The organism is Lentimicrobiaceae bacterium (assembly GCA_028697555.1).
In the GTDB taxonomy this organism is placed as follows: domain Bacteria; phylum Bacteroidota; class Bacteroidia; order Bacteroidales; family UBA4417; genus UBA4417.
Genome location: JAQVEX010000011.1, coordinates 1 through 48,480, shown reverse-complemented (window position 1 = coordinate 48,480; position 48,480 = coordinate 1). Strand labels below are relative to the sequence as shown.

The following is a 48,480-nucleotide window of genomic DNA, read 5'->3' as shown; positions in this document are numbered from 1 at the left end:
CTTCTAATACAGCTCTGTTTTCAACTTCCGAAACCCCAATAATTGTAGGACCACCTTTAATGTATTCTTCACCGATTTCGCTTATAACCTTCGACATGTTCGACAACTTTTTATAGTACTTTTCGGTATTCCACAAATTCTTTCCGTTTGGTAAAAATTCCGCATCGTTAGTGTTGGGCGAATCAATGGTGTCGAACAAATTTTCTAAATTATAATATGCAATAACAGCTACCTTTGTGTTGCTCTGACTAAACACAAATAATGGTGCCAATGTCAATAATATCAATAGGGTAACGAGTCTTGTAAAAATCATTTTAACGTAATTTTTTTGCAAATGTATGTGTTATTGAATAAATTATCAATATGTTTTTGTTAATTATTTTTTAACAATCAAGGAATAATTACTTTTTAACAGAATTGCTGTTATATTTAATAGACCACGTATTCATCTATTTACCAAAAAGTTTTATTGTTAATAAAAATATATAAGTCTGTTTGTTAATAAAAGACGATTACAATTAACATCATGAATAATAAAAATTAATATATATTTGCACAAATATTTAATGTCTTTATACTATGATATGCAATTTATTTACAAAATTTAAACAGCACATATCAAATTCGAAAATTTATTGTTTGTTTATTCTATTTGCAGTTGGTCATATTGGGCTGTATGCGCAAGGATATTCCGTTTCGGGTAGAGTTGTTGACGGCGAAACCGGAAAGTATATTTCTAACGCACAGGTAGAACTTAACAATATGTTCAATCTATCAAGTTCAGAAGGAGAATTTCAATTTGATAATGTGCTTTCGGGAGTTTATGAGTTAATAGTTTCGGCTCCTAATTATTTAACCGAACGAATAAGTTTTAGCGTTGACAACTCCAATGTTAAAATGGCAGATGTAAAGTTAAAATTTTCGGTTTTTGATCAGGGGATTGGTATAGGTATTAGCGATTTCTCCTTAGATGCCGATGATGAAGGCGGTAGCGATATGTATTCGGGAGTTTTAACAAGTACTTCCGACCCGTACTCGCAAGCTGCAGCATATTCGTTTAGTCCTATGTATTACAAGGTACGTGGCTACGACAACGAGTACCAGAACGTTTACATGAACGGCGTTTTGGTTAATGATTTGGAAACCGGTAGAGCCGTATGGAACGAGTGGGGAGGCTTGAATGAAGTTGTAAGAAATAAAATCACTGTAGATGATTTTACTCCTGTAGATTATTGCTTCGGCAACATTGGTGGAAGTACAAAAATTAATGCTATACCTTCCTTAATTCGCAAACAAACAAAACTCACACTATCGCGCTCAAACAGGTCGTACAACAATAGGGTTATGTTTACTTATTCAACAGGTATGATGGCTAATAATTGGGGAATAGTTGCAAGCGGGTCAAAGCGATGGAGCGAAGAGGGTAGGACGGAAGGTACTTTCTACGATGCTTACGCATGGTATTTAGGAGTTGAAAGAAAAATTAACAGTTCCCACAGCTTAGCTCTTGTTACTTATGGTTCTCCTTTCCGCAGAGGACAAAGTGCAGGTGTTATTCAAGAAGTGTATGACCTTGCAGGTTCAATCTACTACAATCCTAATTGGGGTTACCAAAATGGAGAAAAACGTAATGCTAGAGTTAGATGGAGCAATCAGCCGATGACGATGCTGGTACATAATTGGAATATTTCGGAAAAATCGAAGTTGCAAACTACAGCATCGTACACTTTTGGCAAGTTTGGTCGTACTCGTTTAAATTGGTATAAAGCACGCGATCCGCGTCCCGATTACTACAGATATTTGCCAAGTTGGGTTAGCGGACAAAATGAAGCTTTGGGAAATTATATAGCTCAGCAATGGGAAAATGATAACACTAAATTTACTCAAATAGACTGGGACAGACTGTATCAGCAAAATTATTTGGCTAATCTATCGGGCAAGCAGGCAGTTTATATTATCGAAGATGAAGTTACAGATCAAAACCAGTTTAATTTGGCATCGGTTTATAACTACACAACCAATAAGACTAAATCAACTGCAGGCGTAGAAATTATTAATTATTCGGCTAGAAATTATAAGGTGTTAAGAGACCTTTTAGGGGGAACCCATTGGGTTGATATAGACCAGTTTTCGGAACGTGATTTTGTTGGCGATAGCATAAAACTTCAAAACGACCTAGACAATCCTAATAAAGTAATAAAAGAGGGCGAAGAATTTGGCTACAACTACACATTAACCAATCGCAAGTACAATTTGTGGGCTATGCAACAATGGTTTTTGCCCCGATTTGATTTCTACGTTGGAGGTAATTTAGTATTTACTCAGTATCAGCGAGAAGGCTTTATGCGTAACGGTAGACAGCCTGAAAGATCATTAGGGAAATCGGAACTTATAAATCTTTTTACTTACGATGTAAAAGCAGGTGTAACTTATAAAATATCCGGAAGACATTATTTGTTACTAAATGCTATGGTTGGTGCCGATCCTATTAATTTACGAAATGTATATATATCGCCCAGAATTTCGGATGTGCTTTCAGCCAACAACTTAGTTACAGATATTATCAGTGCCGATATGTCGTACTTGCTAAGGTTTCCGAATTTAAACGGAAGGATTACGGTTTTTGAAACGTTTTTCCACAATCACAGCGAAATTATGCGTTTCTACCACGATGATTTGAGAACCTTCGTCAATATGTCATTAAGCGCTCAGGATAGGGTGCATCAAGGTGTTGAAGTAGCTTTGCAATATAAAATAAACAGCATGTTTACGCTTCAAGGTTCGGGCTCGTTTGGCAATTACAGATATACAAACAGAGCAAAAGCAACTTTAAATTTTGAAAACGGTTCTCAACCCGACACTTCGTGGATGGCTTACACAAAGAATTTCTACGTTTCGGGAACGCCGCAAATAGCTTCAAATATAACATTAAAGTTTAACAAAAACCGTTGGTTTGTTGAGGCAGGTGTAAACTATTTCGACAAAATATATTTGAGTTTCAATCCTGAAAGACGTACTTCGCAAGCTATTGCCGGTTTGGGCGAAGGCGACCCCTTGATAGACCAAATAACTCAGCAAGAAAAACTAAACGGTGGATTTACAGTCGATTTTTCAATAGGAAAATCGTTCAGAATTAATTCACGTTACCTATCAATAAATCTTAACGTCAGCAATGTGCTCAACAATACTTCTTTAAAATCGGGAGGTTACGAGCAGTTGAGATTTGATTTCGAAAATAAAAATATAGATAAATTTCCGCCAAGATATTACTATATGTACGGAACAAATTTCTTTTTTAACATAGCATTCAGTTTATAAATCTAAAAAAACATCAACATATATGAAAACGAAAAAAATATTATCAGCAATAGTAGTTGTTGCATTAACATTAGTGATGACTAACTCGTGTATTCAAGGTGAATTTGATAAGCCGCCAATTGATATACCCGAAGCTAACCTGACGGCAAATAAAACTATTGCCGAGCTAAAAACACAATTTAACACTAACTTAGATTCAATTTCGGAAGAAATTATTATCAAAGGTATAGTTGTGGCCAACGACGAGTCGGGCAACTTGTACAAAAAACTTGTTATTCAAGACGAAACGGCAGGTATAGAATTGGCGTTAGACAGAAATTCACTATATACCGAATATCGCTTAGGTCAATTGGTTTATGTAAAATGTCAGGGAATGTACATTGGAAAGTATGGAGGATTGCATCAGTTAGGATACGTTCACGAAAACAGCATTGGTAGGTTACCCGAAGCATATATCGACTTACATTTGTTCAGAGACAGCTTGCCTGGACCAGTTCCTGCACCTAAGGTTATTGCAATGAACGATAACAACATAAAATCTTATTTAAGCATGTTAGTTCAATTTGATGATGTTAGTTTTCCTGATGCAGGTAGTGTTTGGGCTACGCAAAGTGCTTCTGCAACCAACAGAGACCTTGTTGATAACAGCAACAATAAGATAATTGTTAGAACCAGCAAGTATGCCAATTTTGCAAGCTCTTTGATCCCGGGAGGTAAAGGCACTGTAAAAGGAATATTAAATATTTTCAACAACGATTTACAGCTTACTATCAGAGATACAAGTGATGTTTTAGGTTTTGTTCCGTTTGTGCCTGCATTTTTCGAAGAATCTTTTGCCGACGGCATAGGTAGTTTTATTGCGCATAGCGTTATTGGAACGCAGCAGTGGATACACGATGCAAACTATTCGTGCATGAAAATGTCGGGCTATCAGTCGGGTTCAAGTCATAAAAACGAAGATTGGCTCATTTCGCCTTCATTAGATTTGTCGGGAGCAAGCAGTATCGAAATCTCATTCGATCACGCAATAAATAAAGGAAGTTTAGCTAACCTACAATCAAATCATACTTTGTGGATTTGCGAAAACTATAACGAAAACGATTTTGCTGCAAACAATTGGCATCAGGTTACTATAGAAACTTATCCGGCAGGAAATAATTGGCTGTTTGTCAACACTACTGCAAACTTTAATTTACAGGGTAATATTACGAATTTGAGTAATGTGAGGTTTGCATTCAAATACTTGTGTTCCGACAGCGAATCGGCAACGTGGGAAATTAAAAACGTTAAGGTAAAGAAACAATAATATTCAATTTCTATGTTATTGGCACATTTTGCTAATATCATGGAGTTTATTGAAAAAACTGTTTTTATTATAAGAAAAAAACAATAAGTTTTTCTGAAATTGCCTTGCTACTTGTGGCAAGGCAATTTTTAAACATCTGTACAAAAATGAATATCTTAACACTAAAAAATACGACTATCGCTTTATTTCTGGTTTTTTTGTTTGTCCAAATAAGCGCATTTGCTCAGAGTTTGCCGCTTAACAATTTGCCTTATCCCGAAACCTATATTTGTTACAGGACAGACGACAGCATTATTATCGATGGCAAAATGGACGAAAAAGCTTGGCAAAAAGCAAAATGGACAAGCGATTTTGTTGATATTGAAGGAGATTTAAAACCTTTGCCATATCACAAAACCAATGTTAAGATGCTTTGGGACGATACCTATTTGTACATAGCAGCTTTTATGGAAGAACCGCATGTATGGGCTACTCTTACCGAGCGTGAGAGTGTTATTTTTCATGATAACGATTTTGAAGTCTTTATAGACCCCGACGGCGACACGCACGTTTACCTTGAACTTGAATTAAACGCTTTTAATACTCAATGGGATTTACTTTTGCTGAAACCATACCGCGATGAAACTCAAAATGTTGCAGTTGATAATTGGAATATTAACGGATTAAAAACAGCCGTATATGTTGATGGCACAATTAACAATCCTAACGATATAGACAAAGGCTGGTATTGCGAAATAGCCATTCCTTTTGATGCAATAGTTGAAGTCAATAATCACAATTCAATACCCAAAAATGGCGATATTTATCGTGTGAATTTTTCTCGTGTTCAGTGGATAACCGATATAGTTAATGGCAAGTACGTAAAACGTTCGACCGTTAAGGACGGCAAGAAAGTCTTACTACCCGAACATAATTGGGTGTGGTCGCCGCAAGGTGTTATTGCTATGCATCAGCCCGAAACTTGGGGCTATTTGCAGTTTTCCGATAAAATTGTAAGCGAAAACAATGATGAGCCAATCATTATTGACCCTGATTTTGAAGTTAAAAAAGCACTCAGACATTTTTACTATTCTCAGAAAGAGTTTTTCAGGCAAAACAAGTCATTCTTCGATGAAAGTAATGACATTTACAAGAAATTAATAGTTGGTGAACCTATTTTAAGAGACTTAAAATATTGCTGTTGCGAAAATTTGTACGTAGCTTCGCTTTTTAATGAAAAAACGGGCAATAATTGGAAAATTTCGCAAGACGGTAGAATTTGGATTGATAATAAAGACTAAATTTGCATATTATATTTGTCTTAAACTTATTTAAATGAAATTTAAAACCTTATTATTGTCTCTGTTGCTACTCATTTCAGGGTTTGCATTGTCTCAATCACGTCCGGAAGGCAGACTGAAAAAAACTTTTTCAAAAGCGGTTACAGAATATCAAAAGAAAAATTACGCTACCGCCATGAAATACGTCGATGAGATAATCAGCAAAAATGCCGATATTCCCAGCGTTTGGATGCTTAAAGGCGATATTTATTTCGATAGCCATAATTTTGACAAAGCCATAAACGCTTACGAAACAGCATTAAAGATAGATTCGGCTAATTTTAAATCGGCTTTATATATGACGGCACTTTCGTATTTCAACAGTGAGAATTACAAAGATGCAAAACAATATTTTCAAAACTATTTAAACTCCAATACCAACAAGCATTACGAAATAAGCGATAGTAAAAAAAAGATACCCATTTGTACATTTCGTGATAGTATAATCAACAACGCTTTACCTGTCGAAATCGTGAATATTGGTAGTAATGTTAATACCGATGGTTACGAATACGTGAATGCACTTAGTTTAGACGGCAGTCTCATGTATTTCACAAGAAAGGGAGCAGACAAATATGCAAATGAAAGTTTTTTCAAATCTTATTCAAGGACTGATGCAGACGGCGATACAAGATGGCAAACTGCTATCGAAATCGGCTATCCGATAAATACCGACGGAAACGAAGGTGCATTATGCGTTTCGCCCGATGGTATAACAATTATTATAACTTGTTGTAGCAGAATTGATTCGTATGGTAGCTGCGATTTGTATTTTTCAAATAAAGATGGAAAATCCTGGACTGAACCCATTAATTTAGGCAGAACCATAAATAGCAGAGCTTGGGAATCGCAACCGAGTTTCGCTGCAGACGGCAAAACCTTGTATTTTGTATCAAACAGAGCAGGCGGAGTTGGCGGTGCCGATATTTATGTATCGAAGATGGATGATAAAGGATATTGGTCGGAACCAAAAAATTTGGGAAATACTATAAACACCAAAGGCGACGAGTTTTCACCACATATTCATCCCGACGGAAAAACTCTTTATTTTTCGTCAGATGGACACATGGGAATGGGTCAGTTCGACCTTTTTGTTACCGAATTACAACCCGACGGAACATGGTCTAAGCCGGTAAATTTAGGTTATCCGATTAATACTAACGGCGACGAAATAAATATTATTTTAAATGCAGCAGGCGATTATGCTTATATGTCGGCACAACGTGCCGATACTTATGGCAATACAGATATTTACAGGGTGAAATTGCCCGAATATGTCAGACCGCAATACATTGCTTATATTAAAGGAAAAGTTATAGACAAAAAAACTCGCGAACCTTTGTTGGCAAATTTTGAAGTAATTGATATGCAAAAAGATTCGGTTGTGGTATCTTCGTGGTCGGATAAGGTTTCGGGAGAATTTATTTTTTCTTTACCTGTCGATAAAAGTTACGCACTTAACGTTAATTGCAGAGGTTATTTGTTTTATTCGCATAATTTTACTCCGCAAGCTGATTTGTCGACAAACAAAGACAGCATTATGATTGTTGAACTCAACAAAATTGTAAAGGGCGAAAAAACAACTCTTCGTAATATATTTTTCGAATACGATAAATACGATTTACTACCCGAATCGGAAGCCGAACTTAATAAGCTTTTGTTGTTTTTAAATAATAATAGCAGCGTAAAAATTCAAATTGTAGGTCATACCGACGATGTCGGCAGCGATGAATATAATTTGAAACTATCTGAAAACAGAGCCAAAGCTGTATATCAGTTTTTAATTGATAGAAACATTGATAGCAGCCGAATATCATACAAAGGTATGGGTGAGCAAAACCCAATTTACGACAATAGCACCGAAGAAGGCAGAGCAATGAACAGAAGAACGGAGTTTATTGTTGAGTGAACGAGTTGCGAGTTACGTGTTACGTGGTTCGGGGCAATTATCAATCTTCAATTAGCAATTAGCAATTATTAATTGCTAATTGTTCATTGTTCATTGCTAATTGCCAATAGCTAACGGCCAACGGCTAACAGCTAACAGCCAACGGCTTAATTATTCAAACCTAAATTACTACTCTTCTCTGCTTTCAATTTTAAAAACAAATTTTTTCTCAACTCGTTTTCTGTACAGGAATAACAGTAAATAATACAAACCGACCGCAATTATTGTTGCAATTCCGGCTGTCAGTTCGTCTGCGTATCGTGAAACTGCAATTAAAGTTACAATAGCTACAATAAAAGGTATTCCGTATCCCAACAAAACAGCATAATTGCCTTCTTTTTTTGAGATAATAACGTTTACTTGTTGTCCAACTTCGTAGCTGTTATTGTTTCCAACATCAATTTCAACAACTTTATCAGCCATTTCGGATGCGGAACAAAATCCTTTGGCTTTACACGAAGCACAAGCCGACTTAACAACCATATTGACAAAGACTTTGTTCTTGTCTATGCTTGTGATAATTCCTTCGTGTTTTACTTCTGCTGCCATTGGCTATTATTTAAACGGATGGATAGCTCTTTTAAAAATTCCATTTACAAAAGCTATGGTCATACCGTAGTTGGAGACAGGTATGCCAGCATCTATAAACGGTTGCAATCGGTTTTGAAGTTGCTTTTGAGTAATCATACAGCCACCACAGGAAATAACAAGACTGTATTTATTAATGTTTTTATCGTAAGGACTAAGTCCTGCAACAAAATCGAAGTTTAGTTTTTTGCCTGTATATTTTTCCAACCAATTCGGTATTTTAACGCGTCCTATATCTTCGCATGAAACATGATGCGTACATGCTTCAAGCATAAGAATGTTGTCGTTGTTTTGCAGTTTTTCAATATGATTTGTGCCTTTCAAATAAGCTTCAAAGTTTGCCTTTTGTCGTGCTAATATAATGCTAAAACTTGTAAGCATGATATTGTCGGGAACAAATTTAGAAACATTATTAAACACTTGACTGTCAGTTACAACCAATTTTGGAATTATTTTGTTGCTTTTTATCAGTTGCTCGGCTCCATCTTCTTTGCAAACTATACTTATTGCATCGTTATCCAAAATATCTCTAATAGTTTGAACTTGTGGTAGTATAATTCTGCCTTCGGGAGCCGATGCATCTATTGGTGTAACAAGTAGTACAATATCGCCTTTGGAAATAATATCGCCGAGCAAAGAAGGTTTTTGCCACGCCGATTGCGGTATTACTTCTTGTATTTTGTCAATTAGTAACTGAACGTACTTGTTGGTAACTGTGCTAAACTCAACAACATTTGTGTTGTAAGTGTTTTTAATATTGTTTGCAACTTCGGTATTCAGACTTGTTAAATCTGTTTTGTTGTGAACGATAATAAATGGAACTTTGTTCTCATCAAACAGTTTAATAATTTGCTTTTCAAATTCTCCAAAGTCGTTATCCGTAAAAATCAATACAGCTACATCAATTTCCGAAACAACTTTTAAGGTTTTGTCAACACGCATGTTGCCCAAAGTTGAATCTTTATCGTCTATACCTGCCGTATCAATCAACACAACAGGACCAATCCCGCGAATTTCAATGGTTTTATTCACGGGATCGGTTGTTGTACCGGGAGTATCCGAAACTATCGCGATATCTTGTCCGGTTAAAGTATTAATCAGTGAGCTTTTGCCCGTATTGCGTTTTCCGAATATTCCAATATGCGGTCTTAACGCTTTATTTTTGCTTTTTACCATTATGGTGTTTATGAGTCTCGTCCATTAGTTCCGATATTGTAAAACCGGTTTTGAGCAAGTTTTCAGGTCTCAATACGTATTCCAAACGCTCTTTATCTAAAATTTTAAGCTTTTCGTTTGCTTCAAAAATATTGCAACCTGTTTCTCTCATCATTTTAGAGTATTCCGAAGATTTTTTGTATCCAATAAGTGGATTAAGAGCTGTAGCTATTGATCTGCTGCTATATACGTTTGCTTCGTCAACTTCGGGATTAATAGTTAATCCTTCTATTAAGTGTTCGCGGGTAGTGTCGTTGGCTGCAATAAGCATTCTTATACTCGAAATGATATTGTTACCAATTGCAGGAGCGTAGGCGTTAAGGTCGATACAACCCTGACCGCAAAGCGAGTTGACCAAAACATCGTTTGCATAAACAGAGTGGGAGACACTTATAACAAATTCGGGTATAACAGGATTTATTTTACCAGGCATAATGCTGCTTCCAACCTGACGTGCAGGTATATTAATAGAGTAGTGTCCAACAACGTCGCTTGCCATAAGTCTGATATCGTTGACTATTTTTTCCAAATTCACTGCGTGAGTTTTTAGCAATCCGTGAAATTCTGCTAAAACATCAAGATTACTTGTACCGTCAGAAAGGTCGTTGGCACGACTAATAGGAAGGTGAGTCATTTTTTGCAACGTATCTGTCATATCCATAACCATGAACAAAGGAACACCCATTGCTGTACCTATAGCACTACCGCCTAAATTCACGTTTTTAATTATCTCAGGAGCTCTTTCAAAGCGCCTACGGTCGCGAGATAGAGCTTGATAATATGCTTCAAACAGTTTGCCATACGATGATGGAACGGCTGCCTGCATTTGGGTGTAACCGATACGTAATGAGTTTTTGTAGTTGTTGGCAAATCTCTTAACAGCATACATTAGTTTGTGTACCGATTCTTCCAATTGGACTATCAAGCGAATTAACGCTAACCTTAAAGCAGTAGGTACAACGTCGTTAGTCGATTGGTAAACGTTGGCATCTTCAAAAGGATCTATAAAGCTGTATTCGCCGGGTTGTTTACCCATTTTTAATAGAGCTACGTTGGTAATAATTTCATTAACGTTCATGTTAATGCTTGTTCCGGCTCCACCGTTAAGTGCGGGAACTATGTAGCTATCAAAGTGTTTACCTTCGGCAACTTCTTTGCCGGCTTCAATAAGAACATCAAGTACATCTTCGGTAATAAGGTCAAGGGGAACTTCATCGTTGGGATATTGCTCATTAATAGCCTTTAAGAATTTTTTGTACGAAGTGTAAACGGCAGTTTTTACATCGCCCATAGCCTTATACCACTCGATATCTATAGGAGTGATGTATGGGAAATTTTCAACGGCTCTTATAGAGTTTATGCCGTACAACGCATCGGTTGGAATTTCTTTTTCGCCAATAGAATCTGTTTCTATTCTGTATTTATTTTCTACTTTCATAAATGATATATTTTATTATTAATTTGGACTGCAAACTTAATAATAATAAGACATATTACGAAAGTTTTTCAGAATAATTAGCAATTTTTTTGTTTAGTTGTTTTTGGTCGGTAATTATTAATGTTAACTGACCTTTTGGAGTTATTTCAACAGAAACTAAGTATTTCAACTCTTCGTTAGTATTGGCAAATTTATAGTTCGTAAACACGATTTTTGCCTTATTGCTGTCTGTTGCGTCCGAAATGTTGAAGTGGCTCAAATCGTATAGGTCTGAAATAAAGTTGGCGTAAACTAAGGCATCTTCGTATGTTCCTGTATAAACTAAACTGACAGAGTTAAACCCTTCGTTGGTTTTGTTAACCGAAGTATAATCAGATAAATAAGGCTCAAAAGTTAGATTGTTTGGATGTTTGAAACCCGTATTTTTCAGCCATTTTGGAGAATGGAAGTTGCCATTATTGCTAACATTTTCAGAGTTCAGCGATTTCTTTTTGTACAAATTAGCTTTACTATCAAATTCAGTTTCGCTAACATCTATGTAGTAGTTTGAAATATTTGCCGAATCTGTTTCGTAATTGTAGTTCGTTTCTGCTTTGTGAAAACCGTTTCCAAAAGCTGCTGCATTAATAGTGTCGTACCTGAATATCCCTATCGCAACTATAACAAACAATGCAATTAATGAGAAAATAAATAGTTTCTCAAACTTTTTTTTGTTCATTTTTTTCACTTTTTGTGATAATAAGCCCATAATATAGCAAAAACTGTGCCAATAAGCACGGTTTTTTATAAAGCTATGAATTGCAATAAGTTACAAGTTGAAAATTATTGCTTTTTTTGTGAGATTTACACTATTTGGTTAGAATTTTGTCAACTTTATCTAAAATTATCCTTTCTTTTTCTTCGGCTTCTTTTCTAATTTTAGCAGCTTTTTCCAAAATATCTGTTACAAATTCTTTATCATCTAAGTCGTTAGCGTTAATCTGAACGTTTAAAAATGCACCAATAATTGCACTTCTAATGGCTATAGCTCCAACGGCAGCATCGCTGATAGAGTTCGGGTTTCCAATTTCAACCATTGCTTCAATAACTTCAAAACAGCTAAAAGAAGTTTGCATCACATTAAAAGGTACTTCAATAGCGTATTTTGTAGCTTCTTGTATAGCTTTTGTTCTATCGGCTTTTTCTTGCTCGTTACCTCTTGGCAAGCCAAAGGCTTCCATAATGTTATTGAAGGAGCGAGTGTCTTCATCGATTAAAAATAACAGTCTGTCTTTCAATTTCTGACCTTTTTCGGCGTAATTGCTAAACTCTTCCCATCTGTCGTCCCAGCCTGCTTTATGGCTCGATAGATTAGCCACCATTGTAGCTAATGCTATTCCCATAGCACCCATTGTTGCAGAAACCGAGCCTCCACCAGGAGCCGGCGATTCCGAGGCAGTTTCGTCAACAAAACCGCTTACCGACATATCCACAAGTTTGTTGGTTTTATCGCCTTTTGCCAAAACGTATTCAATAATCTTTTCTTCCGGATTGAAAGGTTTAAGATCGTCTAAACCAAGCGATTTTACAGCTATTTTAATGATTTCGCTTTCCGAAACACCTACTGAACGCTTTTGTTTTCTTAAGAAATATTTACCGGCGTCGAGCATAGCCTTTAAAGGTACCAATCCAACTAATTCTGAGCCTGTAACTCTCAATCCTCTTTCGTTGGCTTTTTTACAAGTTTCTTCAAATGCTACATGAATAGGGGTAATGCTGACGTTTGTAAGGTTTATTGATATTTGAGCAATGCCGTACTCTTCGATGTACCAGCCAATAGCTTTACATTCTTTTAATGAGCCCGGTATCCAAATTTCTTTTCCGTTTTCGTCAAGTTTTTTCTTACCGGTTATCGGGTTGCCAACTCTGGCGGGACGACCTTTCTCCCTGATATCAAAAGCAACAGCATTTGCCCTACGAGTTGATGTTGTATTTAAGTTGATATTGTACGCAACCAAGAAATCACGTGCTCCTATAGCAGTAGCTCCGGCAGTTGCAGCTTTTTCGGTAAATGTATTAGGTCCGAAATCAGGTTTCCATTCTTCCGAAGTTATTTTTTTAGGCAAACCCTCGTATTCGCCTGCTCTTACATTGGCAAGGTTTTTTCGCTCAGGCTTAAATGCGGCATTTTCGTAGCAATAAACCGGTATTCCTAATTCTTCACCAACGCGTTTAGCAAGTTTTCTAGCGTATTCAACAGTTTCTTCCATGCTTATACCCGAAATAGGTACTAAAGGACATACGTCGGTTGCTCCAAAGCGTGGATGTTCGCCTTTATGATGACGCATATCTATTACTTCGCTGGCTTTTTTTATCGCTTGAAAAGCTGCCTCAATAACCGAATCGGGAGAACCTACAAATGTTACAACAGTTCTGTTGGTGGCTTTACCCGGATCAACATCCAATAGTTTAACTCCTTCAACACTTTCAATTACGTTAGTAATTTGCTTGATAACTCCCATATTGTTACCTTCGCTAAAATTGGGTACACATTCAATAAGTTTTTGCATGGTTTTAATAGTTTAATTGTTAATTAATATTACTGCAAAATTAATCGATTTTTTCGGCTTGTCAAACTTATTTAACTAATATTACAAAATCATAATTAACCAAAATATTTTCTTTTTTATCAATAAATAACTACCTTTGTAACAATAAAAATATCAAGTGTGTATTAAATATAACGTATTAATTAAAGTTTAACTTAAACCCTTTAATAAATAATTGCATATGAAAATTGAAATACCTGTTTTTAATATTGAGTCGGCAATATTGGCAGCCAAAAACGGAGCCGACAGAATTGAGTTGTGTTCGGGATTGGTAGGTGGCGGCGTTACACCTTCGAAAGGTGCTGTTGATATTGCAAGAAAAAAGATTGATATTCCTATCCATGTGATGGTACGCCCTCGTGAAGGCGATTTTTTATATTCGGAAACGGAAATTGAAGTGATGAAAAACGATATAATATACTCCAAACAAGTTGGAATTGACGGAGTAGTGATTGGCTGTTTGACGCCACAGGGTAAGGTTGATGTTGATTTGCTAAATTATTTATGCGACATTGCGTATCCGATGCAAGTTACATTTCATAGAGTCATTGATAAGACTGTTGATATTTTTGAAGCAGCAGAAAGTGTTTTATCAACCAGTTGTACCCGTATCTTGACTTCAGGTGGCTACAATACAGTAACAAAAGGAATTTCGAACATTGAAAAACTCCATAATTTGTTTGGGGATAAAATAATAATAATGCCGGGTGGCGGAGTCAATGTCGACAATTATTTATTTTTTAAAGATATTGGAATTAAAGAAATTCACTTTTCGGCTCGACACGAAGTTGATGGCAAAATGGTGCACAGACCTACCGAGCCCGATTTCGGTTTGGCAGGTTATTTTGATGATTATTGCTATACCTTGCCCAAAGAAAGTGTGATTAAAACTATTTTGGAAGGCATAAACACAAAAACAGGAAGTTCAAAATAGAAGATCCTGTCTTTGTTTTATGTTAAAAAAATCTGCTAACTTACTTTATCAACAATGGCTTTAAAAGCCTCCGGATTGTTCATAGCCAAATCGGCAAGAACTTTACGGTTAAGTTCTATATTGTTTTTATTTAGCTTGTCAATAAAAACTGAGTAAGACATTCCGTATTGGCGTACTCCGGCGTTGATGCGGGTGATCCACAACGATCTGAAATTTCTCTTTTTTACTCTTCTGTCGCGATATGCGTACAATGCGCCTTTTTCGTAGGCGTTTTTTGCAACTGTCCAAACGTTTTTACGTCTTCCGTATTGACCCTTTACTTGTTTAAGGATCTTTTTGCGTCTGGCTTTCGATGCTACTGCATTAACTGATCTTGGCATAATTTTAATTTTTTTTTACTTTAGCGTCATTTCAAATGAAATGCACTTTTCGAGCTAAAATAATGTTAAACATTTGTTTTGATAATTGTTTTAAATTGTTACTGAAGCATTTCTTTAACCACTTTAGCATCTGCTTTGTCGACTATAGTGCTGTAACCTAAGTTACGTTTTCTTTTATTCGACTTTTTTGTTAAGATGTGACTGTGGTAAGCATGTCTTCTCTTCAATTTTCCGGTGCCTGTTTTTGAGAATCTTTTTTTGGCAGCCGATTTGCTTTTCATTTTAGGCATGTTACTTTAATTTATTTATTAGTGTTATTTTTTATTTTTATTTTTTTGGAGCAATAATCATTATCATTCTTTTTCCTTCCAACTGTGGCATTCTTTCAACTTTTCCAACTTCCGCCAATTCTTGTGCAAACTTTAACAACATAATTTCACCCTGATCTTTATAAATAATTGTACGTCCTCTGAAAAAAACTTCAACTTTAACCTTAGCACCGTCTTTCAAAAACTTTTCGGCATGTTTCAGTTTAAAATTAAAGTCGTGATCGTCGGTTTGAGGTCCTAAACGAATTTCTTTTACGACGACTCTAGCACTTTTAGCTTTTATTTCCTTTTGTTTTCTTCTGCTTTCGTACAAGAATTTTTTGTAGTCAATAATTCTACACACCGGAGGATTTGCATTAGGAGATATTTCAACTAAATCTAATCCCATTTTGTAAGCCATTTCTAAGGCTTCTTTTATTGGTACTATTCGTTGTTCCACATTGTCTCCAACAACTCTTACCACCGGAGTTTTAATGTCTTCATTAATATTGTGGGGATTTTCATTTTGTCTTCTGCGTGAATCCCTGTTATTAATGTTTCTATTGGGTCTGTACTCTGTTGCTATGGTTATTACTCCTTTCTTATTAGTTAATAATTTATTTAATTAATTATAATCTCTATCAAATTCTATTCCAATTGTTTAGAAATCTCATCATTTATAAAAGAAACAAACTCGTTTACACTCATTGTTCCTATATCGCCTTCGCCTTGCTTTCTTACCGAAACAGTTTGTTCGTTTTCTTCTTTTTCGCCAACAATAATCATATATGGTATTTTGGCAAGTTCTGCATCTCTAATTTTTTTACCTGTTTTTTCGCTTCGCAAATCAATTGTAACTCTAATGTTTTGTTCGTTCAATTTCTCTTCAACCAAATTTGCGTAGTCATTGTACTTTTCGCTAATTGGTAAAATGATAACTTGGGTTGGAGTTAGCCACAACGGGAATTTGCCTGCTGTGTGTTCCAACAAAATTGCCACAAAGCGTTCCATACTACCAAAAGGAGCACGGTGTATCATAACAGGACGATGTTTTTGGTTATCGCTGCCAATATATTCCAACTCAAATCGCTCGGGTAGGTTGTAGTCGACTTGTATTGTGCCCAATTGCCAACTTCTACCTAAAGCGTCTTTAACCATAAAGTCTAATTTTGGTCCGTAAAACGCAGCTTCGCCAACTTCAACTTTTGTTTTCAGACCTTTTTCTTCGGCGGCTTCAATAATTGCTTGTTCGGCTTTTTGCCAATTTTCGTCGCTACCTATATACTTGGTTTTATCGTTGGGGTCGCGTAAAGAAATTTGTGCGGTATAGTTTTTAAAGTCTAATGTTTTAAAAATATGCAAAACTATATCTATTACGCCTTTAAATTCATCTTTAAGTTGTTCGGGCTGGCAAAATATATGCGAGTCGTCTTGGGTAAATCCTCTGACTCTGGTAAGTCCGTGCAGTTCACCGCTTTGTTCGTATCGGTATACCGTTCCAAATTCAGCATATCTGATAGGTAATTCTTTGTACGAGTGTGGCTTTGCTTTGTATATTTCGCAGTGATGTGGACAGTTCATAGGTTTTAGCATAAACGCTTCGCCTTCAATGGGTGTGGTTATAGGTTGAAAAGAGTCTTTACCGTATTTTTGGAAGTGTCCGCTGGTTTTGTATAGCTCAACATTGCCAATATGTGGCGAAATTACAGGTTGATAGCCGGCTTTTTTCTGAATTTTTTTCAAAAAGTTTTCCAATCTTTCTCTAAGTTCTGCTCCTTTGGGAAGCCACAAAGGCAAGCCTTGTCCTACTTTTTGAGAAAAGGCAAACAATTCCATTTCCCTTCCAAGTCGTCTGTGGTCTCTTAACTTTGCTTCTTCAAGTAATTGAAGGTATTCGTCTAATTCTTTTTGTTTAGGAAATGTTATACCGTAAATTCTGGTAAGCATTTTATTGTTTTCGTCGCCTCTCCAATATGCACCTGCAATATTGAGCAGTTTTATAGCTTTAATCGGCGATGTATCAACCAAGTGTGGTCCTCTACACAAATCAACAAAGTTGCCTGTTTGATAAAAAGTTATAGTACCGTCTTCCAGCTCTTCCAATAGTTCTACCTTGTACTCATCTTGTTTATCTTTAAAGTAAGCAATAGCATCGGCTTTGCTGACTTCTTTGCGGTTAAACGTTTGTTTTTGTTTAACCAATTCTTTCATTTTGTTTTCAATAGCAGGCAGTTCTTCTTGTGTAAGAACGTGATCGCCAAAGTCTATATCGTAATAAAAGCCGTTTTCAATATCGGGACCGATGCCGAACTTGGCTCCGGGAAATAGCTCTTCAATAGCTTCTGCCATAATGTGAGCAGAAGAGTGCCACATAGCTGCTTTACCTTCGTCGTCATTCCATGTAAGTAGTTGCAGTGTAGAGTCGGTGTTTATAGGGCGAATTAAATCTACAACTTCGCCATTGACCTTGGCTGCCAATACATTACGTGCCAACCCCTCGCTGATACTTTTTGCTATATCAAGAGAAGTTGAACCTTTTGGGTACTGTTTAACCGTACTATCAGGTAAAGTTATGTTTATCATATGTTTGTATACTTTTTGCAAAATAGTCGACAAAGGTACATATATTTTGGAGTTTTGCGCACTTTTTTATGAAATATTTTTGTGTTAAGAAATATGTTTCTGCAATTTCAATTTTTAAAGGCTTGTATTATCAAGCTTTTTGGGGAGTTTCTATATTATAGATTAAATAAATACAGCTCTTTTGTACGTCAACTTTCTTTGCAGTATTTCATGTCATTTTTAAATCCAACGATGATTTATAGTCATTCACAAACGAAATAAGTTCAGGAAAAAATTTAAAAAATTCCGTTTCAAAAAAAATGTAGTTAGCTTTCAGAAATTCGGTTGCATTTTCCATATTTGAGCGATATTTAATTCTTATCGCCATATCAGTCAGAGATGCATCTAAACCTTCAAATTTGGAGTAGGTTACTAATCGTTGATAGCGAATCAAATAATTTAACATCAGTGCCGATTTTTTCGGAATAATGTCAATGTATTCGCTGATAATGAGCAGTTTTTCATTGACAAAGTCAGAAATATCTGCATCAGAATACATACTCCAATTCCTTGACAAAAAATGGTCGAAATACAAATCGACAACAACAGACGAAAATTTTTTAAAATCAGGTCTTAATTTTAGCTTACAGCTTTTCACTTCGTCGCTGTTATCCGTGTACTGATCGATTGCACGGTGCATTATTATGCCTTCTTGTATATTTTTGGAATACTTATTAATCTGGCGTCCTTTTACGGAATCGGCAATAAAATTTCCAACCAAAAAATCATTTTCGCTGCTAACTAAATCCGATAAATATATATGTGCTAGATAATTCATTTTGATAAATCAGACGACAAAGTTAATGCTTTTGTTTCGATAATAATTATAAAAATCATTGCTGTTTGAAAAACCTTGTGAATAGTATCGTTCTGTGGTTTATGTTTATTGCTTTTAGCCGTTAGCTGTTAGCTGTTAGCTGTTAGCTGGTAAAGTTAGAAATTAGAAGTCAGAAGTCAGAAGGTAGAAGTATGTAATTAGTAGTAACAACTACTATAAAATTCTAATTTCTAATTTCAGATTTCTAACTTCTAAAACCCGCACCCCGCAATAGCCAACGGCTAATAGCCAAAAGCCAATAGCTAAAGATATTTATCGGACAACAATAATTAAAAATATTAAGATGTTACTATATTTGTTTGAAATTTTCAGGATATGAATAAACAAAGTATAATTCTGCTTGTTTCCGTCTTTTCAATGTTTATGATTGCTTGTAGTAATGGTAAGCATAGTAATAATTTAGTTTTACGATACGACAAACCTGCTTCAATTTGGGAAGAAACCTTGCCTTTGGGTAATGGCAGACTTGGAATGATGCCAGATGGTGGCATTAGTTCTGAAAAAATTATTTTAAACGATATTACAATGTGGTCGGGTAGTGCCGAAGATGTTTATAATCCGCTTGCAGTTAAGCATTTGCCTATTATTAGAAAGTTACTTACGGAAGGCAAAAACAAAGAAGCTCAAGACTTGATGTACAAATATTTTAAATGCAACGGTGTTGGCACTAACTACGGAAATGCCAAAGATTCGCCATACGGTTGTTTTCAGATGTTAGCCGAGTTAAACATCAATTATAAATATCCTGATATTGTTGCTAAAAATTACACTTTTGAGTTAGATATTGAAGATGCTGTAGCATCGACTGTTTTTACAATTGATGGAGTTAACTACAAAAGAGAATATTTTGCTTCTAACGAAGATGATATTTTGATAATAAAACTTAGTGCCGGCACAAAGCACAAACTTAATTTTGATGTAGCAATAGCCAGAGCCGAAAGAGCAATTGTGAAATCTGATGGAGATAATTTGGTCATGGAAGGTCAATTAAACGACGGATACAATACCGATAAAGGAGTTAGATTTTACACAAAAGTGAAGGTGTTGCCAACAGGCGGAACTCTTACGTCGAATAGCGATAAAATTTCAGTTACAAACGCAGACGAGGCTTTAATATTGATTTCGTCATCTACCGATATGTTCGACTCAAACTATAAAACGACGGTTGATGGCTTATTAGAAAATGCAGTATCATTGGAATATAAAACTCTTAAAGACAGACATATAAGCAGTTATAAGCAAAAATTCGACAGAGTTGAATTGTCGATAGGTAAGAAAAAATCTGATATAATGTTGACATCCGAAATGCTTAGTAGTTTCGCAGAAACTGACGACCCATCCGTTGTGCCATTGTATTTTCAGTATGGAAGATATTTGATGATTAGCGGCTCACGTCCGGATTTGTTGCCTTTAAATTTGCAAGGTTTGTGGGCGAACACGTATCAAACTCCTTGGAATGGCGATTATCATTTGAATATTAATTTGCAAATGAATTATTGGATAGCCGAAGTTTGCAACTTGTCGGAATACCATAAAGCACTTGTGTCATACACGCAAAGATTATCATCTTCGGGCAAAAAAACTGCAAAATTGTTTTACAATTCCGATGGTTGGGTGGCGCATTCGGTGAGCAATCCGTGGTTGTTTACAGCACCTGCAGAGCATGCTTCGTGGGGAGCAACAAATACCGGAGGAGCCTGGTTATGTAGTCATTTGTTTCAACATTTCTTGTTTAATAATGATACTGCTTACTTATCAGGAATTTACGATGTATTAAAGCAGGCTGCTCAATTCTATTTATCATCAATGATTATTGAGCCTGAAAATAATTGGTTGGTAACTGCACCGTCTTCTTCGCCCGAAAATGCTTTTTATCAGCATGATACCATAACTCCCATATATGTTTGTATGGCTCCTACAATGGATATTCAAATAATTAGAGAATTATTTAACAATACAATTAATGCATCGAAAATTGTATCTGATAGCGATACCGCTTTTATCAACAAGGTTGAAAATGCTTTGCTCAGATTGCCACCAAATCAGATAAGCGAACAAGGCTATTTACAAGAATGGTTGTACGACTATAAGGAGGTCGAGCCACAGCATCGCCATGTTTCACATTTATACGGTTTGTATCCGTACAACGAAATTACTCCACATACTACACCGCATTTAGCCGATGCAGCCAAAAAAACTCTTGAAAGGCGAGGTGACGGAGGAACAGGTTGGTCTTTGGCTTGGAAGATAAATTTTTGGGCTAGACTTTATGAAGGTAATAGGGCTTACAAACTGCTAAAAAACTTATTAAAACCGGCTATAGATAGAGAGACGAAAACCGTCAGAAGCGGTACTTATCCCAACTTGTTTTGTGCTCATCCCCCTTTTCAAATTGATGGCAATTTTGGCGGAACAGCAGGAATAGCCGAAATGCTTATTCAAAGTCACGAAGGTTTTATTAATCTTCTTCCGGCTATCCCCAACGAGTGGAACAATGGCTACTTCAAAGGGTTAAGAATAAGAGGCAATGCCGAAGTTGACCTTGAATGGAAACAAGGCAAACCATCAAAAGTTACAATATATTCGCAGGCAGGTAAGGTTTTTGAACTAAAAACACCTAAAAATGTAAAGAAAATCATCATCGACGGGAAAAAAACTATTCCTAACGGTAAAAATACTATTCCTATTACTATTGGAGTTGGTGGTAAAACTGAGTGCAGCTTTATATATTAATGCTTTAATTTAGCATTATCCTTCGGTTAATTACCCTTAGCCCATAGCCGTTAGCCGTTAGCCGTTAGCCATTGGCAATGAGCAATGAGCAATTACTAATTGATAATTGATAATTGTTAATTGCCTCGAACCAGCCAAGAGCCAAGGGCTAAGAGCTAATAGCCAACAGCAACTTTTACAGTGCAATAATTAAAGAACATAAATATTTGGCGTTGTTTATACGTAGTATAAATTATTTTTTTAGTTAAATAAATTGACCAATTTGTCAGAAATAAACTTTATATTTGCCAAAAAAAGAGAATAAACTTAAAAATACAAATTTATGGATAAACAAATTATGTTATTGGGCGACGAAGCGTTGGCTCAAGCTGCTATTGATTCTGGAATTTCGGGGGTTTATTCGTATCCGGGTACACCATCAACCGAAATAACGGAGTATATAATGAATTCGCCTGAAGGTAAATCGGGAGAGGTGAGAACAGGATGGGCATCGAATGAAAAGACTGCTTTAGAAGCTGCTCTCGGAATGAGTTACGCAGGAAAGCGTGCATTAGTATGTATGAAGCACGTAGGTCTTAACGTTGCAGCCGACCCATTTATGAACTCAGCTATTACCGGCGTTAAAGGCGGTATTGTTATTGTTTCTGCCGACGACCCATCGATGCACTCATCACAAAATGAACAAGATTCGAGATATTACGGAAACTTTGCCATGATACCTATCATTGAACCTTCGAATCAACAAGAAGTTTATGAAATGGTACGCTACGGCTACGATTTATCTGAGCAAGTGGGTTTGCCTGTTTTGCTAAGGATTACAACACGTTTGGCTCACTCTCGTGCAGGTGTTGTTAGAAAAGAAAAACGTGAACAAAACGAACTTAAAATTCCGCCAAAAGATGACAGATCTTTTATTTTGCTACCTGCAATTGCAAAAAGAAGATATATAAGTCAGTTAGAAAAACAACCCGAATTGGAAAAACAAGCTAGAGAATCGGGTTTCAATAAGTTAACTATTAAAGATGCAAAACTTGGAATTATCACAACAGGTATAGCTTATAATTATTTAATGGAAAACTTTCCCGACAGGAACATTCCACATTCGGTATTCAAGGTTGTTCAGTATCCTATCCCTGTTGATGATGTTATGCAGTTGTACGCTCACTCCGAAGAAATACTTGTAATAGAAGAAGGTTATCCCTTTATTGAAAGCTCGTTGCGAGGTATGTTAAATATGGGCAAAAAAATTAAAGGACGTTTAGATGGAACCTTACCACGAATTGGTGAGCTAAATCCCAATGTTGTTGCTAAGGCTTTGGATATGCCTGATACAAGAGGAGCTGATATTCCAAAACTTGTTGCTCCGCGTCCACCTGCTTTGTGCAACGGATGTCCACACGTATATTCCTATGAAGCATTAAATAAAGCACTTGCGCAACTTCCAAACAGTAGAGTTTTTGCAGACATAGGCTGTTACACATTAGGGGCTTTACCTCCTTTTAATGCAATTAACACGACAGTTGACATGGGAGCATCAATTACTATGGCAAAGGGAGCTTCCGAAGCAGGAATACATCCGGCAGTTGCCGTTATTGGCGATAGCACTTTTACACACAGTGGTGTTACCGGTCTAATTGATTGCGTTAGAGATAACAACAATGTTACAATTATGATATTAGACAACGAAACTACTGCTATGACAGGAGGTCAGGATTCGGCTGCTACAGGTCGTATTGAAAATATCTGCCGTGGTGTTGGAGTTGATAAAGATCATATTTTTGTTGTAAATCCTATACCGCGTGAGGTAGATAAAATTTCCGAAATTTTATTGAAAGAATTTGAATACAAGGGAGTATCTGTTATTATTCCGCAGAGAGAGTGTATTCAGACGGCACGTAAAAGCGCAAAACAAAAGAAAGACTAAAAATGCAAAAGCAAATTTTAGTTACTTTAAATAAATAATTGTAAAATACTTAAAATATATAACATATGAAAAGAGACATTATACTTGGTGGAGTGGGTGGACAAGGTATATTGAGCATAGCCGCAGTAATTGGTATGGCTGCATTGTCGGAAAACATGTATTTAAAACAAGCTGAAGTCCACGGAATGAGTCAAAGAGGTGGTGATGTATCGTCGAATTTGCGTATATCAACACAACCTATAGCTTCCGATTTAATTCCGTTAGGTAAAGCCGATTTAATTATTTCCGTTGAACCTATGGAGTCGCTCAGATATTTACCTTACCTTTCACCCGACGGATGGCTTATTACAAATACAAAACCATTTATCAATATCAATAATTATCCCGACGAACAAGATATTAAAGCGGAAATTGTTAAGCTAAAAAATCATGTTGCACTTGATGCTGACGGAATAGCCAAAGACCTTGGCTCTGTTAGGTCGGCAAATATGGTTGTACTTGGTGCTGCAGTTCCTTTTTTGGGTATTGAGTTTGATAAAATGAAGATAGCCATAGCCAAAATATTTGAAAGCAAAGGCGAAAAAATAGTTGATGTTAACGTTAAGGCATTAACTGCAGGTTACGAATTTGCTCTAGACTACACAAAAAAATAAATCAATAACATTTATTTTGCTCAAAGCTGCTTGAAAACCATCGAGCAGCTTTTTTTATACTTCTAAATACAAAAAAAGCTGTCTTTTATTATTTCAAAAGACAGCTTTTTGTAAGTTTAATGAAAATCAGAGATACCTATATTAATCCTAATCGTTTAAGTATATCTTCTGTTTTCTTTGTAATTTCAGGTTGATTATATTTTATCGAAAGCTGATAGGAGTGTCCAATCAGTGTGTATGCTTCGTCGAGTTCGCTTTTGTAAGCATTTCTGATATTAGGTTTTTGAGCATTGATATAATTTACATTTTGTTCCTGAATATCAATCAGTCTGTTTATCAAAGTATTGCCTTTTTCAAACTCTCCGGCATCGTAGTACACTTGTACAAGTTGAACCATGTATAAATCGTAAGGGAATTTACTATCGGGGAACAACTCTTGAACTCTGTCGCAAACGGCAACAGCCGAATCGGGTTTATTTTCTGTAATCAGCGACATAGCCAATCTGAAGAAGTCTTGCTTCATCATCATGGTATTTCTTGCACTTTCTCTATCAATATAAACATCAGGATCGTTCAAGTTACCCCATTTGCTATTATTCATCAACAATTCGTATGTTTCATCGGTATGAACATCGCCAATACCTTTGTAATAGCCAGGACCGTCAGCTTTAACAGGTAAAAATCTGTACACAACACCTTCTAAATGGCAGTAATCGCCAAAATCGAAAGTTCTTATTTGCGGCGGATTTGCAAAGTAAACGGGTCGTTTAAAGTTGTTATTGGCAAGTATGTCTAAAAGCATAAGGTCGTTTTTAGTCATTACGTTAGTCTTGATATCAAAGTCGATATAAGGTACTAGTCTGTCCCAATATTTTTTATTAACGTAATTATTGGCTATAATTTCAGCAGTATCGACATATAGTCTTAGTTTTTTTGCAGGAAAAATTGTCAGAGTAGAATTACCTTGTCTGATTTTCGCTCTAGGGTCGTTTTTAATGAAATCTAATAAATCTCGAACATCAATTCTTTCGGTTATTCCCGAGGTAACGTAATGCAATACATCGTTAACACCTTTGTTGTAATCTTCGTAACCAAGATAGAAAGGTAGTTTTTCCGAGTCGTAAACTTTTCGCATAAGTTGATGAGTGTACCAGTCGCTTGACGCAAGCATATAATTAACGACTCTCATATCTGTTCTAACTTCTTCAACTTCTTGCACATACCAAAGCGGGAATGTGTCATTGTCGCCGTGAGTAATAAGTAAAGCGTTCGGTTCGCATGAATTTAGATAGTTGGCGGCAAAGTCGCGTGTCGCATATTTTCCCGACCTATCATGGTCGTCCCAGCCTTCTTTTGCCATAATAGTAGGAACCAAAAGTAATAGAGCAACAGTAGTAATGGTCGCAGTGGCAGGAGTTTTGTATTTCTTTAATGAATCCCAAAGTGCGTAAACGCTCATGCCTATCCATATAGTAAAGGCGTAGTAAGAGCCGGCATAAGCGTAGTCTCTTTCCCTAGGCTCGTTTGGAGCCGAATTCAGATATAAGATAATGGCTAAACCTGTCATAAAGAACAAGAGAAATACCGTTAAAAAGTTTTTCTTGTCTTGTTTAATTTGATAAAACATACCAACCAATCCGAAAATAAGCGGTAGCATATAAAATTTGTTTTTGGCTGCATTTTGCATACTATCGGGTAAATTCGTTTGGTCGCCAAGGCGAGCATTATCAATAAACGGTATTCCTGTAATCCAGTTTCCGTTTTGAGGTTCGCCAAATCCTTGAATATTATTTTGTCGTCCCGAAAAATTCCACATAAAATAGCGGAAATACATATGTCCGGCTTGATAAGTAAAGAAGAAACGTAAATTTTCAACAAAAGTCGGCTTGTAAATTATTTCTTTTTCACCGTTTCGGTTAACATACTCAATAGGAGTTCCTTTTACTTTACCCCAAATTTTATATGTTGCAGGGTGCTGACGCGATTCATCGGAGCTATGCATACGGGGGAAAAGTGTGCAAAATCTTTTATCAAAATTTGGAAGAGCATTTTTTCGCTCATCTGTCATTATATATTTTCCACTCTCAACATCTTTAACATATACGGGGTCTCCATCCTTTCCGGGATTGTCAGCATCAAGCGGGGCATTGTAATACTGTCCGTAAATAATTGGATTAGAGCCGTATTGTTCTCTATTCAGATATGCCAATAAACTAACCGCATCAATAGGCTCATTCTCATTTATTGGAGTATTAGTGTTGGCTCTGATAACCAATATAAAAAATGACGAAAATCCAATTAGTATATAAATACAAGATAGTATTGCCGTATTGGCAACGACTTTAACTTTGTTTCGTGAAACACGGAAAGCGTTTTTCTTGTACAAGTAGTAAGCACCTATTACCAACAAGAAAATGATAAAAGTAAGGGTAGAGAATATGCTCAAAAGTAGAAGTAATACAATACCTATAGCGTATTCTGCCTTTGTGTGCTTGTCGGTGTATGTAAATCTCATACCCCAGAAGAGTGTTCCGACTACAACTAACAAGTAGAAAAATGTTCCAACGTTGAAAGGTAATCCTAATTTATTAACGGCAAATATTTCATATTTTCCGGCAAGGCTAACTGTATAAGGAACTATGACGAATAAGATAAATGCTAATATGGCAAAAGAAATTGCCAATGTAACCAATATACCTTTCCATGTGGTTTTTTCATATTTGTTGAAGTAAAAAATAAGCGCAATAGCAGGAATAGCAAGCAAGTTGAGCAAGTGCACTCCGATGGAAAGTCCAATCAGGAAGGCAATAAAAATCAGCCAGCGCGTGGCGTGGGGCTGATTAGCAACTCTGTCCCATTTTAGTATTGCCCAAAAAACAATTGCAGTAAAAAACGATGACATTGCGTAAACTTCGCCTTCAACAGCCGAAAACCAAAACGAATCGCTAAATGTGTATGCTAAAGCTCCAACCAAACCACTTCCTATAACTGCAATTATCTGTCCTTTGGTAATATTTTCTTCATCTTTTATAAATTTAAGTGCCAGCATGGTTATCGTCCAAAACAAAAACAATATTGTAGCAGAGCTGCATAGTGCCGACATAATGTTAACCATTAGTGCCACTTTGGTAATATCGCCAAAAGCAAAAAGACTAAAAAACCTACCAAGCAATTGGAAAAATGGAGCTCCAGGAGGGTGTCCTACCTGCAATTTATATGCTGTGGCTATATATTCGCCACAATCCCACCAGCTGGCGGTAGGTTCAACTGTCATTATATAAACAATTGACGAAATAATAAATACCGAGAAACCTGCAAGGTTGTTGATTAACTTAAAATTTTTATTCATTACAATGTTGTTTATGTTGTTGTAAATTCGCTTGCGAAGATAATATATTTGCCGTAAAATTAATACTTTTTGGTTTATATTACTTTTTTAAGTTACTTTTTATATACCAAATAACTAATATGAACGTTATATTTATATTGCTAATTATCAAATAATGATTATTTTTGGGCGTTATTTTCTCACTGAATTTTTTTATTATAAAACTATTATTTTTTAAATCACATGAAAGAAAAAAAGATTAACAAAGTTGGTATTTTTATTGACGGCACCTTTTTTCTGAAAATAAATTCGTACTACCGTTATCATCATACGCGAAAGAGTACGCTTAATTTTAAAGGGCTATTTGATTTTGTTTTACACAAAATTGCAGAATTTGAAGGTATTGAAAAACGATACGTCAGAATTTGCGAATCGCATTGGTTTAGAGGGCGTTATTCTACCAATCAGTTGGAGAAGAAGTATACCGACGCCGATTACAGGCTTACGCAGATGAATAACGAGAGACGTATTGACGACATTTTTATGTACGAGGGCTTGATTCCACACAATTATCCGCTATTGGTCGACAGTAAAACCAGCGATGCCGAAGAAAAAGGCATAGATATTTGGCTTTCGTTAGAAACCTTTGATATTGCAAGGCGTAGCAATTTGGAAACTGCTGTTGTTATTGCCGGCGATTCTTCTTATGTCCCACTTATTAAGAAATTAATTTCTATCGATTGCAAAGTTGTAGTTTTAGGGTGGGATTTTAGCTATGATATAAAAACAAATACGGGACAAAAATATTCGGTTACAACCCGAACAAGTCAGTCGTTGCTTGAAGAATGTATCTATCCTATAATGATGGATGATATTATTAATGATAACAAAGCTTCCGACGCAGATTATATTAATAATTTATTCAACGTGTAAAAAACGGATTGGGTTTGCTTGATGATTTTTGTACCTGAGCTTTGACAATAGGTTGATACTTTCGTGGAATAAATGTTAAATTTGTAAACAATAATACAACGTATTATAATGAAAGAAAAACTGACAATAGCTAAACTGAAAGCAGAAGCTAAAGCCTTTTGTATTGCGGAATCGAAAATTCAAAATAAATTACTTTTCGGCGTAACTGACGGAAAAGCAGTGGGAACACATATTGAACACAAGTTTCGAGAACAATTAACTTCAAAATATAGTCTAAAAGTTGGCTCTTCTGCAAGTGGAATTGATTTGCCATTAAAAGATATTTTGACAGATATTAAGGTAACATCAATCAGACAGCCACAATCGTCTTGTCCGTTTAAGGATGCTAAGCAAAAGGTGTTCGGACTTGGTTACAACTTACTTGTTTTTGTTTACGACAAAACAGATTATCCCGAAACAAAGACTGCTAAACTTGATTTTGTTAGTTGCTCATTTATTTCGAAGGAACGTACAGCTGATTACACTACAACTTATCGTTTACGCGAAATGATTAAAGATAAGGCTAACGTTGAAGACATAGTTGCTTACTTGAGCGACAAAAACATTCCTGCAGATGAAATAACTCTAAATCAGTTAGCGAAACAAATTCTAAAATCGCCACCAACTCAAGGCTATTTGACAATTTCAAATGCTTTACAATGGCGACTCCAATACCAAAGAATAGTTACATTAGAAAAATCGGTACAAGGAATAAGTAAAATAATTGATAAAGTAGCCAAGTAATGAGGATATTTGATGCAAATATTTCGTTGCAAGTTTGCACTTTTTTCAAAGATTTTTTTTACAATAATTCATCTTTTGAAAATGCAAATCAAATAATTTTTGACAACTTTGGTATAAATACTTTTTTTGAAAATGATATTGATTTTCAAGTGATAAAAGACTCTGTTTCTGAAGTTTCCATGACTTCTGTTGCAGAATCTGACCGTGCAGAATATGGTGATTTTCAAACTAACATAGATTTGGCAAATAATGTAGCGAAACATTTGGCAAATAGGGAAATATCTCCTGAAATTGTTATAGAACCGACATGCGGTAAAGGCAATTTTATAATTGCTGCTTTATCTAATTTCAAAACGATAAAGAAAATATTTGGAATAGAAATATACAAACCGTACATTTGGGAAACTAAATTTGGTGTTCTCGATTATTTTCTTTCCAATCCAAATGCCAATAAACCGGAAATTACAATTAAACATTGCAATATTTTCGATTTTGATTTAAAAAATATTTCTAAACAATTTCCAAATGAAAAAATATTAGTAATTGGGAATCCACCTTGGGTAACAAATTCAAAATTAGGTAGTCTTAATTCGTCAAATCTTCCCCAAAAATCAAATTTTAAAAATTATAACGGTATAGATGCCATTACAGGTAAAGGCAATTTTGATATTGCCGAATATATTACATTAATGCTTTTAGACGCTTTTCAAACACATGACGGATATTTGGCACTATTGGTAAAAAACTCGGTTATAAAAAACATTATCTTCGACCAAAAAGAGGCAAAACATAGAATTGGAAAAATAGAAAAATATAACATTGATAGCAAAAAGGAATTTAATGTTTCGGTTGAAGCGTCTTTGCTTTTCTGCCAACTTAATTCAAGTCCCAGTGTTGAATGTAACGAATTTGATTTTTATAGTTTAAAGGAAAAATCAAGTTTTGGGTGGTTTAATGCAAAATTTGTTTCAAATCTTGTTGATTATAATGAAACCAAAGAGATTGACGGTGTGTGCCCTTTTGAGTGGAGGCAAGGAATAAAACACGATTGTTCTAGTATAATGGAACTTGAAAAAGTAAATGAGCATTTTGTAAATAAACTTTCAGAGAAAATTGAACTTGAAGAAAATTTGATTTATGGATTTCTCAAAAGCTCAGATTTAAAAAATACAGTAATTGAAAATACTAAGAAATACGTTATTGTAACTCAAAATAAAGTTGGACAAGATACTTCATACATTCAATATTTGTATCCCAAAACTTACAATTATTTAAAAACAAACATTTCATGCTTTCAAGCAAGGAAATCAAGTATTTACAAAGGAAAACCAGCGTTTTCAATTTTCGGAATAGGAGACTATTCTTTTAAGCCTTACAAAGTTGCAATATCAGGTTTGTATAAAACTTTTCATTTTACATTGGTGTTACCACAAAATAACAAACCTATTATGTTGGACGATACTTGTTATTTTATTGGATTTGATACGATTGAACATGCTGTATATACCTTTATTTTATTGAATTCTAAAATAACAGAAGAATTTTTAAAATCAATTACATTCTCTGATGCAAAAAGGGTGTTTACGAAAGATGTATTAATGCGTATAGATTTACTGAGTATTGCTAAAACTATTACACAAAATGAAGTTGAAGAACAGATAAACTTTTTAAACGGCAAATATGGTTTATGTGTGAATTTATCGCAATGGGACAATTTTATTAATGAAATTACACCTAACAAAGAAATACAATTATCATTGTTTGATTAAATGTATAAAAAAGCAGAAAACATTGTCGGCAAGTTTTATTCATTAAATCGTTTTTTTAATATCTGAATATTTTATTAGGTTTTTTTGTTATCTTTGTGTCTTTATAATCATCAAAAAATATTATTATGAAACTTAAAACTATCTTTATTTCATTGTTGCTTTTAGCATCCACACTTGCTTTTTCGCAAACCGAAAAAGGCAAATGGCATCTTTCCGGAAATTCTTCTATTCAGGTAGCAAATTCGTCAGCGACTTTTCCATGGTATAAATATACCAATACTACTATTACTATCAATCCAAGTGTTGGATATTTTGTGGCAAACAATTTCTCGTTGAGCTTAGATTTATTGTTCATATCAAAAAATGAGGAGAGCACTGGATACCCAAATAATAATAATAAGGAGATCACTTTTTCCATTATTCCGACAGCTTCTTATTTTATCCCAACTAGTTCCATTATAAAACCTTTTGCACAAGTTGGGATAGGATATTCTACAAGTAAGAGATATGGACGTTCTTCCGGACTTGTATTGGGTGCTGGAATCGGCATTGCCACTTTCGTTAGTGAATATTTGTCAGTTGATATAGGTGCACAGTACCTACGTAGCGATTTATATGGTTTTACATTAAATACCTTTGGCGGTATTGTTGGATTCTCCGTATATTTCTAAACCGTATACAACAATACATAAAGAGAGTACACGAAATGCGTACTCTCTTTTTAATTTTACGCTACACTTTATCTAAAAAATAAGTGTGTCAAACATCAAACAACAAGTTTAGCTAAAAGGTTTTTACTTATGCAGTTCCGCCTTGTCCGCTAATCTGATACGATATATCATTAGGAGTGTTGTCGTTAATATTGCCATGAAGTTGTTCAAACTTTGAAATATTATCTTTTAAAGCTCTGTAAAGTCTTTTGGCGTGTTGTGGGGTTAAAATAATTCTTGATTTTACTTTTGCTTTAGGTACTCCGGGCATCATTTGAACAAAATCCAAAATAAATTCGGAGTTGGAGTGGGTGATAATAGCCAAGTTTGAGTAAACTCCGCTACTTACTTCATCGGTAAGTTCGATATCGATTTGCTGATTTTTGTTTTTTAAGTCGTTCATAGTAAATATTTTTTTTGTAAAGATAAAAAAAACGGAGAATAATAATAGTCTCCGTTTTCGTTTTTATAGATGATTATGAAAAAATTATTTGTTAGCCATAAGAGTTTCGTATTCTTCTTTTGAGCCAACAATAAGATTTTTATACTCTTTAAGTCCCGTACCTGCCGGAATTCTCTTTCCGATGATGACATTTTCTTTAAGTCCCATAAGGTCATCACTTTTAGCTTCGATGGCAGCTTGAGTAAGAACTTTTGTTGTTTCTTGGAAAGATGCAGCCGACAACCATGAGCTAACTTGCAACGAGGCACGAGTAATACCCTGTAGTATTTGCTGAGCTGTAGCAGGTTTAGCGTCGCGGGCAACAACAAGTTTCTTGTCTTTTCTTTTAAGTGCAGAGTTTTCGTCTCTCAACTTTCTGGAAGAAATAAGTTGTCCGGGTGATAAATCGCTGTCGCCAGCATCTTCAACGACTTTCATTCCAAAAATTGCATCGTTTTCGTCGTTGAAATCTATCTTGTTTACAACATCTTTTTCCAGGAATTTAGTATCACCTGCATCAATTACTTCAACTTTACGCATCATCTGTCTAACAATAACTTCAAAGTGCTTGTCGTTTATTTTTACTTGTTGCAAACGATAAACTTCTTGTGCTTCGTTAACGATGTGCTCTTGAACCTTCATAGGTCCTTGAATTGCAAGAATATCAGCCGGTGTAATAGCTCCCACCGAAAGTGGTGTTCCGGCTTTTACGTAGTCGTGTTCTTGAACAAGAATCTGTTTTGTAGTTGGTATCAGATAGCTGTACGATTCGGTACCCGATTTTGACGTAACTATAACTTCTCTGTTTCCACGTTTTAGTTTAGGACCGAATGATACAACACCGTCAATAGCTGAAACTTTAGCTTCGTCGGAAGGATTTCTAGCTTCAAAAAGCTCGGTAACTCTAGGTAAACCACCGGTAATGTCGGTCGATTTTCCGAATGAGCGAGGTATTTTAACCAATACGGTTCCCGGAACAATTTTAGCGTTTTCTTCTACCTGAAGGTGAGCTCCAACGGGAAGGTCGAAGGTTTTAATAACTTCGCCTATTTCGTCAACTATTTTAATACACGGGTTGTTAGCCCTAATTTTTGAATCGATAATAATTCTGTCTTGGAATCCGGTTTGCTCGTCGTGTTCAATTTTAACGGTAACGCCTTCTATAACATTTTCGAAGATAGCTTTACCATTGATATCTGAAAGTATAAGAGCATTATATGGATCCCAATCGGCAATTAAATCACCTTTTTTGACAGCATCGCCGGGTTTAAAATATAAGTGAGCCGAATACGGAATATGAGCCGAATGTATAGAAATATTCGTTTTTGGGTCAACAATACGCATTTCGGAGAAACGGCTAATAACAATGTTATAATCTTTAGGATCTTCGTCGTCGGATTTGATTTTGGGAACGCTTTTTAGTTCATCAATTTCAATAATACCATCGTATTTAGCAGTAACACTATAATTTGAAGCAATATTACCACCGGCAACACCTCCCATGTGGAATGTACGAAGTGTTAGCTGAGTACCGGGTTCACCAATTGATTGAGCAGCAATAACTCCAACAGCTTCGCCTTTTTGTACCATTCTTCCGGTAGCTAAGTTTCTGCCGTAGCAATATGTACAAACGCCGTGTTTCGATTCGCAGGTTAATACCGAACGAATTTCAACAGATTCAATAGGAGAGTTTTCAATAATTTGGCAAATTTTCTCGTCTAATTCTGTGTTGGCTGCAACAATCAATTCGCCTGTATTAGGATGGTAAATATCGTGCAAAGTAACACGTCCTAAAATACGGTCGTATAGGCTTTCAACCACTTCTTCATTTTTCTTAAGTGCCGAAATGGTCAATCCACGAAGTGTGCCACAGTCTTCTTCGGTAATAACTACGTCCTGAGCAACGTCGACTAAACGTCTGGTTAAGTAACCGGCGTCTGCAGTTTTTAATGCAGTATCAGCCAAACCTTTTCTGGCACCGTGTGTTGAAATAAAGTACTCAAGTACCGAAAGCCCTTCTTTAAAGTTCGATAAAATCGGGTTTTCAATAATTTCGTTTCCAACGCTTCCCGATTTTTGCGGTTTAGCCATCAATCCACGCATACCAGCTAACTGACGTATCTGTTCGCCCGAGCCTCTAGCTCCTGAATCAAGCATCATGTAAGCTGAATTAAAGCCCTGGTTGCTTTCAGAAAGTTCTCTAAGAACTGTTACAGCAAGACGATTATTTACGTGTGTCCACTCATCTATAATCTGATTTGTTCTTTCGTTGTGAGTAATAATACCAATTTTGTAACTTTCTTCAATTTCGTCAACTTTTTCGTTGGCACCTTCAATCATTTTAGCTTTTGCTTCAGGTATAATTATATCGCCTATATTGAAAGACAAACCACCTTCGAATGCCATTTTGAAACCAAGGTCTTTAATATCGTCTAAGAATTGTGCAGTTTTGGCTGTGCCTGTTTTTTTAAGCATATCGCCAATAATGCTACGTAGCGATTTTTTTGTAAGAAGTTCGTTGATATATCCAAATTCTTCTGGTACTACCTGATTGAAAATCACTCTACCAACTGTAGTTTCTATTAGATTTTCTTTTTGTGTTTCGACGTCTAGAATTTTAACTTTAATAACTGCGTGTAAATCAACAGCGCCTTCGTTGTGCGCAATAATAACTTCTTTTGGTGAATAAAATACTTTATTTTCACCTTTAACTGGTTTTTCAGGTATAGAAGCTCTGCTTTTGGTCATATAGTACAGCCCTAAAACCATATCCTGCGATGGAACAGTAATAGGAGCTCCGTTTGCAGGGTTTAGGATATTGTGCGACGAAAGCATGAGCATTTGAGCTTCGAGTATTGCAGCGTTGCCAAGTGGAAGGTGGACAGCCATTTGGTCACCGTCGAAGTCGGCGTTAAAAGCTGTACAAACTAGTGGGTGCAGTTGAATTGCTTTACCTTCTATAAGTTTGGGTTGAAATGCTTGAATACCAAGGCGGTGTAGGGTAGGGGCTCTGTTTAAAAGAACAGGGTGTCCTTTCATAATATTTTCTAGTATTTCCCATACTACCGGACTTTTTTTATCTACAATTTTTTTAGCTGTTTTAACGGTTTTAACAATACCGCGTTCCAACATTTTACGAATAATAAAAGGCTTGTAGAGTTCGGCAGCCATATCTTTGGGTAGACCGCATTCGTGTAGCTTGAGTTGAGGTCCAACAACAATAACCGAACGTCCCGAATAGTCAACCCTTTTTCCTAGCAGGTTCTGACGAAAACGTCCTTGTTTACCTTTAAGGCTATCGCTTAATGATTTTAACGGACGATTAGAGTCGGTTTTAACAGAACTTGTTTTCCTTGAGTTGTCGAAAAGAGAATCTACAGCTTCTTGCAACATACGTTTTTCGTTACGCATAATTACATCGGGAGCTTTTATTTCGATTAATCTTTTCAGACGGTTGTTTCTGATAATAACTCTTCTGTAAAGGTCGTTAAGGTCGCTTGTAGCAAAACGTCCGCCATCTAACGGAACAAGAGGTCTCAAATCAGGAGGAATAACAGGTACTACTTTTACCAACATCCATTCGGGACGGTTTTCTCTACCTTGTTGCGATTCTCTAAAAGATTCTATTACTTGTAGACGTTTTAGAGCATCTTGTTTTCTTTGTTGCGAAGTTTCGTTATTTGCTTTATCTCTGAGTTCGTACGATTCTTTGTCTAAGTCAATACGGCTTAGTAAGTCGTGTAGAGCTTCGCCACCCATTTTTGCAATAAATTTGTTTGGGTCTGAATCTTCTAGATACTGATTGTCTTTTGGGAGACGATCAATGTATTCGAAATAAGTTTGTTCATCAATAAAATCCAATGTTTTTAAGCCTTCTGCTTCAAAAACACCGGGTTGAATAACAACATAATTTTCGTAATATACAATAGATTCCAATCTTTTAGGTTTAATACCTAATAGCAAAGCCATTTTGTTTGGCAGAGACCTGAAATACCATATGTGAGCAACCGGCACCATAAGCTGCACGTGTCCCATTCTTTCTCTACGCACCTTTTTTTCAGTAACTTCTACGCCGCATCTATCGCATGTAATACCTTTGTATCTGATACGCTTATACTTTCCGCAATGGCATTCCCAGTCTTTTACAGGTCCGAATATCCTCTCACAAAAAAGTCCATCGCGTTCCGGTTTATAAGTCCTGTAGTTAATAGTTTCGGGCTTAGTAACTTCTCCGAACGAACGTTTCAGAATCGATTCGGGAGAAGCTAATTTTATTCTAATGCTATTGAAGTCGTATTGTGTGGTATTATCTTTTCTAAAAGCCATAATATATTTTTTTTCAATTATAACGGATAGTTAATTTGTGTAAAATAACATCTATTCAAATTCGATGTCAAGACATAGACCTCTAAGTTCATGAACGAGCACATTAAAGGATTCGGGGATGCCGGGTTCCGGCAAGGTATCGCCTTTAACAATTGCTTCATAAGCTTTTGCTCTTCCAACAACATCGTCGGATTTGACAGTAAGCACTTCTTGAAGGATATTTGCAGCTCCGAATGCTTCCAAAGCCCAAATTTCCATCTCACCAAAACGCTGACCACCAAATTGAGCTTTACCACCCAATGGTTGTTGTGTGATGAGTGAGTAAGGTCCGATAGAACGTGCGTGCATCTTATCATCAACAAGATGGTGCAGTTTTAGCATGTACATGTATCCAACGGTAGCAGGTTGGTCGAATTTTTCGCCTGTTCCGCCGTCTCTCAGATATACTGAACCGTTTTCGGGTAGGTTGGCTTTTTTCATCCAGCCGTTTATTTGTTCTAATGTAGCTCCGTCGAAGATAGGAGTTTTGAAGTATACGTTCAATTTCGATGCAGCCCATCCTAAAATTGTTTCATATATTTGTCCTAAATTCATACGCGATGGTACACCAAGAGGGTTCAAAACAATATCTACCGGTGTTCCATCTTCCAAAAACGGCATATCTTCTTCTCTAACTATACGCGCAACTATACCTTTATTTCCGTGGCGTCCAGCCATTTTATCTCCAACTTTTAGCTTACGTTTTTTGGCTATGTACACTTTTGCCATCTGAATAACTCCGTTTGGCAATTCATCTCCAACACTTGCCACAAATTTTTTGCGGTTGTATTGTCCTTGAATTTCTTTCGACTTGATTATGTAATTGTTTATCAGTCTCTTAATCAAATTGTTAGTGTTAGAATCATCAGTCCAACTGTTTGGATTTATTGTAAAATAATCTAACTGAAGTAATAGCTTTTGTGTAAATTTTACTTTTTTAGCAATCAGTTCGTTACCGAAATTATTGTACACACCCATTGATGTTTTTCCACTAACAAGCACGGTTAATTTATCGACAAGTTTTTGTTTCAAATCAGCCGAAAGTTTGTTGAATTCATTTTCAAGAGCGTTTAATACTTTCTTTTCTTCTTCCTTAGTTTTCTTGCTTTTGATAACTCTAGAAAATAGGTCTTTACCAATAACAACACCTTTCATTGCTGGTGGTGCTTTTAGCGAAGCATCTTTTACGTCGCCTGCTTTTTCGCCGAATATTGCTCTCAAAAGTTTTTCTTCGGGAGTTGGATCGGTTTCGCCTTTTGGTGTAATTTTTCCAATCAAGATGTCGCCTTCAACGACTTCGGCACCAATCCTTATCATACCCATGTCGTCTAAGTCTTTAGTAGCTTCTTGACTTACGTTGGGAATATCGTTAGTTAATTCTTCAACACCGCGTTTTGTATCTCTAACTTCTAATGTAAATTCTTCAATATGTATAGATGTAAAGATGTCTTCTTTAACAACTCTTTCGGAAATAACTATAGCATCTTCAAAATTGTAACCTTTCCAAGGCATGAAAGCTGTTCTTAGGTTTCTGCCTAAAGCCAATTCGCCGCCTTGCGTAGCGTAGCCTTCGCACAACACTTGTCCTTTTGTTACTTTATCGCCTTTGCGAACGATAGGACGAAGGTTTATACAAGTATTCTGGTTTGTACGTTTAAACTTTGTTAGGTTATAAGTTTTTTTGTCTTCATCAAAGCTGACAAGTCTTTCTTCTTCGGGTCTTGTGTATCTGATTTCAATTTTTGAAGAGTCAACATACTCAACAATACCGTCGCCTTCGGCGTTAATAAGTACGCGAGAGTCTTTTGCAACCAAATCTTCAATACCGGTTCCAATAAACGGACGTTCGGGATTTACCAAAGGTACAGCCTGACGCATCATGTTTGAACCCATCAATGCACGGTTAGCGTCGTCGTGTTCTAAGAATGGAATTAATGATGCAGCAATTGATGCAATTTGGTTTGGAGCTACGTCAATTAAGTCTATTTCGTCTTTAGTTTTAAGCGGGTAGTCGGCAAGGTATCTAACTTTAACTTTTGCATCAGTTAGTTCGCCGTCGTCGCTCATTTCAGTCGTAGCCTGTGCTATAACTTTGTTTTCTTCTTCTTCGGCTGAAAGGTAAATTGGTTCCGAATTATCTACTTTTCCGTTTACAACTTTTTTATACGGTGTTTCTATGAAACCTAATTTGTTAATTTTTGCGTAAACGCAAAGTGAAGAGATAAGACCAATGTTAGGACCTTCGGGAGTTTCGATAGTACAAAGTCTTCCGTAGTGGGTGTAGTGAACGTCTCTGACTTCAAAACCTGCTCTTTCTCTTGATAAACCACCGGGACCTAAAGCCGAAATTCTTCTCTTGTGAGCAATTTCGCTAAGCGGATTGGTTTGATCCATAAATTGCGAAAGCTGGTTGGTTCCGAAAAACGAGTTGATAACACTTGAAAGAGTTTTGGCGTTAATCAAATCCATTGGAGTAAAGACTTCGTTATCTCTAACGTTCATTCTCTCTCTAATTGTTCTTGCCATACGTGCAAGACCAACACCAAATTGGTTGTAAAGTTGTTCACCAACTGTTCTAACTCTACGATTACTTAAGTGGTCAATATCGTCGATTTCTCTTTTTTCGTTAATCATACCAACCAAGTATTTGATAATGGCTATCAAGTCTTCTTTGGTAAGGACTTTTGTTTCTATTGGAATGTTTAACGATAACTTTTTGTTGATTCTGTATCTTCCAACGTCACCTAAATCGTATCTCTTGTCGGAGAAGAAAAGTCTTTCAAAAACCGATCTGGCTGTTTCATCATCTGGCGGAGCTGCGTTTCGGAGTTGGAAATAAATAGCTTCCAAAGCTTGTTTAGCATTGTTGGAAGGGTCTTTTTCCAAAGAGTTGAAAATAACCGAATAATCCTGACCGTCAGCATCGTCGTTGTGAATTAAAACACTTTCGTTACCCGATGAAATAATTTTTTCTATAACGTCGTTATCTATAACGGTTTCTCTCTCTAAAATTGTTTCAAATCTGTCAACTGTTGACATTTCACCGGTATCTTCGTCAACAAAGTCTTCTTTCCACGATTTTTGAACTTTAGCAGCAAGTTTTCTGCCTATATATTTTTTTAATACCGTTTTTTTTGCTGAAACTTCTTCGGCAAGACCGAATATTTCAATAATATCTTTATCGGATTCGTAACCGATAGCTCTGAGTAGAGTAGTTACGGGTACTTTCTTTTTACGTTCGATGTAAGCGTACATCACGTTTTGCACGTCGGTGGTAAATTCCATCCAAGAACCTCTAAAGGGTATAATTCTGGCAGAATAAAGAACTTTGCCGCTTGTATGGTAATTTGTACCGAAGAAAACGCCCGGCGAACGGTGCAATTGCGAAACTATTACTCTTTCGGCTCCATTAATAATAAATGTTCCTTTTGGAGTCATGTAGGGTATCATTCCTAAATAGACATCTTGAATAATTGTTTCAAAATCTTCGTGTTCGGTATCGTTACACGAAAGTTTTAATCGTGCTTTAAGGGGAACAGAGTAGGATAGACCCCTTGATAAACATTCATCAATAGTATAACGAGGCGGGTCGATGTAATAGTCTAAAAATTCCAAATTAAAGTTGTTTCTGGAATCGGTAATTGGGAAGTTTTCAGAAAACACCTTATATAATCCCTCGTTTTCTCTATTGTCGGGGTTGGTTTCTAACTGGAAAAAATCTTGAAAAGATTTTAATTGTACATCAAGAAAGTCAGGATATTCTGCTTTTATTTTAGATGTACCGAAGTTGATGCGTTCAGTTTTTTTTGTGGCCACGTTTTGAAAATTAAATTAAATAAATGAGTAAAATATATTGCTTAAAAATATAGGAAACATCTGCTCCAATTTTCGTGTTTGAGCAGATGTTTCAGACCTAGCGGTACAAATCATTTATTTACTTAACTTCAACTTCTGCACCTGCTTCTTCAAGTTGTTTTCTAAGCGCTTCGGCTTCGTCTTTGCTAACCCCTTCTTTAATAGCTTTTGGAGCTGCGTCAACTAATTCTTTTGCTTCTTTAAGACCTAAACTTGTAAGTTCTTTAACAAGTTTTACTACGGCTAATTTAGCTTGTCCTGGCGCTTTCAATACTACGTCGAATGAAGTTTTTTCTTCAACTGCTGCTTCTGCGCCACCTGCTGCACCTGCCATTACAACTGGAGCTGCTGCTGCCGGCTCAATTCCGTATTCGTCTTTTAAAATTTGTGCTAATTCGTTTACTTCTTTTACTGTTAAGTTAACTAATTTTTCTGCGAAAGCTTTTAGATCTTCCATTGTGTTATAATTTTTTTTGGTTTAATACTAATTGAATTGTTTTGTAGATTTTTTGTGTTTATTTATTCCGGACGTTCTGATAAAGTTTTTAAAACACCGGCTATTGTTTGACCTCCTGATTGAAGTGCTGAAATAACATTCTTTACAGGTGATTGTAGTAATGCAATAACGTCGGCAATAAGCTCGTTTTTAGATTTCAATGCCACTAAGTTATCCAATTCGTGATCGCCAATGTATGTTACTTCTTCAACAAAAGCACCTTTTATTAAGGGTCTGTCGCTACTTCTCCTAAACTCTTTTATAAGTTGGGCTGGAGTATTTGCTTGTTCGGCAAACATTATAGCTGATTGTCCTTTTAGTACTGTGTACATATCGCCATAGTCTTTGCCCGAATTTTCCATTGCCTTTCGGAGTAGGGTATTCTTAACAACAATCAATTTTACGTCTTTTCTAAAACATAATCTACGAAGTTCATTTGTTTTTGCAACATTTAATCCTGATATATCGGTGATATACAAGTAGTTTTGATTTTTCAACTCTTCGGTTAAAGTTGCAATTAATTGATTTTTATCTTCTTTTCTCATGATTGTATTATTTAGTACTAAGTACTTACTAATAATTAGACTTTAATTGATTTTTCGTCAATACGAATTCCGGGGCTCATTGTACTCGACATGTATATGCTTCTGATGTAAGTTCCTTTTGCAGCAGCAGGTTTCAATTTAATAATTGTATTGATTAATTCTCTTGCATTGTCTGCTATTTTCTCTTTCGAGAACGAAACTTTTCCAATAGAGGCGTGGATTATACCATACTTATCAACTTTAAAGTCGATTTTACCGGCTTTTACTTCTTCAACAGCTTTTCCAACATCCATAGTAACTGTTCCGGTTTTAGGGTTTGGCATCAATCCTCTAGGACCTAAAATTCGTCCTAATGCACCTACTTTTGGCATTACACTTGGCATAGTAATAATTACATCAACATCTGTCCAACCGCCTTTTATTTTTTCAATATACTCATCTAATCCAACGTAGTCGGCATTAGCATCTTTTGCTTCCTGCTCTTTGTCGGGAGTACATAAAACCAATACGCGTACGGTTTTACCTGTTCCGTGCGGAAGGGTAACTATACCACGTACCATTTGGTTGGCTTTTCTCGGGTCTACACCCAAACGTACATCTAAATCAACAGATGAATCGAATTTGGTTGTAGTTATTTCCTTTACAATTCTTGATGCATCATCGAGCGAGTAAACGGCATTTTTGTCGTATTTTGCTAAAGCCTGTTTAGTATTTTTTGTTAGTGTTGCCATTTTACTGTTTGTTTATTTTTGGTAATAAAACATATTTTAACGTAATCCTATCATGGGTTTATACATCAGCAGGAAATTCACCTTTAACCGTTATTCCCATGCTACGTGCTGTACCTGCAACTAGTTGCATTGCCGATTTAACTGTAAAACAATTTAAGTCTTCCATTTTATTTTCGGCTATTGCTTTAACTTGATCCCAGGTTACAGAAGCAATTTTTTTACGGTTTGGTTCGGGCGAACCTCCTTTTTGTTTAGACATCTCCAAAAGCTGAACAGAAACAGGCGGAGCCTTTAGGATGAAATCAAATGATTTATCCCTATACACGGTTATAATAACCGGAATAACTTTGCCTGCTTTGTCTTGCGTTCTGGCGTTAAACTGCTTGCAAAATTCCATAATATTAACCCCTTTAGAACCCAAGGCAGGACCTATTGGAGGTGCAGGATTTGCTGCTCCTCCTCTTATTTGGAGTTTTATTAATCCAGAAATTTCTTTTGCCATTTTGTCTTTTTATTAAAGGATTATTGTTTTGTTGGTAACTAATTATGATTGTTTCATAACCTGTGTAAACGATAACTCAAGCAATGTACGGCGTTCAAATATTTTTATCATCACCTTTAACTTCTTTTTGTCTTCGTTTATTTCTTCAATTGTTCCTGTAAAACTATTGAAGGGTCCGTCAATCACCGTAACAGATTCGCCAACAATGTACGGGATATTAAGTTCTTCGTCGGCTTCGCTAAGTTCGTCGGCTTTACCTAAAATACGGTTTACTTCCGATTGTCTCAGCGGTTCGGGCTTATCTTTAGAACCTAAAAATCCAATAACGCCGGGTAAATTGGTAATAATATGCGGAACCTCGCCAGTTAGTATAGCCTCAATAAGAATATAGCCGGGCAAATAATTTCTTTCCTTGCTAACTTTTTTCCCATTTCGTACTGTAAAAACTTTTTCGGTTGGTATTAATACTCTAGAAACTAAATGCTCAATACCCAAGGCTTTAACTTCTTTTTCAATATAAGTTTTAACCTTAGATTCCTGACCACTTATAGCCCTAACCACATACCAATTTTTTTCCGGATCGCTCATTACTTGTTAGTTTGAATTGATTAGTTACAATAAAATACCAAGTACTTCATTTTATGAACTAACTATCAGAGAATAGTGTTTTAGAATAATGAATAATATTGTTCGAGCAATAATTCAAATGATTGATCCATTAAAAACACTATCAGAGCAATTATCAAGGAAGCTATTGATACGACAATTGCACTGTTTTGCAGTTCACTCCATGTTGGCCATGAAACTTTATTTACAAGTTCGTTATAACTATCTTTAACGTACTCTACAAATTTGTTTTTCTTTTTTGCCATTGTATTGATATTTTTTGCACGGGTGGAAGGAGTCGAACCCTCAACCTACGGTTTTGGAGACCGCCACTCTACCAATTGAGCTACACCCGTTTATTAACCATTATGAATAGCAGGAGCAACTCCTGCTATTCATAAGTTACATTAATTAATTAGGACAATATATTTGCATGTATTATGCAACAAGAATTAGTCTAAAATTTCAGTTACTTGTCCTGCACCAACTGTTCTACCACCTTCGCGGATAGCAAAACGTAGGTTCATGTTCATAGCAATTTCCGCTACTAATTCTACAGTTATTGTCAAGTTATCGCCAGGCATAACCATTTGTACACCTTCTGGTAGGTGAATTTCACCGGTTACGTCAGTTGTTCTGAAGTAAAACTGAGGACGGTATTTGTTTTTAAACGGGGTGTGACGTCCACCTTCTTCTTTTTTTAAGATATATACTTCAGCTTTGAATTTTTTGTGAGGTTTAATCGAACCTGGTTTGGCAATAACCATACCACGTCTGATTTCGTCTTTATCTATACCTCTAAGTAGTAATCCTGCGTTGTCTCCAGCTTCACCTTCGTCAAGAAGTTTTCTAAACATTTCAACACCTGTACATACTGATTTAAGTTTTTCAGCACCCATACCAATAATTTCAACAGGGTCGCCAACGTGGATAACGCCAGATTCAATACGTCCGGTAGCTACTGTACCACGACCTGTAATTGAGAATACGTCCTCAATAGGCATCAAGAAGTCTTTATCTTTTGCTCTAAGTGGTAGAGGAATGTACTCGTCAACAGCTTTCATAAGCTCCATGATTTTTTCTACCCATTGTGGTTCGTTGTTCAATCCACCCAATGCCGAGCCCTGAACAACAGGTGCGTTGTCGCCGTCGAAACCGTAGAATGAAAGTAGGTCACGAATTTCCATTTCAACAAGTTCTAACAATTCTGGGTCGTCAACCAAGTCTACTTTGTTCATAAAAACAACCAAGCGAGGTACACCAACCTGACGTGCAAGTAGGATATGTTCACGTGTTTGAGGCATAGGACCATCAGTTGCAGCAACAACTAATATAGCTCCGTCCATTTGTGCAGCACCGGTAACCATGTTTTTAACGTAGTCGGCGTGTCCGGGGCAGTCAACGTGAGCGTAGTGCCTATTTTCTGTTTCATATTCTACGTGCGAAGTATTAATAGTAATACCACGTTCTTTTTCTTCGGGAGCGTTGTCAATCGAATCGAAAGACCTTTTTTCCGATAAACCTGCGTTTGCTAATACAGTAGTAATAGCAGCAGTTAGGGTTGTTTTACCGTGGTCAATATGTCCAATAGTACCAATATTGACGTGTGGTTTCGAGCGTTCAAATTTTTCTTTTGCCATTTTAATTAATGTTTAGTAATTTTTATTTGTTATTATAAGTATTTCGATAATATAATTATTATTTGCTTTTGTTTCGTTGTAGAGCCTTTGGCGAGAATTGAACTCGCGACCCCTTCCTTACCAAGGAAGTGCTCTACCCCTGAGCTACAAAGGCAAATACTTGAGCGGAAGACGGGGCTCGAACCCGCCACCTATAGCTTGGAAGGCTATCGCTCTACCAAATGAGCTACTTCCGCCTGCTGTGTTGTTTTACCGTGGGGAGAGAAGGATTCGAACCTTCGAAGGCTTAGCCAACAGATTTACAGTCTGCCCCATTTGACCGCTTTGGTACCTCCCCGTTAAATATTACTTAATTTAATATTACAAAGAACTTTTTCAGTTGAGCCGATGGAGGGACTCGAACCCCCGACCGGCTGATTACAAATCAGCTGCTCTACCAACTGAGCTACATCGGCTTTTGCTGTTATCGCTGTTTAAACATTATTTTTGTGAAAAAATTTAGTCTAAAAAACGAAGTTGCAAAAGTAATTCTTTTGTTTCAAATAACAAAATATTTTTCGCTTTTTTTATTCTCCTTTTAATTTATTTTTATGCTTTGTTAGCTGTCTCTTTAGAGCATCAACGGATTTGTCAATCGACTCTTCAAAAGTTTTACTTTGTTTTTTTACGTATAAATCGTTGCCGGGTATAATTAATCTGATTTCAGCAATTTTATTTTCGTTAGTTTGGGTGTTTGCTATTTTTAGCGATACATCAGCTCCAATAACTCCGTTGTAATAGTTTGCTAATTTTTCAACTTTATTTTGAATGAAAACTTCTAACTTTTGGTCTGTTTTAAAGTGAAGGGAATTTATTTTAATATCCATAATGCTTTTATTTTTATGCTCGTGGATGAGCTTGTTTATGTATTGATTTTAGTTTATCTATCGTGTTGTGTGTATATATTTGTGTAGCAGCCAATGACGAATGTCCTAACAGTTCTTTAATTGCATTTATGTCGGCATCGTCGTTTAGCAATTGTGTTGCAAATGTGTGTCGTAGCACGTGAGGACTTAATTTGCTATTGGTTGCTACTTTAGTTAGCTGACTATGAACAACATTATGTATTGCCTTGTCGTATATCGGCTTTCCTTTTATAGTTAACAAAAGTGAATCGTTTTCGCAAAAATTCGGCAATTGAGAAACAAATTTTCTTCGTTGTTCAATATAGTTATTAAGTTCACTGATAAGGTTTTCGCCAATAGGTATAATTCTTTGTTTATTTCTTTTTCCCACGACCGTAATAGTTTTCTTATCAAAAGAAATATCGGTTGTTTTCAGATTTTTAAGTTCGGCTCTTCTTATTCCGGTGGCGTAGAGTAGAGTAACAATAATACGGTCTCTGCTATCAATGTAATTGTCCGCCTTTGGTAACAAATCTAAAAGCTTTGTGGTTTGCTCTGTTGTTAAAAAGGTAGGCAAAGTTTCGCCAGTTTTTGGAGCAACAATTTTTGCAGCCGGATTATATTTGATATGCTTTTTTTGTTGACAGTATCTGTAAAATGCTCTTACCGACGAAAGTTTGCGTTTTATACTAATTGCCGAAATTTCCGAATCGACCAAAGCAGCAACCCACGAACGCACCATTTGATGGTCAACTTCAAGAATATCTGTGCCTTCGTAAGTATCGTTTATGTATTTGTTAAATGCCTCAATATCATTACTGTACGCATAAACGGTGTGTTCCGAATATCGTTTTTCGTAAGTCAAGTAATTATTGAATGCATTTAATAACATATTTCATAAAAAAAGAAGTTATTCCTATACTTTATTGATAAACATTAAAAATGAAAACAAAATAACATTTCAGCTTGTACAGAAATAACTTCTACTTAGTAAAGATTACCGATTAGTTTTCTTCTTCGTGCTGAAGTCGTTGCACGTAAATAGCTTTTTTACGGTCTTCTCTTTTCTTTACAGATGGTTTTACGAAAGCCTGACGGCGACGCAATTCCTTAAGAGTACCTGTTTTTTCAAACTTACGTTTCAACTTCTTCAAGGCTCTATCAATGTTTTCGCCTTCTTTCACGGGTACAATAATCATACTAATACATCCTTTCTATAAGGTTAATAAAAAATTTAATTGAGTTGCAAAATTAATTATTTTTTATTAATTAATAACATGATTATTATAAATTTGTATTTTTTAATAAAAAAACATCAACGAAATATTATAAAAAAGACGAAAAACAGGTATGAAATTTCACTTTAGTATTTTATTTGCAGCAGCTATTATTTTTTTTACAAGTATCTCATGCAAAAGGACATCAAAGGTTGAAGAAGTTGAAAGCGTGGAAATGTATGGTATTTGTGTAGATTCGTTAAATGTTATTCAGGATAATATTAAGGAAGGCGAATTTTTGGGCACTATTTTGGGGAAATATATTTCTGCCAATGAAATTGATAAATTGGTAAGAAAAACTTCGGACGTTATGAATCCGAGAGATATTAGGATTGGAAATCCATATTGTATTATTTTGGATAAAGATTCTGTTTTAAAATATTTTGTTTACGAAAAAAATGCAGTCGATTACGTTTTATGGAGTTTTTCTGACAGTATTACTGCTGTTTTGGAACAGAAAAACGTAATTAGGATTTTTAGAACTATTGAAGGTGAAATTACCAGTTCGTTATGGAATAGTATTATTGAATTGAACGCATCACCTGTGGTGGCTGTTGAACTTTCGGATATTTATGCCTGGAAAATTGATTTTTTTGGTATTCAGCCAAACGATGCGTTTAAGGTAGTTTTTGAAGAAATGTATGTAGATACTTCGTTCATAGGGATAGGTAAGATTGTTGCTTGTAATTTTCTGCATGATAATAAAAACTATTATGCATTCAGATTTCAACCCGATAGTTTATCTGTTCCCGAATATTATAACGAAAGTGGAGAAAATTTGCGAACAGCATTTTTAAAGGCTCCGCTGAAATATAGTCGCATTAGCTCAAAATTTTCGCACAGCAGATTACATCCAATACTAAGGATTAGACGCCCGCATCACGGTGTTGATTATGCTGCACCACAAGGAACGCCTGTTCATAGTATAGGCTCAGGAAAGGTTATTTCAGCCGGTTACGATCGTGGGGCAGGGTATATTGTTAAAATTGAACATAATAGCACGTACACTACGGCTTATCTTCATTTAAGAAATTTTGCCAAAGGCATTAAAAAAGGAAAACGAGTTGCTCAGGGCGAAGTTATTGGATATGTTGGAAGTACCGGATTATCTACAGGTCCGCATTTGGATTTTAGAGTTTATAAAAACGGAAAACCAATAGACCCTTTAAAATTAGAATCGCCGCCGGCTCCCCCGGTAAAAGAAGAGTTTATGCCTTTATATACAAGTTTGGTCGATTCTATAAAACCTATGGTTGAATTTAAGGATTTGTTGCCGTAAGGTTTAAGTAATCTATATTGACTTTTATTGTTGTCAGATACTTTAACTATTAGCTGTTGGCTGTTAGCTGTTAGCTGTTGGCTGTTACGTGTTGCGTGTTACGTGTTGCGTGTTACGTGTTACGTGTTACGTGTTACGTGTTACGGGTTACGGGTTACGGGATAGTTCTGAGTTTCGAGTATAAATACTACTAACTCTTAATTCCTAACTCCTGACTCCTGAC

General features: G+C 36.0%; 38 protein-coding genes and 5 tRNA genes. 13 read left to right on the top strand and 30 right to left on the bottom strand.

Going from position 1 to position 48,480, the window contains the following annotated elements; all coding sequences use genetic code 11:
- On the bottom strand, nucleotides 1–313 hold a 313-nt coding region (locus tag PHP31_02895; GenBank protein MDD3738222.1), incomplete at its 3' end, for an endonuclease/exonuclease/phosphatase family protein.
- A gap of 326 nt (nucleotides 314–639) precedes the next feature.
- Between PHP31_02895 and PHP31_02890 the strand changes: the two genes are divergently transcribed.
- The 4 genes from PHP31_02890 to PHP31_02875 all read left to right on the top strand — a co-directional run bounded on the left by PHP31_02890 (nucleotide 640) and on the right by PHP31_02875 (nucleotide 7,852).
- Nucleotides 640–3,318, top strand: coding sequence for a carboxypeptidase-like regulatory domain-containing protein (locus PHP31_02890; GenBank protein MDD3738221.1), 2,679 nt, complete (start codon nucleotides 640–642; stop codon nucleotides 3,316–3,318).
- 22 nt (nucleotides 3,319–3,340) lie between these two features.
- Complete coding sequence (locus tag PHP31_02885; GenBank protein MDD3738220.1) at nucleotides 3,341–4,624, top strand: DUF5689 domain-containing protein; 1,284 nt, start codon at nucleotides 3,341–3,343, stop codon at nucleotides 4,622–4,624.
- Nucleotides 4,625–4,770: 146 nt separating this feature from the next.
- Nucleotides 4,771–5,904 (top strand): carbohydrate-binding family 9-like protein, encoded by a 1,134-nt coding sequence (locus PHP31_02880; GenBank protein MDD3738219.1) that lies wholly within the window; start codon nucleotides 4,771–4,773, stop codon nucleotides 5,902–5,904.
- A 34-nt stretch (nucleotides 5,905–5,938) separates the two neighbouring features.
- Nucleotides 5,939–7,852 (top strand): OmpA family protein, encoded by a 1,914-nt coding sequence (locus PHP31_02875; GenBank protein MDD3738218.1) that lies wholly within the window; start codon nucleotides 5,939–5,941, stop codon nucleotides 7,850–7,852.
- 168 nt (nucleotides 7,853–8,020) lie between these two features.
- On the opposite strand, the gene PHP31_02870 is transcribed toward PHP31_02875, so the two are convergent.
- From PHP31_02870 to ftcD, 5 genes are all read right to left on the bottom strand, one after another.
- Nucleotides 8,021–8,440 (bottom strand): SoxR reducing system RseC family protein, encoded by a 420-nt coding sequence (locus PHP31_02870; GenBank protein ID MDD3738217.1) that lies wholly within the window; start codon nucleotides 8,438–8,440, stop codon nucleotides 8,021–8,023.
- 6 nt (nucleotides 8,441–8,446) lie between these two features.
- On the bottom strand, nucleotides 8,447–9,655 hold the full coding sequence (gene hydF, locus PHP31_02865) for a [FeFe] hydrogenase H-cluster maturation GTPase HydF (GenBank protein MDD3738216.1): 1,209 nt from the start codon (nucleotides 9,653–9,655) through the stop codon (nucleotides 8,447–8,449).
- The gene (locus PHP31_02860; GenBank protein ID MDD3738215.1) at nucleotides 9,636–11,132 is read right to left on the bottom strand and encodes a lyase family protein; all 1,497 of its coding nucleotides are present in this window, start codon (nucleotides 11,130–11,132) and stop codon (nucleotides 9,636–9,638) included. Before PHP31_02860 ends, hydF begins: the two co-directional genes overlap by 20 nt.
- A 55-nt stretch (nucleotides 11,133–11,187) precedes the next feature.
- Nucleotides 11,188–11,850 carry a hypothetical protein gene (locus tag PHP31_02855; protein ID MDD3738214.1) on the bottom strand — a complete coding sequence of 221 codons (663 nt, stop codon included), beginning with the start codon at nucleotides 11,848–11,850 and terminating at the stop codon, nucleotides 11,188–11,190.
- Nucleotides 11,851–11,980: 130 nt separating this feature from the next.
- Nucleotides 11,981–13,681, bottom strand: coding sequence for a glutamate formimidoyltransferase (ftcD, locus tag PHP31_02850; GenBank protein MDD3738213.1), 1,701 nt, complete (start codon nucleotides 13,679–13,681; stop codon nucleotides 11,981–11,983).
- Between the two features lie 220 nt (nucleotides 13,682–13,901).
- Between ftcD and PHP31_02845 the strand changes: the two genes are divergently transcribed.
- Nucleotides 13,902–14,654 (top strand): copper homeostasis protein CutC, encoded by a 753-nt coding sequence (locus PHP31_02845; protein ID MDD3738212.1) that lies wholly within the window; start codon nucleotides 13,902–13,904, stop codon nucleotides 14,652–14,654.
- Between the two features lie 35 nt (nucleotides 14,655–14,689).
- On the opposite strand, the gene rplT is transcribed toward PHP31_02845, so the two are convergent.
- From rplT to PHP31_02820, 5 genes are all read right to left on the bottom strand, one after another.
- On the bottom strand, nucleotides 14,690–15,034 hold the full coding sequence (gene rplT, locus PHP31_02840; GenBank protein ID MDD3738211.1) for a 50S ribosomal protein L20: 345 nt from the start codon (nucleotides 15,032–15,034) through the stop codon (nucleotides 14,690–14,692).
- A gap of 98 nt (nucleotides 15,035–15,132) precedes the next feature.
- A complete protein-coding gene (gene rpmI / locus PHP31_02835) occupies nucleotides 15,133–15,324 on the bottom strand; it encodes a 50S ribosomal protein L35 (GenBank protein ID MDD3738210.1) in 192 nt (63 codons plus the stop codon).
- 37 nt (nucleotides 15,325–15,361) lie between these two features.
- Nucleotides 15,362–15,898, bottom strand: a complete 537-nt coding sequence (gene infC, locus PHP31_02830) for a translation initiation factor IF-3 (GenBank protein ID MDD3738209.1) — start codon at nucleotides 15,896–15,898, stop codon at nucleotides 15,362–15,364.
- Nucleotides 15,899–15,990: 92 nt separating this feature from the next.
- A complete protein-coding gene (gene thrS, locus PHP31_02825; GenBank protein ID MDD3738208.1) occupies nucleotides 15,991–17,925 on the bottom strand; it encodes a threonine--tRNA ligase in 1,935 nt (644 codons plus the stop codon).
- 208 nt (nucleotides 17,926–18,133) lie between these two features.
- Nucleotides 18,134–18,742 (bottom strand): ACP phosphodiesterase, encoded by a 609-nt coding sequence (locus tag PHP31_02820; protein MDD3738207.1) that lies wholly within the window; start codon nucleotides 18,740–18,742, stop codon nucleotides 18,134–18,136.
- Between the two features lie 375 nt (nucleotides 18,743–19,117).
- Between PHP31_02820 and PHP31_02815 the strand changes: the two genes are divergently transcribed.
- The 3 genes from PHP31_02815 to PHP31_02805 all read left to right on the top strand — a co-directional run bounded on the left by PHP31_02815 (nucleotide 19,118) and on the right by PHP31_02805 (nucleotide 24,112).
- The gene (locus PHP31_02815) at nucleotides 19,118–21,535 is read left to right on the top strand and encodes a glycoside hydrolase family 95 protein (protein MDD3738206.1); all 2,418 of its coding nucleotides are present in this window, start codon (nucleotides 19,118–19,120) and stop codon (nucleotides 21,533–21,535) included.
- 322 nt (nucleotides 21,536–21,857) lie between these two features.
- A complete protein-coding gene (locus PHP31_02810) occupies nucleotides 21,858–23,459 on the top strand; it encodes a thiamine pyrophosphate-dependent enzyme (protein MDD3738205.1) in 1,602 nt (533 codons plus the stop codon).
- A gap of 65 nt (nucleotides 23,460–23,524) precedes the next feature.
- Nucleotides 23,525–24,112 (top strand): indolepyruvate oxidoreductase subunit beta, encoded by a 588-nt coding sequence (locus tag PHP31_02805; protein ID MDD3738204.1) that lies wholly within the window; start codon nucleotides 23,525–23,527, stop codon nucleotides 24,110–24,112.
- A 136-nt stretch (nucleotides 24,113–24,248) separates the two neighbouring features.
- Here the strand turns inward: PHP31_02805 and PHP31_02800 are convergent, their stop codons facing one another.
- Nucleotides 24,249–27,461: a DUF2723 domain-containing protein gene (locus PHP31_02800; GenBank protein ID MDD3738203.1), complete on the bottom strand. Its 3,213-nt coding sequence runs from the start codon at nucleotides 27,459–27,461 to the stop codon at nucleotides 24,249–24,251.
- Between the two features lie 222 nt (nucleotides 27,462–27,683).
- Between PHP31_02800 and PHP31_02795 the strand changes: the two genes are divergently transcribed.
- From PHP31_02795 to PHP31_02780, 4 genes are all read left to right on the top strand, one after another.
- A complete protein-coding gene (locus PHP31_02795; GenBank protein MDD3738202.1) occupies nucleotides 27,684–28,373 on the top strand; it encodes an NYN domain-containing protein in 690 nt (229 codons plus the stop codon).
- Between the two features lie 108 nt (nucleotides 28,374–28,481).
- Nucleotides 28,482–29,156 carry a restriction endonuclease gene (locus PHP31_02790; protein MDD3738201.1) on the top strand — a complete coding sequence of 225 codons (675 nt, stop codon included), beginning with the start codon at nucleotides 28,482–28,484 and terminating at the stop codon, nucleotides 29,154–29,156.
- Between the two features lie 149 nt (nucleotides 29,157–29,305).
- Nucleotides 29,306–30,925 (top strand): SAM-dependent methyltransferase, encoded by a 1,620-nt coding sequence (locus PHP31_02785; GenBank protein MDD3738200.1) that lies wholly within the window; start codon nucleotides 29,306–29,308, stop codon nucleotides 30,923–30,925.
- Between the two features lie 125 nt (nucleotides 30,926–31,050).
- Nucleotides 31,051–31,596, top strand: a complete 546-nt coding sequence (locus PHP31_02780; GenBank protein MDD3738199.1) for an outer membrane beta-barrel protein — start codon at nucleotides 31,051–31,053, stop codon at nucleotides 31,594–31,596.
- A 127-nt stretch (nucleotides 31,597–31,723) separates the two neighbouring features.
- Here the strand turns inward: PHP31_02780 and PHP31_02775 are convergent, their stop codons facing one another.
- From PHP31_02775 to rpsU, 18 genes are all read right to left on the bottom strand, one after another.
- A complete protein-coding gene (locus PHP31_02775; GenBank protein ID MDD3738198.1) occupies nucleotides 31,724–32,038 on the bottom strand; it encodes a DUF3467 domain-containing protein in 315 nt (104 codons plus the stop codon).
- Between the two features lie 84 nt (nucleotides 32,039–32,122).
- Nucleotides 32,123–36,403, bottom strand: a complete 4,281-nt coding sequence (rpoC, locus tag PHP31_02770) for a DNA-directed RNA polymerase subunit beta' (protein MDD3738197.1) — start codon at nucleotides 36,401–36,403, stop codon at nucleotides 32,123–32,125.
- A gap of 51 nt (nucleotides 36,404–36,454) precedes the next feature.
- The gene (gene rpoB / locus PHP31_02765) at nucleotides 36,455–40,258 is read right to left on the bottom strand and encodes a DNA-directed RNA polymerase subunit beta (GenBank protein MDD3738196.1); all 3,804 of its coding nucleotides are present in this window, start codon (nucleotides 40,256–40,258) and stop codon (nucleotides 36,455–36,457) included.
- 118 nt (nucleotides 40,259–40,376) lie between these two features.
- Nucleotides 40,377–40,754 carry a 50S ribosomal protein L7/L12 gene (gene rplL, locus PHP31_02760; GenBank protein MDD3738195.1) on the bottom strand — a complete coding sequence of 126 codons (378 nt, stop codon included), beginning with the start codon at nucleotides 40,752–40,754 and terminating at the stop codon, nucleotides 40,377–40,379.
- Between the two features lie 62 nt (nucleotides 40,755–40,816).
- Nucleotides 40,817–41,338 (bottom strand): 50S ribosomal protein L10, encoded by a 522-nt coding sequence (gene rplJ, locus PHP31_02755; protein ID MDD3738194.1) that lies wholly within the window; start codon nucleotides 41,336–41,338, stop codon nucleotides 40,817–40,819.
- Nucleotides 41,339–41,373: 35 nt separating this feature from the next.
- Entirely contained in the window at nucleotides 41,374–42,069 is a 696-nt protein-coding gene (rplA, locus tag PHP31_02750) for a 50S ribosomal protein L1 (GenBank protein MDD3738193.1), read from the bottom strand.
- A gap of 58 nt (nucleotides 42,070–42,127) precedes the next feature.
- Nucleotides 42,128–42,571, bottom strand: coding sequence for a 50S ribosomal protein L11 (gene rplK / locus PHP31_02745; protein MDD3738192.1), 444 nt, complete (start codon nucleotides 42,569–42,571; stop codon nucleotides 42,128–42,130).
- A gap of 42 nt (nucleotides 42,572–42,613) precedes the next feature.
- On the bottom strand, nucleotides 42,614–43,159 hold the full coding sequence (gene nusG / locus PHP31_02740) for a transcription termination/antitermination protein NusG (protein MDD3738191.1): 546 nt from the start codon (nucleotides 43,157–43,159) through the stop codon (nucleotides 42,614–42,616).
- An 80-nt stretch (nucleotides 43,160–43,239) separates the two neighbouring features.
- Nucleotides 43,240–43,443 carry a preprotein translocase subunit SecE gene (gene secE / locus PHP31_02735; protein ID MDD3738190.1) on the bottom strand — a complete coding sequence of 68 codons (204 nt, stop codon included), beginning with the start codon at nucleotides 43,441–43,443 and terminating at the stop codon, nucleotides 43,240–43,242.
- A gap of 17 nt (nucleotides 43,444–43,460) precedes the next feature.
- A tRNA-Trp gene (locus PHP31_02730) sits at nucleotides 43,461–43,533 on the bottom strand.
- A gap of 96 nt (nucleotides 43,534–43,629) precedes the next feature.
- Nucleotides 43,630–44,817 (bottom strand): elongation factor Tu, encoded by a 1,188-nt coding sequence (gene tuf / locus PHP31_02725; protein ID MDD3738189.1) that lies wholly within the window; start codon nucleotides 44,815–44,817, stop codon nucleotides 43,630–43,632.
- Between the two features lie 82 nt (nucleotides 44,818–44,899).
- Nucleotides 44,900–44,971, bottom strand: a tRNA-Thr gene (locus tag PHP31_02720).
- 9 nt (nucleotides 44,972–44,980) lie between these two features.
- A tRNA-Gly gene (locus PHP31_02715) sits at nucleotides 44,981–45,053 on the bottom strand.
- A gap of 19 nt (nucleotides 45,054–45,072) precedes the next feature.
- Nucleotides 45,073–45,154 (bottom strand) — tRNA-Tyr (locus tag PHP31_02710).
- A gap of 45 nt (nucleotides 45,155–45,199) precedes the next feature.
- Nucleotides 45,200–45,272, bottom strand: a tRNA-Thr gene (locus tag PHP31_02705).
- 111 nt (nucleotides 45,273–45,383) lie between these two features.
- Entirely contained in the window at nucleotides 45,384–45,683 is a 300-nt protein-coding gene (gene raiA, locus PHP31_02700; GenBank protein MDD3738188.1) for a ribosome-associated translation inhibitor RaiA, read from the bottom strand.
- A 13-nt stretch (nucleotides 45,684–45,696) separates the two neighbouring features.
- Nucleotides 45,697–46,593: a tyrosine-type recombinase/integrase gene (locus tag PHP31_02695; GenBank protein ID MDD3738187.1), complete on the bottom strand. Its 897-nt coding sequence runs from the start codon at nucleotides 46,591–46,593 to the stop codon at nucleotides 45,697–45,699.
- Nucleotides 46,594–46,705: 112 nt separating this feature from the next.
- Complete coding sequence (rpsU, locus tag PHP31_02690) at nucleotides 46,706–46,900, bottom strand: 30S ribosomal protein S21 (GenBank protein MDD3738186.1); 195 nt, start codon at nucleotides 46,898–46,900, stop codon at nucleotides 46,706–46,708.
- 151 nt (nucleotides 46,901–47,051) lie between these two features.
- On the opposite strand from rpsU, the gene PHP31_02685 reads away from it, so the two are divergent.
- Nucleotides 47,052–48,257: a peptidoglycan DD-metalloendopeptidase family protein gene (locus PHP31_02685; protein ID MDD3738185.1), complete on the top strand. Its 1,206-nt coding sequence runs from the start codon at nucleotides 47,052–47,054 to the stop codon at nucleotides 48,255–48,257.
- Nucleotides 48,258–48,480: the final 223 nt, after the last annotated feature.

What these genes read in the sequence shown, in the direction of transcription:
- secE (MDD3738190.1), bottom strand. Translation starts at nt 43,443, where the DNA reads ATGGCAAAAAAGAAAAACAAATTTGTAGAGTACGTTAAAGATAGTTAT.
- PHP31_02795 (MDD3738202.1), top strand. Translation starts at nt 27,684, where the DNA reads ATGAAAGAAAAAAAGATTAACAAAGTTGGTATTTTTATTGACGGCACC.
- PHP31_02855 (MDD3738214.1), bottom strand. Translation starts at nt 11,850, where the DNA reads ATGAACAAAAAAAAGTTTGAGAAACTATTTATTTTCTCATTAATTGCA.
- nusG (MDD3738191.1), bottom strand. Translation starts at nt 43,159, where the DNA reads ATGAGCGATCCGGAAAAAAATTGGTATGTGGTTAGGGCTATAAGTGGT.
- rplT (MDD3738211.1), bottom strand. Translation starts at nt 15,034, where the DNA reads ATGCCAAGATCAGTTAATGCAGTAGCATCGAAAGCCAGACGCAAAAAG.
- rpoC (MDD3738197.1), bottom strand. Translation starts at nt 36,403, where the DNA reads ATGGCTTTTAGAAAAGATAATACCACACAATACGACTTCAATAGCATT.
- PHP31_02870 (MDD3738217.1), bottom strand. Translation starts at nt 8,440, where the DNA reads ATGGCAGCAGAAGTAAAACACGAAGGAATTATCACAAGCATAGACAAG.
- PHP31_02845 (MDD3738212.1), top strand. Translation starts at nt 13,902, where the DNA reads ATGAAAATTGAAATACCTGTTTTTAATATTGAGTCGGCAATATTGGCA.
- PHP31_02790 (MDD3738201.1), top strand. Translation starts at nt 28,482, where the DNA reads ATGAAAGAAAAACTGACAATAGCTAAACTGAAAGCAGAAGCTAAAGCC.
- thrS (MDD3738208.1), bottom strand. Translation starts at nt 17,925, where the DNA reads ATGATAAACATAACTTTACCTGATAGTACGGTTAAACAGTACCCAAAA.
- rplL (MDD3738195.1), bottom strand. Translation starts at nt 40,754, where the DNA reads ATGGAAGATCTAAAAGCTTTCGCAGAAAAATTAGTTAACTTAACAGTA.
- PHP31_02695 (MDD3738187.1), bottom strand. Translation starts at nt 46,593, where the DNA reads ATGTTATTAAATGCATTCAATAATTACTTGACTTACGAAAAACGATAT.
- raiA (MDD3738188.1), bottom strand. Translation starts at nt 45,683, where the DNA reads ATGGATATTAAAATAAATTCCCTTCACTTTAAAACAGACCAAAAGTTA.
- rplK (MDD3738192.1), bottom strand. Translation starts at nt 42,571, where the DNA reads ATGGCAAAAGAAATTTCTGGATTAATAAAACTCCAAATAAGAGGAGGA.
- PHP31_02880 (MDD3738219.1), top strand. Translation starts at nt 4,771, where the DNA reads ATGAATATCTTAACACTAAAAAATACGACTATCGCTTTATTTCTGGTT.
- PHP31_02885 (MDD3738220.1), top strand. Translation starts at nt 3,341, where the DNA reads ATGAAAACGAAAAAAATATTATCAGCAATAGTAGTTGTTGCATTAACA.
- rpmI (MDD3738210.1), bottom strand. Translation starts at nt 15,324, where the DNA reads ATGCCTAAAATGAAAAGCAAATCGGCTGCCAAAAAAAGATTCTCAAAA.
- PHP31_02805 (MDD3738204.1), top strand. Translation starts at nt 23,525, where the DNA reads ATGAAAAGAGACATTATACTTGGTGGAGTGGGTGGACAAGGTATATTG.
- ftcD (MDD3738213.1), bottom strand. Translation starts at nt 13,681, where the DNA reads ATGCAAAAACTTATTGAATGTGTACCCAATTTTAGCGAAGGTAACAAT.
- hydF (MDD3738216.1), bottom strand. Translation starts at nt 9,655, where the DNA reads ATGGTAAAAAGCAAAAATAAAGCGTTAAGACCGCATATTGGAATATTC.
- PHP31_02860 (MDD3738215.1), bottom strand. Translation starts at nt 11,132, where the DNA reads ATGAAAGTAGAAAATAAATACAGAATAGAAACAGATTCTATTGGCGAA.
- tuf (MDD3738189.1), bottom strand. Translation starts at nt 44,817, where the DNA reads ATGGCAAAAGAAAAATTTGAACGCTCGAAACCACACGTCAATATTGGT.
- PHP31_02800 (MDD3738203.1), bottom strand. Translation starts at nt 27,461, where the DNA reads ATGAATAAAAATTTTAAGTTAATCAACAACCTTGCAGGTTTCTCGGTA.
- PHP31_02775 (MDD3738198.1), bottom strand. Translation starts at nt 32,038, where the DNA reads ATGAACGACTTAAAAAACAAAAATCAGCAAATCGATATCGAACTTACC.
- PHP31_02780 (MDD3738199.1), top strand. Translation starts at nt 31,051, where the DNA reads ATGAAACTTAAAACTATCTTTATTTCATTGTTGCTTTTAGCATCCACA.
- rpsU (MDD3738186.1), bottom strand. Translation starts at nt 46,900, where the DNA reads ATGATTATTGTACCCGTGAAAGAAGGCGAAAACATTGATAGAGCCTTG.
- PHP31_02815 (MDD3738206.1), top strand. Translation starts at nt 19,118, where the DNA reads ATGAATAAACAAAGTATAATTCTGCTTGTTTCCGTCTTTTCAATGTTT.
- PHP31_02875 (MDD3738218.1), top strand. Translation starts at nt 5,939, where the DNA reads ATGAAATTTAAAACCTTATTATTGTCTCTGTTGCTACTCATTTCAGGG.
- rplJ (MDD3738194.1), bottom strand. Translation starts at nt 41,338, where the DNA reads ATGAGAAAAGAAGATAAAAATCAATTAATTGCAACTTTAACCGAAGAG.
- PHP31_02685 (MDD3738185.1), top strand. Translation starts at nt 47,052, where the DNA reads ATGAAATTTCACTTTAGTATTTTATTTGCAGCAGCTATTATTTTTTTT.
- rplA (MDD3738193.1), bottom strand. Translation starts at nt 42,069, where the DNA reads ATGGCAACACTAACAAAAAATACTAAACAGGCTTTAGCAAAATACGAC.
- PHP31_02820 (MDD3738207.1), bottom strand. Translation starts at nt 18,742, where the DNA reads ATGAATTATCTAGCACATATATATTTATCGGATTTAGTTAGCAGCGAA.
- PHP31_02810 (MDD3738205.1), top strand. Translation starts at nt 21,858, where the DNA reads ATGGATAAACAAATTATGTTATTGGGCGACGAAGCGTTGGCTCAAGCT.